Below are 57,308 nucleotides of genomic sequence, written 5' to 3' on the forward strand. Positions count from 1 at the left end.
GGAAACTATGCCTTCTATCGGGTCGATTTGCAAATTCAATCGAAAAAAATGTGACTTTTATGTGGCGAGGCTCTGGGGCGCCCTTCCCCAGCCATTTACCAGCCCAGCGTTTCCTTTAAAAACGGGATAGTCAGCTTGCGTTGCGCCTGCAGGGAAGCCTGGTCGAGACGCTCGAGCAGATCGAACAGCGCGCTCATGCTGCGGGTACCGCGGGTGAGGATGAAGTGCCCGACTTCGTCGGTGAGGTGCAGGCCGCGTCGCGAGGCGCGCAGTTGCAAGGCACGCAGCTTGTCTTCATCCGACAAGGCGCGCATCTGGAAAATCAGCGCCATGGTCAGGCGCGACTTGAGGTCAGCCAGCTTGATCGGCAGCTCCCGCGGCGAACTGGAGGCCGCCAGCAACAGGCGACGGCCACTGTCACGCAGGCGATTGAACAGGTGGAACATGGCCTCTTCCCACTCTGGCTTGCCGGCAATCACATGCAGGTCGTCCAGGCAGACCAGTTCGTACTGTTCGAGGTTATCCAGGAGTTCGACACCACGGTCGAGCAGTTGCGCCAGCGGCAGGTACACGGCGGGTTCGCCCAGTTGCTCGAAACGCAGGCAAGCCGCCTGCAGCAAGTGCGTACGTCCGACACCTTGCTTGCCCCAGAGGTAGATCAGGCTTTCGGTCCAGCCGGCGTCGGCTTCGCAGAGTCGCTCGACGTAGCCCAATGCGGCGGCGTTGGCACCCGGGTAGTAGTTGATGAAGGTGGCGTCATCTCGCAGACGCACACCTAGGGGCAACTGGATCGGTTTCATGCTGGCTGGGCAGTTCCGAAGAACCACAAGGGGCCTTTTGTGAAAAGTCTGCAAAGTTTATACCCGTGGCGCCAGTCGCACAATCAGCGCGGACCACAAGTAAAATCAAAGGCTTGCATCGACGACTGGCGAGCGATGCTAGCCCTTGGCTATCAACCTAGAGATCCGGGTCTATTTCACCGCCGTAAATATCCGACTCTTTATAGAGGTCGTGCATGTGTCGCAGCAGCACCATGATCACCGCGGCCACCGGCAACGCCAGCAGTACTCCGGTAAAACCGAACAACTCGCCACCGGCAAGAATGGCGAAAATCACTGCCACCGGGTGCAGACCGATTCGATCCCCTACCAGCAACGGCGTCAGCACCATGCCCTCCAGGGCCTGGCCAACCATGAACACAGCGGCGATCCCGAGCAATGGATAGGGATCACCACCGAACTGGAACAACCCGGCGATCATCGCCGCGCCAATGCCGACAATGAAGCCCATGTACGGCACGATGGCCGCGAGCCCCGCCAACACCCCGATCAACAGGCCCAGCTCGAGGCCCACCAGCATCAGGCCGGAAGCATAGATAACACCCAGCGCCACCATCACCAGTAACTGGCCACGAACAAACGCACCCAGCACTTCATGGCACTCACCCGCCAGCGCCACCGCCTGCGCTTCGCGCTGGCGCGGCAAGAGGCCGCGGATCTTGGCCATCATCAGGTCCCAGTCGCGCAATAGATAGAAGCTGACCACCGGAATCAGCACCAGGTTGGCCAACCAGGCCAGCAGCGCCAGCCCCGAGGCCGTGGCATGGGAGAGGATCATGCCGACGATGTCGGAGGTCTGCCCCATGTGTCCGCTGATGGCGGCCTTGATCTTGTCGAACTTCCAGAAGCCCTCGGACAACCCCAAACGGGCCTGTATAAAGGGCAAGGCTTCATGCTGCAGCCAATCGAGCATCTGCGGCGCCAGCTCGTAAAGGCGAACCAGTTGCTTGGCCAGCATCGGCACCAGCACCAACAGCAACAGCGTGAACAACAGGGTAAACAGCGCAAACACCACCACCACGCCCCAGGTACGGGACAGCCCTGCCCGCTCCAGGCGATCGACCAGCGGGTCCGCCAGGTAGGCCAGCAGAATGCCGACCAGGAACGGCGAAAGAATCGGGTGCAACCAGTACAACAGCGCAGCACACAGCAACGCCACGCCGAGCCACACCCAGCGACGCATATCAATCATTAAAGGCTCCAGCCCAGATCAGCAATTACCAACGAAAACGCAGCCCGTTGAATGGTTTTGGCGCCGCAGCCTGGGTCGCCCCAGAGTTGGCCGGATCAGCGGCAGGTGCCGCGACCGGTGCCTCGGCGGGCAGCTCCTGTAGTTTGGCCAGGCCCAGCTGAGCGCGCAATTGATCGCTGTTGCCGGTGACCTTGTAGGTCAGGGTGTCGCCCTCGACCAGCTTGATCCGCGCACCATAGGGTTCCAGCACCCGGCCCAGCTCGGCGTAGCGCTCAAGGTTCATGCCCTGGACCTGCACCTGCATATCGCTGCTGGCGCCGGGACGGGTGACAAAGCGTGGCGCCAGGCGGCTGCTCACCGCCAGCATGACCGCATCGGCGAGGCCCGCCTGGTCGGCGGCTTCGACGTTGCCTTGTTCATGCTGATCGCCCAGCCACAGGCGCCAGGTGCCCTGCCACTTGCCGTCGGCTTCACTGGCATGCACGGCCAGCAGCGCGTCGGCGCCATAACGTTCGGACGCCCCTATCAGCGGTGCCGGGTCGGTGCCTTCGAGGTTCTTGGCAGTCGCCACCAATTGTTCATTCAGATCAGCCAGTGGCAGGCGCAGCGGCAGGCCGCGGTGCTGGGCAGCACGACGCAAGGAGGCGGCACTGCCTTGGCCATCACCCACCAGGCTCGAGCCTTCGGTGCTGTCGTTCAACCACCAGGTCAGGATCGACGGCCGGTTGTTGCCCCACAGCGCCAGGCCCGCCTGGCGCAAGGTGCGTTCGGTACTGCCGGGGTCGAAGTCCACCAATACGGTTTCAGGCGGGCCGGCCTCGAAGCCGAACTGGCTGATGATCTGTTGCGGGTCCTTGCGCAGCCCTGCCAGGGCCGGGCTCTGCGCCGCCTTGGGGTCGCCGGTCAGGCGCAGCACGAGGGTTTCAAGGGCTTTTCCGGTCGCCTCGGTGCGGGCTTCGGCACCCTGGCCATTGACCGGTTCACGGACTTGATACAGGCCGGAGACAGATTCTGCCTGGGCCGACAATCCAAACAAGGCAAGACAGCCAACGGCCAGGTATTTACGCAAATGCATGGAGGATTCCTGTCCTGGTAATAAAGAAGCGCTGCGCATAGCCATGTGCGGGTATGACAGCAGCACCCTGCAAAACATTCGGCCAGGGCCATAATTTCGCCTCATCGCCTTTGCTATACCTTATACAGCCTATGCCCCGGCAACCAGTCGCGGGCTGTCAAAGCGTCTTTTTTAGCTGTTCTTGGCCCCTGCCGTCGGCCTGAGGATGGCCGCTACCGGGCAACCCTGATAAAATCGCGCGCCTTCGCAGACCGGCGACGGTCAGGCAGCCGGATTACCCTCCGCCTTGCCTGGCAGGTCACGGTCGATTCCCCCGAATCCCTCCCCCTAAAGGCCTGGATCATGAGCAAGCAACCCTCCCTGAGCTACAAGGACGCCGGTGTAGACATCGACGCCGGTGAAGCATTGGTCGAACGCATCAAAGGCGTTGCCAAGCGCACGGCGCGCCCGGAAGTCATGGGCGGCCTGGGCGGTTTTGGCGCCCTCTGCGAAATCCCGGCCGGCTACAAACAGCCGGTTCTGGTCTCCGGTACCGACGGCGTCGGCACCAAGCTGCGCCTGGCGCTGAACCTGAACAAGCACGACAGCATCGGCCAGGACCTGGTCGCCATGTGCGTGAACGACCTGGTGGTCTGCGGCGCCGAGCCGCTGTTCTTCCTCGACTACTACGCTACCGGCAAACTGAACGTTGACGTCGCCGCCACCGTGGTCACCGGCATCGGCGCTGGCTGCGAACTGGCAGGCTGCTCGCTGGTAGGCGGTGAAACCGCAGAAATGCCTGGCATGTATGAAGGCGAAGACTACGACCTGGCCGGCTTCTGCGTCGGCGTCGTGGAAAAGGCCGAAATCATCGACGGCTCCAAGGTTGCCACCGGTGACGCGCTGATCGCCCTGCCATCGTCCGGCCCGCACTCCAACGGCTACTCGCTGATCCGCAAGATCATCGAAGTATCCGGTGCCGACATCGAGAACATCGCGCTCGACGGCAAGCCGCTGACCGAACTGCTGATGGCCCCGACCCGCATCTACGTCAAGCCGCTGCTGCAGCTGATCAAGGAAACCGGCGCGGTCAAGGCCATGGCCCACATCACCGGTGGCGGCCTGCTCGACAACATCCCGCGCGTTCTGCCAAAAGGCGCCCAGGCTGTTGTTGACGTTGCCAGTTGGGAACGTCCGGTCGTATTCGACTGGCTGCAACAGCAAGGCAACGTCGACGAGCACGAAATGCACCGCGTGCTGAACTGCGGCGTCGGCATGGTCATCTGCGTAGCCCAGGACCAGGTCGAAAACGCCCTGAACGTTCTGCGCACCGCCGGCGAGCAGCCATGGGTCATCGGCCAGATCGGCGTTGCCGCCGAAGGCGCAGCCCAGGTCGAGCTGAAGAACGTCAAGGCGCACTGATGCCGAGCAAGCCTTGTGATGTCGTGGTGCTGCTGTCTGGCACCGGCAGTAACCTGCAAGCCTTGATCGACAGCGTCCGCACCGGCGAAAGCCCGGTGCGGATCCGCGCGGTCATCTCCAACCGTGCCGACGCCTACGGCCTGCAGCGTGCGCAGCAGGCCGGCATCGACACCGCCGTACTCGACCACAAGGCCTTCGAGGGCCGCGAGGCCTTCGACACGGCGCTGGTGGAACTGATCGACGGCTACCAGCCACAGCTGGTGGTGCTGGCCGGTTTCATGCGTATTCTCAGTGCCGGCTTCGTCCGTCACTACCAGGGTCGCCTGCTGAACATCCACCCGTCCCTGCTGCCCAAGTACAAGGGCCTGCACACCCATCAACGCGCCCTCGAGGCAGGTGACAAGGAGCACGGCTGCAGCGTGCACTTCGTGACCGAGGAACTCGACGGCGGGCCGCTGGTCGTACAGGCAGTAATACCGGTAGAGTTGGATGACACGCCAGAAACCCTGGCGCAAAGGGTTCACCGCCAGGAACATCAGATATACCCGCTGGCCGTGCACTGGTTCGCCGAAGGCCGTTTGCGCCTGGGTGAACACGGTGCTCTACTGGATGACCAGCCCCTGGCGGCTAGCGGCCACTTGATTCGACCCTAGGAGATAATATGCGTCGTGCCCTGCTCTTAGCTCTTGCCGTGCTCGCACTGCCGCTGCAGGCAGCTGATCTGAAGCCCTTCTCGGCCAGCTACACCGCCGACTGGAAACAGCTGCCCATGAGCGGCACCGCCGAGCGCAGCCTGGAAAAGAACGCCAACGGTACCTGGAGCCTCAACTTCAAGGCATCGATGATGATCGCCAGCCTGACCGAGCAAAGTACCCTGCGCCTGGACAAGGACACCTTGCTGCCACAGACCTACCACTTCGAGCGTGGTGGCCTGGGCAAAGCCAAGAAAGTCGACCTGGACTTTGACTGGACCAGCAAGAAGATCACCGGCTCCGACCGTGGTGACGCGATCAACCTGCCACTCAACCGTGGCGTGCTGGACAAGTCCACCTACCAACTGGCCCTGCAGCACGACGTTGCAGCCGGCAAGAAGAGCGTGAGCTACCAGGTGGTCGACGGCGACGAAATCGACACCTATGACTTCCGCGTCCTGGGTACCGAAAAAGTCACCACCAAGACCGGCCAGGTCGATGCCATCAAGGTCGAGCGCGTACGCGACCCGAGCCAGAGCAAGCGCATCACCGAGCTGTGGTTCGCCAAGGACTGGGACTACCTGCTGGTGCAACTGCGCCAGGTCGAAACCGACGGCAAGGAGTACGTGATCGTGCTGCAAGACGGTACGGTCGACGGCAAGTCGGTCAAGGGCAACTGAGTTACCCGCTGCATCCCGAACCCCGCCCCGTGCGGGGTTTTTTGTGCCTTCTACGTAGGAGCGGGCTTGCCCCGCGATAGCAATTCGACAGACACATCGGATCGCGGGGCAAGCCCGCTCCTACAGGTGCATGAAAGATGTTTCATGGGCCGAGCATTTACTTAGCCAGCTATCAAACCCTATAAAAGAGACCTGCGACACGGTGCCGCAGTTAACTGAAAGTGGAGTTTGCAGATGACTGTCAAAGTAACTGAGCGCGACGAAAGCAAAATGACTTACGAAAGCCTTGCAGCGGGCCTGCGCATCTGGGATGTGCACCAGCAAAACGAATGGGTCGGCATGTTCCACAATGAACATGAAGCCCACAATTACCGTATCGAACTGGAATTCCTCGAAGCCAGACAGCAACAGGAATAACCCCCTCCAGAAAACACAAACCCCGCCGAAGCGGGGTTTGTCGTTGTTACCACATCAGATCGTCAGGGATCACATAGGCGGCGTAAGGATCATCGGCATCCGGTGCTTCCACCTGGGTGTTGAGCAGGACGATGCGCTTGGGGTCGCGCTCCTGGATCTTCAGCGCTGCTTCGCGAGGAATCACTTCATAGCCCCCGCCGTGGGCAACGATGGCCAGCGAACCGCTGCTCAGCTTGCTGCGCATCAGGGCGTTGACCGACAGGCGCTTGACCTTCTTGTCGTCGACGAAGTTGTAGTAGTCCTCGGTGGTCAGCTTGGGCAGGCGCGCCACTTCGATCAATTGCTTGACCTGCGCGGCACGGGCTTTCTGCTCGGCCTTCTCCTGCTGCTGGCGGTTGAGCTCCTGGTCGCGCTTGGCCTTTTCAGCCATGGCTTCGCGGGCCAGACGCTGCTGGGTGTCGTCGACTTCGACCTGGCCTTTGTGCTCCAGGCGTTTTTGCTTCTTCTGCTCTTTACTGACCTGCTTGACCTGCTTCTGGTTGACCAGACCGGCTTTGAGCAATTGGTCGCGAAGGGAAAGGCTCATCGTTCACTCACTTATGTGCTTCAGCTCAGCCGCAGCTGGGCAGGTTCTTTTCTTGACGTTTGGCTTCGCCCCAGAGCGCATCCATGTCTTCGAGGGTGCAATCTTCAATCGGACGGCCCATGTCGCGCAATGCCTGTTCGATGAAACGAAAGCGTCGTTCAAATTTCTGGTTGGCCCCGCGCAGGGCATTTTCCGGATCGACCTTCAGGTGCCGGGCCAGGTTGACGGTGGCGAACAACAGGTCACCCAGCTCGTCGGCCAGCGCCACACTGTCGTTATCGGCCATGGCCTGGAGCACTTCATCGAGCTCCTCGCGTACCTTGTCGAGCACCGGCAACGCATCCGGCCAGTCGAAACCGACCTGGGCGGCGCGCTTTTGCAACTTGGCGGAGCGGGACAGCGCGGGCAAGGCCGCCGGCACGTCATCGAGCAGCGAAAGCTGTTCGGGTATGCCCTTCTCTGCCCGCTCCTGGGCCTTGATCTCTTCCCAGCGCTGCTTGACCTGGGCTTCGTCGAGCTTGGGTGTATCCAGCGGCGCATACAGTTCGCCGGTGGGGAACACATGCGGATGACGGCGGATCAGCTTGCGGGTGATGCTGTCGATCACGCCGGCGAACTCAAAGCGGCCTTCTTCCCGAGCCAATTGGCTGTAGTAGACCACTTGGAACAACAGGTCACCCAACTCACCCTGCAGGTGCTCGAAATCGCTGCGCTCGATGGCATCGGCCACCTCGTAGGCTTCTTCGAGGGTGTAGGGAATGATGGTCGCGTAGGTCTGCTTGAGGTCCCACGGGCAGCCGTACTGCGGGTCACGCAGGCGGGCCATGAGGTGGAGCAGGTCGTCTAGGGTGTACATCTTCGGTCTCTGCTGTGGTCGTAGCGCGGGGCAAGCCCGCTCCTACAACCACGGTAGGAGCGGGCTTGCCCCGCGATAACAACTTTAAGGCGTACGGTTACGCCGCGTCTCGATAATGTTCGGCAACTGCGAGATCCGCCCCAGCAAGCGCCCCAGCGCGTCCAGGCCCGGAATCTCGATGGTCAGCGACATCAGCGCGGTGTTGTCTTCCTTGTTCGAGCGGGTGTTGACCGCCAGTACGTTGATCCGCTCGTTGAGCAGGACCTGGGAGACGTCACGCAGCAAGCCCGGACGGTCGTAGGCGCGGATGATGATATCCACCGGATAGGTTTGCACCGGCACCGGGCCCCAGCTGACCTGGATGATCCGTTCCGGCTCGCGCCCCGCCAGCTGCAGCACCGAGGCGCAGTCCTGGCGGTGGATGGTCACGCCACGGCCGACCGTGATGTAGCCGACAATCGCATCGCCCGGCAACGGCTGGCAGCAGCCGGCCATTTGCGTGAGCAGGTTGCCGACACCCTGGATCTGGATATCGCCGCGCTTGCCCGGCTTGTAGCCGGTGGCCTTGCGCGGCACCAGCTCGACGTGGCCGCTGCGCTCAGGCTCGACCAATTGCTGGGCCGCATTGACCAGGTGCGCCAGGCGCAGGTCGCCCGCCCCGAGGGAGGCGAACATATCTTCGGCAGTGCGCAGGTTGGCCTTGTCGGCGAGCCGGTCGAAATCCACCTGCGGCAGGCCCAGGCGATTGAGTTCACGCTCGAGCAGGGTCTTGCCAGCGGCGACGTTCTGGTCGCGCGCCTGCAGCTTGAACCAGTGGACGATCTTGGCCCGCGCCCGCGACGTGGTGACATAGCCCAGGTTCGAGTTCAGCCAGTCACGGCTGGGATTGCCGTGCTTGCTGGTGATGATCTCGACCTGCTCACCGGTCTGCAGGCTGTAGTTGAGCGGCACGATGCGCCCGTTGATCTTGGCGCCCCGGCAGTTGTGACCGATTTCGGTGTGTACCCGGTAGGCGAAGTCCAGCGGCGTGGCGCCCTTGGGCAGGTCGATGGCATGACCGTCCGGGGTGAAGACATACACGCGGTCCGGCTCGATATCGACCCGCAGCTGTTCGGCAAGGCCACCGATGTCACCCAGCTCCTCGTGCCACTCCAGCACCTGACGCAGCCAGGAGATTTTCTCTTCATAGTGGTTGGAGCTCGGCTTGACGTCGGTGCCTTTGTAGCGCCAGTGCGCACAGACACCCAGCTCGGCCTCTTCATGCATGGCGTGGGTGCGGATCTGCACCTCGAGCACCTTGCCCTCTGGGCCGATCACCGCGGTGTGCAAGGAGCGGTAGCCGTTCTCCTTGGGGTTGGCGATGTAGTCGTCGAATTCCTTGGGGATATGCCGCCACAGGGTATGCACGATCCCGAGCGCGGTGTAGCAATCGCGCATTTCCGGCACCAGCACGCGCACCGCCCGCACGTCGTAGATCTGGCTGAACTCCAGGCCTTTGCGCTGCATTTTGCGCCAGATCGAATAGATGTGCTTGGCCCGGCCACTGATGTCGGCCTTGACCCCGGTGGCCAGCAGCTCGTTCTGCAGCTGATTCATCACGTCGCTGATAAAGCGCTCGCGGTCCAGCCGCCGCTCGTGCAACAGCTTGGCGATCTGCTTGTACTGGTCGGGCTCCAGGTAGCGGAAGGAAAGGTCTTCCAGCTCCCACTTGATATGACCGATACCCAGGCGGTGCGCCAGCGGCGCGTAGATGTCGAAGACCTCGCGGGCGACGCGATGACGCTTCTCATCGTCAGCGCCCTTGACCGCGCGAATGGCGCAGGTCCGCTCGGCCAGCTTGATCAGTGCCACACGGACATCATCGACCATCGCCACAAGCATCTTGCGCAGGTTCTCGACCTGCGCCTGGGAGCCGAGCACCAACGATTGACGCGGGCTGAGGCTGGCGCTGATCGCGGCCATACGCAGCACGCCGTCGATCAACTTGGACACCACCGGGCCAAAGCGCTGGCCCACTTCGGCCAGGGTCACCTTGCCTTCACGTACCGCGCGGTAGATCACCGCTGCGACCAACGAATCCTGGTCGAGCTTGAGGTCGGCAAGAATTTCGGCGATTTCCAGACCGGCCTGGAAGCTTGAGGTACCGTCGGCCCAGGAATGCTTGGCCGGGTTGCCTTTCTTCTCGACTTCCTGGGCGAACTCGCAAGCCTCCTTGAGGGCTTCACGGTCCAGCGCCAGGTCGACGCTCACCACATGATCCAGCCATGCTTCGAGATTGATACTGCCGTCGGTGTTGACCGGCTGGTGCACTCTCACCTGTACCATCTTTGTTTACCTTTCCCTACAGCGCATACGTGATGCGCTTGATCTCACTGGTGCTGCCCCTGCCGGACCCAAGGTGCAGCGCCGAACGCGCCAGTCTTGCTAGCCCGCCTCGAATAACGCCATGGCTTCGACATGCGCCGTCTGAGGAAACATGTCGAGAATCCCGGCACATTTTAACCGGTACCCCTGCCTGACCAGCTCAAGCGTGTCACGGGCCAGGGTCGCCGGGTTGCACGATACATACACCAGACGTTTCGCCCCAAGGTCTGCGATTTTTCTCACAACCTCGTAAGCACCGTCTCGGGGTGGGTCCAAGAGTACCGCAGAAAAGCCTCCAGCGGCCCAGCCAGAGGCAGACAAAGGCTGCGATAAATCGGCCTGAAAAAATCGGGCGTTATGCAAATTGTTGTTGCGGGCATTGGCCTCTGCCCGCTCCACCATCGCCTGCACACCTTCGACCGCGACCACTTCACGCGCCTGGCGGGCCAGCGGCAGGGCAAAGTTGCCCAGGCCACAGAACAGGTCCAGTACGCGCTCATCCGCTTGCGGTGCCAACCAGGCCAGGGCCTGCTCGATCATTGCCGTATTGACCTGGGCATTGACCTGAACAAAGTCGCCCGGCCGGTAAGCCAGTTCCAGGTCCCACGGTGCCAGGGCGAAACCCAGGGTCTGACTGGCATCGACCGGTGAAGGTTCACCTTCGCCTTGCAGCCAGAGCTGCACCTGGGCCTCGCTACAAAATGCCTGCAGACGGGCCAGGTCGCCCTCGCCCAACGGGCCGGTATGACGCAGCAACAAGGCCACGGCCGTGCCGCTGAACAACTCCACATGACCGACCACCTGCGGCTTGCTCAAGCTCTGCAAGAGCAAAGGCAGGTGACGCATGATCGACTGCAAGGGTTGTACCAGTACCGGGCAATCATCAATGGCGACGATGTCCTGGCTGGCTTCGGCACGAAAACCGACGTCGAGCTTCTTCGCCTTGGCATCCCAGCGCACAGCTACCCGGGCGCGACGCCGATAGCCAAACTCGGGACCGCTCAGCGGCGCCGCCCACTGCTCGGGCAACACCCCGGCAACCCGCTGCAACTGATCGGCGAGCAGGCGCTGCTTGAGGGCCAGTTGATCAGCGTGGGGCAGGTGCTGAAGATTGCAGCCGCCGCAACGGTCGAAGTGCTTGCAGGGTGCTTCGCGGCGATCCGGGCTGGCCGTGAAGACCCGCTCCAGGCGTGCTTCAACGACCTTGCCGTGGGCATTGAGCACCCGCGCCTCGACCTCTTCCTCGGCCAGCGCACCGCTGACGAACCAGGTACGCCCTTCGAGAAAGGCAATGCCACGGCCGTCACCGGACAGGCGCTCGATACGCAAGCGCTGCTTCTTGCCCGTGGGCACTTGGGGGGTGCGGCTGCCACCGGCCGGCTGAAAGCGCAGGCCGCTGTTACGTTTACTTTTGGACATCAGTTCGCCGCGTCAAAAATGCCAGTCGACAGGTAACGGTCGCCACGGTCGCAAATGATCGCCACGATGACGGCGTTTTCCAACTCGCGGGACAGGCGCAACATCGCCGCCACTGCACCACCGGAGGACACGCCGCAGAAAATGCCCTCTTCCCGTGCCAGGCGACGCGTGGTTTCTTCGGCTTCGCTCTGGGCCATGTCGACCACGCGATCAACGCGATCGGCCTGGTAGATCTTGGGCAGGTATTCCTCGGGCCAGCGACGGATACCCGGAATCGCCGAGCCTTCCATTGGCTGCAAGCCAACGATCTGCACGGCCGGATTCTGCTCCTTGAGGTAGCGCGAGCAGCCCATGATGGTGCCGGTGGTGCCCATGGAACTGACGAAATGGGTAATGGTGCCCTGGGTCTGACGCCAGATCTCCGGGCCGGTACTCACATAGTGGGCTTCAGGGTTGTCGCCATTGCCGAACTGGTCGAGTACCAGGCCCCGGCCTTCAGCCTGCAGCCGATCGGCCAGGTCGCGGGCGCCTTCCATGCCTTCTTCCTTGCTGACCAGGATCAGCTCGGCGCCGTAGGCGGTCATCGCGGCCTTGCGTTCGGCACTGGAGTTGTCGGGCATGATCAGGATCATCTTGTAACCCTTGATCGCCGCCGCCATGGCCAAGGCGATCCCGGTGTTGCCCGAGGTCGCTTCGATCAGGGTGTCGCCCGGTTTGATCTGCCCGCGCTCTTCGGCGTGGGTGATCATCGACAATGCCGGCCGGTCCTTGACCGAACCTGCCGGGTTATTGCCTTCAAGCTTGAGCAGGAGGGTATTGCTGGTCTGGCCGCCAATGCGCTGCAGGCGGACCAGAGGCGTGTTGCCGACGCAGTCGGCGATGGTTGGGTACTGCAAGGTCATGGCGTAGTTCGCAATCCAGACTGCGGGGGCGTCTATCATACCGGCAAACCGGTTTCGCCCATATCACGCAATGTGTTGGTGTTATAGCTCCCAGCTATAAGCTGTAGGAGCGGGCTTGCCCCGCGGGTGCATTGCCTGCAAGACGCTGATCGCGGGACAAGCCCGCCCCTACCGGTAAAAGAATGTTCAGCCGCAGGCCTTGCCCGGTGTTCTGTGCCCAGAGCCGTCCGCCCTGACGCACAATGGCGTTGCGCGCGATGCTCAGCCCCAGTCCGAAACCACCATCCCCCGGACGCGAGCCGTCCAGCCGGGTGAACGGTGCAAAGATCCGCTCCAGATCCGCCTCAGCGACTCCGCCGCCCTGATCTTCCAGCCACAGCAACCAATGGTCACCCTGACGATGCCCATCCAGGCGGATCACGCCGTTGGCCGGCGAATGTCGAATGGCATTGCGCAAAATGTTCTCGAAGGCCTGGGCCACGCTATTGAGGTTGCCTTTTACCCAGCAGGACGCATCCAGGGCGCAATGCAATTGACTGGAAGGCCAGGTACTTTCAAAACACGCATCTTCGGCCAGCATTTCCCACAGGGCCTGGACCTGGATCGGCTCCTTGCTCGGCGGCGCCCGCTCGGTATCGAGCCAGGCCAGTTGCAGGGCATCCTCGACCAGGCGCTGCATGCAGTCGACTTCACGGCTCAGGCGTTCACGCAATTGCTCGGCATCGCCTTCCCCCTCGCAGGCCACGCGCAGGCGGCTCAACGGTGTACGCAGTTCATGGGACAGGTCACGCAACAATTGTTGCTGAAGCGCCACGGTGCCTTGCAGGCGCTCGGCCATGTCGTCGAACGCCCGGCCCAATTCGCCCAGTTCGTCCTGGCGGCTGGTCGTGCTGCTGGCCACTCGTGCCGACAGCTGATCGGCGCGCCAGGCATTGGCCTGCTCGCGCAACTGGATCAGCGGCATGATCAACATGCGGTACAGGCCCACACAGAACAGCAGGGTGAAGAGCCCGGGAATGATGCCGTTGGTCATGATCTGCCAGAACAAGCGGTACTGCCCGGGGAGCAGCCGTTGCGGCAACTCGATGACCAGCAGCCCCTGCTCCGGGTGCTCCAGAAAAGGCAAGCGCATCCAGGGCAAGCCCGTCACCCGTCGACTCACTGGCCAGTCGATACCGCGCAGAAAGGTCATCTTGCGGCTTTGTTCAGGCGTCAACGACGTGCTGCCCAACGACTGCAGATCAGGGCCGACCACCGCCATCCAGGTCGATTCCTTCTCGGCCATGGCCGCCAGCCACTGATCCACCCCAGATTGACCACCCCGTTCCCAGGCCTGCTCGGCTTCGGCGGCGTAGGCGGTGAGGGTCGCCCTGGCCTCTTCGGATAGATAGGCGTTCTGGGTCTCCATGTGCCGGCCCCAGGTCCAGCTCAGGCCGATCATCAGCAGGCAGAAGCCGACCAGCAGAATCGCCAGTTTCCAGAACAATGAATGACGATTGGGCACCTTAGCTGACCTCGCTGGCGCTGAGCACATAGCCTTTGCCCCAGACGGTACGCACCTCTCGCTCCTGGTAACCGATGGCCTTGAGTTTGCGGCGGATCTGGCTGACATGCATGTCCAGGCTGCGGTCATGACGGGCATAACCGCGCTGCAGGACCTGCTGATAAAGGAAGGGTTTGCTCAGTACTTCTTCATGGCTACGGTGCAGGATGTCGAGCAGCCGGTATTCGCTCAAGGTCAGCCCGGCCCACTGCCCGGCGCAACACACGTCACTGGCTTGCTCATCGAACTGCAGCTCGCCGCTACCTGAGCTGACAGGCTGTTGATGCCGACGCTCCAGCGCCACCCGCCGCAAGATCGCTTCGATACGCACCTTGAGTTCCGCCATGCTGAAGGGCTTGGGCAGATAGTCGTCGGCGCCGCGCTGGAACCCGGTGATGCGGTCTGCCTCAGCCCCCAGGGCAGACATCAGGATCACGGGTATCGAGGTGCTTTCCCGCAGTTTTGCCAGCACATCCAGGCCGTTCAGGCCGGGCAGCAGGATGTCCATCAACACCACGTCAAACCGCGACTCGCGCGCAACATCGAGCCCTTCGCGACCGTTCTTGCACCAGGTGACCGAGAAGCCGCCACGCTGCAGCTCTTCGTGCAAATAGGCGCCCAGGACCGGGTCGTCCTCGATGGCAAGAATGTTAGAAGCATTAATGGCTACGGGATTCATTGGCGGGTGCTAGCGATTCTCAATAACGCGATTATTGGGGAATTGCTTCCTCCAGGCAACCTGTAACTGTTCATGAACACGGCCCCCGTGCATCCAGCTACGCCAAAAGTAGATACAAATGAGTGCATTGCACTGAAAGGCGCGGTACTTTTCCGACTTGGCCTGTCAGCTACGCCTGACCGTGGCTTACAGCAACTGCCGGGCACAGGAGAGTCGCGTGCTGAATCATTTGGGAATCCGAAGCCGCGTGCTGCTGCTTGCCCTGTTACCCGCCAGTCTGATGGCGTTGGTACTGGGCAGCTATTTCACCTGGCTGCAGCAAAGTGAGCTGCAAACCCAATTGCTGCAACGCGGCAAGATGATTGCCGAACACCTGGCGCCGCTGGTAGCCCCGGCACTGGCTCGCCATGCCCCTGTGCAACTGGAACACATTGCCGCCCAGGCTCTGGAGCAGACCGACGTACGCGCCGTAGCCTTTCTTGGCCCGGACCGCAACACCCTCGCCCATGCCGGCCCCACCATGCTCAACCAGGCACCCGCCGGAGGCGGCACACAACTGCTGCAGCGCACGGGCAATGACGCGACCCGCTACCTGTTACCGGTGTTCGGCTACCACCGCGACCTTGCTGGCGAGCATGTTCCAAACGAAGCCGACAAGTTACTGGGCTGGGTGGAAATCGAACTGTCCCACGATGGCACGCTGTTGCGCGGCTACCGCAGCCTGTTCACCACCCTGCTGCTGATTTTCTTCGGGCTGGTCGCCACCACACTGCTGGCCATGCGCATGTGCCGCACGATCAACGACCCGATCAGCCAGATCAAGCATGCCGTGACCCAACTCAAGGATGGCAACCTGGAGGAGCGCTTGCCGCCCATGGGCAGCTACGAGCTCGATGAGCTGGCTGCGGGCATCAACCGCATGGCCGAAACCCTGCACAACGCCCATGAAGAGTTGCAACACAGCATCGACCAGGCCACCGAAGACGTGCGCCAGAACCTGGAAACCATCGAGATCCAGAACATCGAGCTGGACATGGCCCGCAAGGAGGCCCTTGAGGCCAGCCGGATCAAGTCCGAATTCCTCGCCAACATGAGCCATGAGATCCGTACGCCGCTCAATGGCATCCTCGGCTTTACCCACCTGCTGCAAAAAAGCGACCTGACCCCGCGCCAGCTCGACTACCTGGGCACCATCGAAAAATCCGCCGGCAGCCTGCTGGGGATCATCAACGAGATCCTCGACTTCTCCAAGATCGAGGCCGGCAAGCTGGTGCTCGACAGCATTCCGTTCAACCTGCGCGACCTGATCCAGGACACCTTGACCATCCTCGCGCCAGCCGCCCATGCCAAGCAGCTGGAGCTGGTCAGCCTGGTCTACCGCGATACGCCGCTGTCGCTGGTCGGCGACCCGCTGCGCTTGAAGCAGATCCTGACCAACCTGATCAGCAACGCCATCAAGTTCACCCGCGAAGGCACCATCGTTGCCCGGGCCATGCTTGAAGAAGAACATGACGACAGCGTGCAGTTGCGCATCAGCGTCCAGGACACCGGCATCGGCCTGTCCAGCCAGGATGTGCGGGCGCTGTTCCAGGCCTTCAGCCAGGCAGACAACTCCTTGTCGCGCCAGCCAGGCGGCACGGGCCTGGGGCTGGTGATTTCCAAGCGCCTGATCGAGCAGATGGGCGGGGAAATCGGGGTCGACAGCACGCCCGGGGAAGGTTCGCAGTTCTGGATCAGCCTGCGCCTGCCCAAGGCCCGCGACGATGCCGAGGACATGCCGCTGCAACCGCTGCTCGAACGCCGGGTGGCGATTGTCGATGCCCACGAGCTGGCCCGCCAGGCGCTGGTGCATCAGCTGGAAGATTGCGGCCTGAACGTCAGCACCTTTATCTCCATCGACCCGCTGCTGCACGCCGTGGCCAACGCCCGCATGGCCGGACAACCCTTCACCCTGGCCGTACTGGGGGTGAACCTGGACAGCGTGTCGCCAGAGCGACTCGGCCAGTACATCGCCCAACTGGAGCGCCTGGACTGCCAGGCACTGGTGCTCTGCCCGACCACCGAACAGGCGCTCTACCACCCCTACCTGCCCAACGCCCACAGTCAGTTGCAAGCCAAGCCGGCCTGCACGCGCAAGGTGCGCCGGGCCCTGGTGGAGCTGGTCCAGCCGCGGCGCAGCCACGAGATCAAAGTCAGCACCAATCAACCCCTGCCCAAAGTGCTGTGCGTGGACGACAACCCGGCCAACTTGCTGCTGGTGCAAACGCTGCTCGAAGACCTCGGTGCCGAGGTGCTGGCGGTCGACAGCGGCTACGCCGCAGTACAAGCGGTGCAAGACGAACGCTTCGACCTGGTGCTCATGGATGTGCAGATGCCGGGCATGGACGGTCGTGAATGCACCGAACAGATCCGCCAGTGGGAAACCAGCCAGAGCGGGCCACCCTTGCCCATCGTCGCCCTCACCGCCCACGCCATGGCCAATGAAAAGCGAGCGCTGCTGCACAGCGGCATGGACGACTACCTGACCAAGCCGATCAGTGAGCGCCAACTGGCCCAGGTGGTGCTCAAGTGGACGGGGCAGACCCTGGGGGCGACTCACCATGAGCGCCTGCAGGAGCGCATCCCCGACAGCAGCGAACTGAAGGTCCTGGACCCGGAGGAAGGCCTGCGCCTGGCCGCTGGCAAGCCGGACCTGGCCGCCGACATGCTGGCCATGTTGCTGGCTTCGCTGGAGGCCGACCGCGAAGCGATCCGCGCAGCGCGTGACGCGGCAGACCGTAACGGCATGATCGAGCGGGTTCACCGGCTCAACGGCGCCTCGCGTTACTGCGGGGTACCGCAACTGCGAGCGGCCTGCCAGCGCAGCGAAACCTTGCTCAAGCAGGATGACCCCGAAGCGCTGCGCGCCCTGGACGAACTGGACCGGGCCATTACCCGCCTCACCGCCCAGGCACGCCTGAGCGCTTGACCCCTGGCTGACCTGAGGCAAGGCGATGACCTTGCCCGGCGGTTAGACTCTCCGCCAACCGATTCAGGAAGATCCCATGCGCGTATTGTTTTTCAGCAGCCAGTCCTACGACCAGGACAGCTTCACCCAAGCCCCGGCAGCGGATGGGCTTGAACTGCACTTTCAACCGACACGCCTGACCGAAGACACCGCGGCCTTGGCCAACGGCCACGAAGTGGTCTGCGCCTTCATCAATGACGATCTCAGCGCCCCGGTGCTGGAGCGCCTGGCCGCCGGCGGCAGCCGTCTGATCGCCCTGCGCTCGGCCGGTTTCAACCATGTCGACCTGACTGCGGCCAAGCGCCTGGGCCTTGCCGTGGTACGGGTGCCGGCCTACTCCCCGCATGCGGTCGCCGAGCACGCGGTGGCGCTGATCCTGGCCCTCAATCGACGCCTGCACCGCGCCTACAACCGCACCCGCGAAGGTAACTTCGCCCTGCACGGGCTGACCGGCTTCGACTTGCACGGCAAAACCGTCGGCGTGGTCGGCACCGGTCAGATCGGTGCGGCCTTCGCCCGCATCATGGCCGGATTCGGTTGCCAACTGCTGGCCTACGACCCTTACCCCAACCCCGAGTTGCTGGCCCTGGGGGCGCGCTACCTGGAATTGCCGGACCTGCTGCGCCAGGCACAGATCATCAGCCTGCACTGCCCGCTGACCGAACAGACCCGCCACCTGATCAACCCGCAAAGCCTGGCCGACCTGCAACCGGGCGCCATGCTGATCAACACCGGCCGCGGCGCGCTGATCGACACCCCGGCGTTGATCGAGGCCTTGAAGGACGGTCAATTGGGCTACCTGGGCCTGGATGTCTATGAAGAAGAAGCCCAGCTGTTTTTCGAGGACCGCTCCGACCAGCCGCTGCAAGACGACGTGCTCGCGCGCCTGTTGACCTTCCCCAACGTCATCGTCACCGCCCACCAGGCGTTTCTGACCCGCGAGGCGCTGGCCGCGATCGCCGCGACGACGCTGGAGAACATTACCCGCTGGGCGGCAGGCAATGCGCAAAACTTGGTCGAGGGTTGATGCTAGGATACGCGGCAGATTTGGAGGACCCATGGTCGAACACGATTTCCGCTACACCCTGTTTAACCCGCAACACACCCTGATCGAATGCCGCGCCCTGGTGCCGGGTCGCTATCAAGTGACCGGCAACGGCGGCTCGATCAAGAAGAACGACGTCCTGCTGGTGACCCTCAAGGGCAGCAAGGATTTGTCCATGCGCCTGACCGTCGAAACCGTCCGCCACCTGATCAACCCGACCGGTCAATGGGTCGCGGTGGCCAGCGGGCCGGTGTTCGGCGAACTGGCGATCCATCAGTGGCAGGTCAACTGCGACAGCTGCCAGGCCAGCCTGGACTTCGAGTTCGCCGTGGACGCCAAGCTCGGCAAGAAAGCCCAGCAACCGGCCGCCAGCGCGCGCATCGCCGAGCTGGGCTGGACCAGCCGTGGCGACAAGCACCTGTGCCCCGCATGCAAGGAGTCAGCCCAGTGAAAACGCTGTTGCTCTCAGCCCTGATCGGCACGGCCCTGCTGGGCTGCGCCGCTGAGCCGATGAAGCTGGAACAGGAACGCAGCTACTTGCTGGAGTGGATTGGCGAACGTCCGCTGATGGATTACAGCCACCTGACCCTGACGCTTGCCGCGGATGGTCGTGCCTATGGCAATGGCGGCTGCAACCACTGGTTCGCGCCTTACCAGCTTGACGGTGACAAGCTCACCTTCGGCAAGGTCGGCAGCACCCGCAAACTCTGCGCACCGGCACTGATGGAGCAGGAAAAACGCTTCCTGCAGGCGCTGGAGACCGTGCAGCGCTGGGACGTCTCGCCGATCGAGCAGGTGCGCTTCTGGCCTGCCGAGGGCAAGCCGCTGCGGTTCTGGCCTGAAGAAGGCTGAAGCCATCGCGGGGCAAGCCCGCTCCCACAGTGGGAGCGGGCTTGCCCCGCGATAAAAGCCATCAAGCCCCTTTGAGGGCCTTGATCTTCTCGTTCAGGCCTTCAAGGGTCTGTTCGCCCATCAATTGCTCACGCACCTTGCCCTTGTCGTCGATGATGTAGGTCACCGGCAATGCCTCGCTGCGTGGCAACTCGTAACGCTCGGCCGGGTCCTCGGCCAGTACGGTGAAGCTGATGCCCAGGGCCTCAGTGGCCTTTTTCAGCTCCTCCCCCTGCAAGCCATCGAAGTTCACCCCGAGCACTTTCACGCCCTGGGCCTGCCACTGCTTGGCAGCGGCGTTGAGTTCCGGGATTTCGGTACGGCACGGACCACACCATTCAGCCCAGTAGTTGAGCACCAGCCAGTGCCCGTCGATCTGCTCGGCTTTTACAGTCTGTCCGTTCTGGTCCAGGCCATAGTCTGCACCGCAACCACCGAGCAACAGGCTCGCGGTGATGGCCAGTGCTGCTGCCAAACGCCTTGTCATGGGTCAATCCTTCTCGAAGATTCAAGCAAAATGCGAAGTCGCTGCGGTTAGAATAGCCGCCACACCCTGCTGGATGCGACCCGAACATGACCGACCTGACCCTCTATCACAATCCGCGCTGCTCCAAATCCCGTGGCGCACTGGAATTGCTTGAAGCCCGCGGCCTGGCCCCGACCGTGGTCCGCTACCTGGAAACGCCGCCGAGTGCCGCCGATCTCCAGGCCCTGCTCGGCAAGCTGGGCATCAGTGCGCGCCAGCTGCTGCGCAGCGGTGAAGATGAGTACAAGGACCTGAACCTGGCCGATGCCAGCCTGAGCGAAGCGCAGTTGATCGACGCCATGGTCAAGCACCCGAAACTGATCGAGCGCCCGATCCTGATCGCCGGCGACAAAGCCGTGATCGGCCGGCCACCAGAGAAGGTGCTGGAGATCCTGCCGTGAGTGCGCCCTATATTCTGATCCTGTTCTACAGCCGCCACGGCTCTACCAGCGAAATGGCCCGGCAGATTGCCCGTGGCGTCGAGATGGCCGGCCTGGAAGCACGGATCCGCACGGTTCCGGCGATCTCCACCGAGTGTGAAGCGGTGGCCCCGGACATCCCCGACACCGGCGCGCTCTACGCCTCCCTGGATGACCTGCGCCACTGCTCGGGCCTGGCCCTGGGCAGCCCGACGCGGTTTGGCAACATGGCAGCGCCGCTCAAGTACTTCATCGACGGTACCAGCAGCCTGTGGCTCAGTGGCGGCCTGGTCGGCAAGCCGGCGGCCGCGTTCACCTCCACCGCCAGCCTGCACGGCGGCCAGGAATCGACCCTGCTGTCGATGCTGCTGCCGCTGATGCACCACGGCATGCTGATCATGGGCCTGCCCTACAGCGAGTCGGCGCTGCTCGAAACCCGCGGCGGCGGTACCCCGTATGGCGCCAGCCACCACGCCGGGGCCGATGGCAAACGTGACCTGGACGCCGATGAAATCTCCCTGTGCCGCGCCCTGGGCCAACGCCTGGCCAGCACCGCCAAACTGCTGGAGAACGGTCGTGGCTAAAAAGCCCAAGGTTCTGCCCTCGATCGAGTGGCTGGCACCGCGCCTGCGCCTGAGTCGGGCGCTGAGCCTGGCCAGCTTTTTCGGCCTGATCGCCCTGCTGACCCTCAACAACCTGCTGTTTGCCGACCTGCACGGTGCACGCACCGGCGTGATCCTTGCGGTCGAGCTGGTGCCCTTGGCGCTGCTGCTGCCGGGGATCTTGCTGGGCAACGCGCGCGCGCACGCCTGGACCTGCTTCGTGGTCAACCTGTACTTCATCAAAGGGGTACTGGCCGCGTTCGACCCGGCACGGGCGGTATTCGGCTGGCTGGAAGTGGCGATCAGCCTGGCGCTGTTTATCAGTGCCCTGCTGTACGTGCGCTGGCGGTTTCAGTATGACCGGCGGTTGGCGGGGGAAGGCTGAACTGAATGCATCGCGGGGCCCCACAGGCCCCGCGATGCACCTTCAATGATTGACGGTATGCGCCAGCATCACCGACAACTGGCACAGCGGCCGCCCACTTTCGGCATGCCACTGGTTGAATGCCGCCTGCACCTGAGCCAGGTCACGCTGACTGGTCGGCGGTTTGTCGATGATGTCCTGGGCAATCAGCGCCGCAGCCATGTCGTTGGTGGGGATGAAGGTATCCTTGCCAACCATGCGCAGGAAGCGCGGCGCTGACAGCCCACCCATCTGATTGCCATGCTTGGCCAGGTACTTCCACAGCCCAACGACATCGGTCACCGGCCAGTCGGCGATGAACGCGCCAAAGCTGCCGTGCACCTTCTCGACGTCCAGGATCATCTGCGCATTGCGCGGCACGCTCTTGAGCTTGCCCAGGTGGCGGATGATCCGCGTGTCCTGCATCAGCCGCTCCAGGTGCTCAGCCCCCATCAGCACCACTTTGTGCGGATCGAAGCCGAAGAACACCTGCTCGAAGGCCGGCCACTTGGCATCCACCAGGCTGTGCTTGAGCCCGGCGCGAAACACCCGCAGGGCCAGGGTAGAGAGGTAGCGGTCGGCACTGATGGCGCGCAACTGCTCCGGCGTTTTCACCTGGGGCAGGTGCGCTTCAAGCGCGGCAGCCGAACCGAAGCGGTTCAGGCAGTACTCGTGCAGCCATTGGTAATCACGCATGCCGGTCAGATGTTCAGCACGTCGAGAAAACGTGCAGGCGCCGTCTCGTCGATCTTCAGGTTGACGAAGTCGAACAGGTTGCGGTCAGCCAGCTGCGACGGGACGACGTTCTGCAGGCCACGGAAGATGCTCTCGGTACGGCCCGGGGTCTTGCGCTCCCACTCCACCAGCATGTCCTTGACCACCTGGCGCTGCAGGTTTTCCTGGGAGCCGCAGAGGTTGCACGGAATGATCGGGAATTCCCGCATGTCCGAGTAGGCCTGGATGTCTTTCTCGCTGCAGTAGGCCAGCGGGCGGATCACCACGTTGCGGCCGTCATCGGCGCGCAGCTTGGGCGGCATGGCCTTGAGGGTGCCGTTGAAGAACATGTTGAGGAAGAAAGTCTCGACGATGTCGTCGCGGTGGTGCCCCAGGGCCATCTTGGTCGCGCCGATCTCGTCGGCGAAGGTGTACAGGGTGCCACGGCGCAGGCGCGAGCACAGCGAGCACGTGGTCTTGCCTTCCGGGATCAGTTCCTTGACCACCGAGTAGGTGTCTTTCTCGACGATGTGGTACTGCACGCCCAGCGACTCCAGGTACGCCGGCAACACGTGCTCGGGGAAGCCTGGCTGCTTCTGGTCCATGTTCACCGCGACGATCTCGAATTTGATCGGCGCCACTTTCTGCAGGTGCAGCAGAACATCGAGCATGGTGTAGCTGTCTTTGCCGCCGGACAGGCAGACCATGACCTTGTCACCGTCTTCGATCATGTTGAAGTCGGTGATGGCTTCGCCGGCGAGACGACGCAGGCGTTTTTGCAGTTTGTTCTGGTTGACCGAAAGGGTGCCCATAGCGCTTGAAATCCGCGAGGTGTGACAAAAGCGGCATATTTTACGCACAAACCGTCGGCAGGCGTAGGGCAATCCGATAAAGACTGCAAGGTGATTAGCCGAGCGCCTGACAGCGCGATTTGCTCTAAAAAGCCGGCTTTAAGCGGCGAACTCCTTCCTATACTGCGACATAAGGCCACACCAAAGGTGACCTCGATCCTCTGGCCCCCAACCCTTGGGGTCGCAAGCGCTCCTCTGGGGGGCGATGGCAACAACGAAAGGAGTGACTGGCATGATCCATCACGTTGTTGGTCTATTTACCCATCCTGATCAGGAATGGAAGGAGATTCGTGGCGAGGAAGAAAGCATCAGCCACATGTACCTGACCCACACCCTGATACTGGCGGCGATCCCGGCGGTATCGGCGTTCATCGGTACAACCCAGGTCGGCTGGGTCATCGGCGAGCGCGCTCCGGTCATGTTGACCCAGGACAGCGCGCTATGGATGACCATCATGTCGTACCTGGCCATGCTCGGTGGCGTCGCGGTCATGGGCGCGTTCATTCACTGGATGGCACGGACCTACGATGCCAATCCGAGCCTCGCCCGCTGCATCGCATTTGCCACCTATACCGCAACGCCGCTGTTCATCGGCGGCCTGGCGGCACTGTACCCACACCTGTGGCTGGGGATGGTCGTCGGCACGGCAGCCGTGTGCTACACGGTCTACCTGCTCTATGTCGGACTGCCGACCTTCATGAACATCCCTTCGGACGAAGGGTTCCTGTTCTCAAGCTCGGTACTGGCGGTCGGCCTGGTGGTGTTGGTCGCCATCATGGCCTTCACTGTGATCATCTGGGGACTGGGCGTGGGGCCCGTCTATACCAACTAAAACCAATTACTAGAAAAGCAGCAACATAGGCGCAGTAACCTTCAGGCCGCCGCAAGGCGGCCTGATGCTGTGCGCTGACAGGTGGCTCGGCAGCGCTGCATGGGTTGCGGCATAATTGCCGGCCAGGAGTGTTCCCCGATATGCCCGAACTGCTCAAATCCCGCGTCGAAACCTGTTACCAGCAAGCCGAAACCTTTTTCAAACGCCCCTTCGCACGCCCCGAAGTCAGCTTCAAGCTGCGTGGCCAGAAGGCCGGCGTCGCCCACCTGCATGAGAACCTGCTGCGCTTCAACCTGCAGCTGTACCGCGAGAACAGCGAAGACTTTCTCAAGCAGACCGTGGCCCACGAAGTGGCCCACCTGGTCGCCCACCAACTGTTTGGCGACCGCATCCAGCCCCATGGCGAGGAATGGCAACTGATCATGCGCGGGGTCTATGAACTGCCGCCCAATCGCTGCCACAACTATGCAGTGAAGCGCCGCACGGTAACCCGTTACATCTATCGCTGCCCGTGCCCCGAAAGTGATTTCCCCTTCTCGGCCCAGCGCCATAGCCTGGTGCGCCAGGGGCGCCGGTACCTGTGCCGGCGGTGTCGGCAGACCTTGGTGTACAGCGGCGAAATGCGTCTGGAATGACGGATGTATCACGGGGCCAGCCGGCGCCCCTATAGCGCTCACAAAAAAGCCCATCCGAAGATGGGCTTTTTCATTTCCTCACTCGCCGGTTAGCGGGTGGACACTTCAGCGACACCCAGGTCATCGACCGGGCCGACCTCGACCAGCGGCGAACCACCGGAAGCCAGTTCGGACTGCAGCTTGTCTTCGTCCAGCTCGTTGACCCACTTGGCCACGACGACGGTGGCAACTGCGTTGCCGATCAGGTTGGTCAGGGCACGGGCTTCAGACATGAAGCGGTCGATACCAAGGATCAGCGCAAGGCCGGCAACCGGCAGGTGACCTACCGCCGACAACGTCGCGGCGAGCACGATGAAACCGCTGCCAGTCACACCAGCTGCACCCTTGGAGGCCACCAGCAGCACCAGCAGCAGGGTAATCTGGTGAGTGATGTCCATGGTGGTGTCGGTTGCCTGGGCGATGAACACCGCGGCCATGGTCAGGTAGATCGAGGTGCCGTCGAGGTTGAACGAATAACCGGTAGGGATCACCAGGCCAACCACGGATTTCTTCGCACCCAGGCGCTCCATCTTGGTCAGCATGCGCGGCAGGGCCGACTCGGACGACGAAGTACCCAGCACGATCATCAGTTCTTCACGGATGTAGCGGATCAGTTTGAGAACGCTGAAGCCGTGGGCGCGGGCGATCCCCCCCAGAACCACGAGGATGAACAGCACGCAGGTAACGTAGAAGCAGGCCATCAGGTAGCCCAGCTGTACCAGCGAGCCAACGCCGTACTGGCCGATGGTGAAGGCCATGGCGCCGAAAGCACCGACCGGCGCCAGCTTCATGATCATGTTGATGATGTTGAACATGACATGGGCGAAGCGGTCGATCAGGTCCAGCAGCGGCTTGCCGTAGGCACCCAGGCGATGCAGGGCGAAACCGAAGATCACCGAGAACATCAGCACTTGCAGGATGTCGCCGTTGGCGAACGCACCAACCACGGTGTTGGGAATGATGTTGAGCAGGAAGCCGACCGTGGTCTGCTGTGCGCCGGCGGCGGCATAGGCGGCCACGCTGCTGGCGTTCAGGGTGCTGACGTCGATGTGCATGCCAGCGCCAGGCTTGACCACGTTGACCACGACCAGGCCGATGATCAGGGCGATGGTCGAGACAATTTCAAAGTAGAGCAGCGCGTAGCCACCGGTCTTGCCGACCGATTTCATGCTCTGCATGCCGGCGATGCCGCTGACAACGGTGCAGAAGATGATGGGGGCGATGACCATCTTGATCAGTTTGACGAACCCGTCACCCAGTGGTTTGAGGGCAACGCCGGTTTCGGGGTAGTAGTGGCCCAGCAGGATACCGATGGTGATCGCTACTAACACCTGGATATACAGCGATTTGTACAGTGGCTGACGCGTCGTCATGGCTAATTCCTCAAGTGTACCGAACGATCCTTCCCAGGACCTGGGCAGTACCTAAAGCGCGAACCCTCCTGCACTGGAGGGATTTGTTGTGTCGAGCTGCCTGGCAGAACTCTGCTAGGGCAATAGCAAGCCCGATGCCAAAATGCGCTTTATCGGTGCAAGCCCCGTATTTGCTGGGGCCGGATGCACAAGGAGGTTGCAAGGATGCCGGGCAACTTGGCGGTTTTCCGCCCGACACCTTTTGCAAAAGAATGATGTTGGCGGTAATCCGCCCAGGGTGATGGCGACTCAGTCCAGGGGAAAGCGAATGCGAAATGCAGCCCCGCCCAGCGGCGAGTCTTCGAGGTTAAGGCTGGCGTCGTAGCTTTCGATGATGTCCTTGACCACTGCCAGGCCGATGCCCTGCCCCGGGTTCTGCCGATCCAGACGCTCACCGCGCTGGAGGATGCGCTCGCGCTGATCGGCAGGTACGCCCGGCCCGTCATCCTCGACGCACAGTTCGACATACGACGGTCCGCTGTGCAGGCTGATCCGCACCCCGCCCAGGCAAAGGCGGTAGGCGTTCTCCAGCAGGTTACCGAGCAGTTCGAGCAAGGCCCCCTGCTCCATGGGCACCTGGGCCTGGTCAGGAACATCCAGGCTGATACTCACCTGCTTGTCGCGGTAGACCTTGGCCAGCGTGCTGCACAGGCTTTCGAGCAATGGCCGCAGCGCCACCTGGTGACGTACCAGGCCACTTTTGCGCAAGCTGGCACGCTGCAGCTGATAGTCGATCTGCTGGCTCATGCGCTCGATCTGACTTTGCAGTATCCGCGCCTGCTCGCGGTCTTCGCGGCGCTCCCCCATGCTTTCGCTCACCCCCTGCAGCACGGTCAGGGGCGTTTTCAGGCTGTGCGCCAGATCACCCAGGGAGTCGCGGTAGCGACGACGCTGATCGCGCTCACTGTGCAGCAAGCGGTTCAATGAACCCGTCAGGCGCAGCAGCTCACGCGGGTGCTCGGCGCTGAGTTCATCACGGTTGCCCGCTTCGACCTCATCCAGTTCGCGGCTCAACTGGCGCAGCGAGCGCAGCCCCCAGGTCAGCCCGGCCCACAGCAGCACCAGCAAGGCCAACAACGCCGCCCCGAAGCCCAGGTACAGGCGCTCGCGCAGACCATTGAGGGTTTGCTGGTATTCGCGCACCGGTTGCAACGCAACAATGCTGAAGGCCGCCGACTTGCCGCCCAGCAGCTTGACCTCCACGTCATAGACGAAGAACTCCTCGCCATCGGCCTGGCGAATCCGCGCGAATTCGTTGCCACGCCCGTCATAGCGCGGGATGTAGTTGATGTTCTCGTTGGCGGTGGCGCGCGAACGCCAGACCAGCCTGCCCTCGCGGTCATAGATGTAACCGAGCAGACGGCTATCGGGCAGGTTGAATTTCTCGTCGGGCAGCAGCTCGGGCATCTGCAACTGATGATTCTCGATGCGCGCCGCCGAAATCAGGGTGGTCACATCGGACGCCAGGCGCTTCTCGATGGACTCCTGCAAGGCCAGGCTGAAAGCCTTTTGCAAGGCAGGCAGCAGGCCGAGCATGAACAACACCGCCAGTAGCGCAGCGGCTACCATCAGCCGCAGCCGTAGCGAGCGAATCACCGGCAACGCTCGGTGAACAGGTAGCCCAGGCCCCGGACGGTATCAATGGGCTTGAAGCCGGTGGTGCCCTCAAGTTTGCGACGCAAACGACCGACCAGCACCTCGATCACATTCGGATCGCGCTCATCGTCATCCGGATAAAGCTGCTCCATCAGGCGCTCCTTGGCGACCACCTGCTGGTGATGGCGCATCAGGTACTCAAGGATGCGGTACTCGTAGGCGGTCAACGCCAAGGGTTGCTCGTCGAGTGTCGCCTGCTTGCGATTCAGATCCAGCAGCAAGGGCCCGGCGGCGATGGTCGACTGGATAAAGCCGCTGGAGCGGCGCAGCAAGGCATTGAGGCGGGCTTCCAGCTCCTCGAACTGGAACGGCTTGACCACATAGTCGTCGGCACCGGCAGCCAGTCCCTCGACCTTGTCCTGCCAGTTACCCCGGGCAGTCAGGATGAGAATCGGAAAACTCTTGTCCATCGAGCGCAGCTGACGGATCAGGTCCAAGCCACTCATGCCAGGCAGGCCCAGGTCGATCACCGCCAGGTCATGGTTGAACTGCTCGACGTGGTAGAGCGCCTCCTCGGCGTTGGCAACCGCCTCGACCACATGCCCGCTTTCCGTCAAGCGGCTGTACAAGTGATGACGCAAGAGTGCCTCATCCTCGACCACCAGCAGTTTCATACGCTCCTCCCTATACGACCCGGCACACTCGCTCAAGAATAACAGCGAACCGGCCATGCACCTGCAGGCCGGTTCGGACATCGCCAGACAAAATCAGAACGCGTAGTTGGCCGAGAGGTAGGTCTGCGCGCTGCTGTCCAGGCGCAGGGTGCCGACTTTCGGGCCACCGTGCTCGGCCAGTTCGGTGCTGGCGTTGCTGCGCAGGTAACGGTATCCCAGCTCGACCGAGGCGTTGTCGCTGACTTGTTGCAGCAGGCCGGCTTGCAGGCCGATGGCATAGCCGGTGTCGGTATCGCGGCTATAGCCGGACGACTCCTGGCTGAGCTTGGTCAGGCCGGCGCTGGCACCGCCGAAGAGCTTGGTGCTGGTGCCCAGCGGGTAGAACACGTCGTAGCTGCCCAACAGATTTTCCTGGCGCAGCTTCAGGCCGCTGTGGTCGTTGGAGACGTTGTCGTAGGTGAGGTAGTAGCGGCGCTGGTCGTTCATCTGGCCGAGGCGTACTCCCCAGGTGCCATCCTTGTCGATGATGCCGTTGCTGTTCAGGTGGTCGGTGTTGCTGCTGAGCAAACCGGATTTCTTGATCTTGTCGCTGGTCTGGCCGTAGGTGACGCCAGCGAAGGTAGAGTCACTAGCCTGGGCAGTTGCGGCAGCACCAAGGAACGCGACAGCGAGGAACAGCGAGTTGAGTGTTTTCATCGTGTTTACTCCAGTTGAGGCCCGGTGTGGGTGTGGGCGCTAGAGTAAGCAGAGGGTCCTGAACGGCCGCTGAACCCTGCCTGAACCTCGGCTGAACAACTCGGCTGGAAAGCTGGTGATGGCCGCGGCACAATGCTGAACATGAACCGACTCCCCGCCTGCTGTACCCCCCTGCAGAATCACTGGCCCCTGCCCCGCCCCGTCCCTGGTGCGGTACTGGTCAGTTGCGCGTTCGACCCCACCCAGCTCGGCCACGACGATTTCGCCCGCGCCAGCATCGAGCAAACGGCCAGCCTGCAGCGCTCGGTGGCCAAGCGCCAGGCCGAGTACCTGGCCGGCAGGGTCTGCGCCCGGGCGGCGTTGCAACAGCTGGATGGTCGCGTGTATGTGCCCGGCACCCACGAGGACCGCTCCCCCATCTGGCCGGCCGGCATCAGCGGCTCGATCACCCACGGTAAAGGCTGGGCCGCTGCCGTGGTGGCGCGCCAAGAGGACTGCCGGGGTCTAGGCCTGGATCAGGAGAGCCTGCTCAGTGACGAGCGCGCCACACGCCTGGCCGGCGAGATCCTCACCGAGGCCGAGCTGCAGCGCATGGACCCGCAGCAAACAGGCCTTGTGGTCACGCTGACCTTTTCACTGAAGGAAAGCCTGTTCAAGGCGCTGTACCCGATCGTGCTGCAGCGCTTTTACTTCGAGCATGCGGAAGTGCTGGAATGGTCCGCTGACGGCTACGCCCGCCTGCGCTTGCTGACAGACCTGTCGCCGCAATGGCATCACGGCCGGGAGCTGGAAGCGCAGTTCTGTCTCCAGGGCGAACAACTGCTCAGCCTCGTCGCGGTCTGATCCTCAACCCGGCAGCGGGCAATGCTCACAGTGCCCAACCCAGTCCACCTTGTAGCTCAGGCAGCAGGTCCGCCGACGCCGCTTGCCTGAGGCGTCCAGGCCGACCGCGGCAAACAGCGGGCTGCCCGGCGTGGTAAGCAAGCGCCCGAGGCCTGTGTCGCACCCGGCCAGGGGCAGCAGTTGATCCAGGCAGTCGCCGGCATTTCCCCACAGGACCGCCGACTGCAGCGCACCAAGCACCCCCAGACGCTGCACCAAGGGCTCCAGGTGCTGGCTGCCAACCTCGTCCAGCCCTTGGCAGTACCGCCCTTGCCCATTGAGCGCTGTCGGCAACCCACGGGCATCCAGCGCGACAACAGTTTCGGCAAACACGGGCAGCCTTGCATCGCCAAGCAGCGTCTGCCAGACCGTCGCGAAGTAGTACTTCGACCACTGCGACACCAGCACCGGGCGCTGGGCGGGCATCAATTGCGGGCCATACAGATCGAGCAGCAGTTGATCGAAGCGCAGCGGTTCCAGTACCTGATCCAGGCGCACCGGCTCACTCATGCCGGGTCCTGCTTGCGCGGCCAGCTCAGGCTGAAACGCGCACCGCCCAGCAACTCGCTGCGCCCCACCGATGCCCGTCCCTTATGCCAGTAGATGATCCGGCGCACGATCGACAAGCCCAGGCCGTGCCCGCCCGAGGCGCGGGTGCGGCTGTCATCCAGGCGGGTAAAAGGCGTGAAGATACGATCCCAGACACTTTCCGGAATACCCGGGCCATCGTCTTCGACGTCAATGCGACAACGCTGCGCCCCCAACTGATAACTGAGGCTGACCTGGGACTCGGCATGGCGCATGGCATTGCTGACCAGATTCTGCAGCGCACGATGCAAGTAGCGGGGTTCGGCCTCGACCCAGGCACCTTGCCCGTCCGACGCCTGCTCCCCCACGTGGCAAGGCCCGCGCACCACCCTGACGTCGCTGCGCAGGGGGGACAGCTCATCGATGACCTGGTCGAGCAGGGCATCGAGATCGACCCGCTGGAAATTCAGGGCAGGCGCCCCTTGTTCGAGGCGCGCGTAGGTGAGCATCTCGTCAACCAGCTTGTCCAGCTCCTGAATATCGCCATCCATGCCGCTCAAGTACTTTTCCCGCGCCTGGTCATCGCGCGCGGTGGCGATCATTTCAAGACCGAAGCGCAGCCGCGCCACCGGCGTGCGCAACTCGTGAGAGACGGCGCGCACCAACTCACGCTGGATGCTCAGCGAACGCTGCAGATGCGCCGCCATACCGTTGAACGCCGCGGCCAGGCGCCCTACCGAGTCGGCATCATCATTCGCCACACGGGTTTCCAGGCTGCCCTGGGCGATGCGGGTGGCGGCAGTTTCGAGGTCGGACAGACGCCGTTCGAGCTGGCGTACCAGCAAATAGACAATCAGCCCGATCAGGCACAAACCAAGCACGGCGATCAGCGCCAGCAACTGCGGCGGGTACGGGTTCATCTGGTACAGCGGGCCCAGCTCCAGCACCCAGGGCGTGCCAACCATACCGGCGAACACCCGGATAGAGTCGCCATCCTTGCCCAGGGCCATCACCGTGTCGCCTTCATCGACACGCCGACGCTGATCCTCATCCATATCGGTCTGTTCGAGCCGGCGCAGGCCCAGCTCAAAGCCGAAACCCTTGTTCTGCTTGAGCTCGGCCAGGCGCTGGCGCTGCTCGCCGACCGGAAAGCGCACCAGCTCATCGGCCAGCAGGTAAATAGTGGCTCGCGCCAGTTGCTCGCTGATCTGCTGCACTTCGCCGATCAGCAGCAGCTCCTGGGTACCCACCTGGCGCATGACCTTGGCTGCATGCGGCCCGATCTTCTCCACCAACACCTGCCCACGCTGCAACTGACTGCGTTGCCCGCCTTCCAGGCCCGCCGCGCTGAAGGTCTGCAGCTCCAGCGGAATCCCCAACAGGCGCTCCCAGATCAGCAGGGCGCGCTTGCGCTCGACTTCGCCAAGGGGCGCCAGGTTATCGGCCATCAGGGTGAAGGTACCGTGGGCCAGGCGCTCACGGTATTGAGCGGCGCGCACCTCGTTGAGCAGATGCACGCTGAGCACGCCGAGCACCGCCACCAGCACCAGCGCGGCGAGCATCCCGCCATAGATGCGCAGGAAGATCGAATTCATCGCACCTGGCCCATAGCCTCGGCCGCCTCGCGCACGAACAGGTAACCCTTGCTGCGAATGGTCTTGATCATCCGGGGGTGCTCCGGGTCATCGCCTATTTTCGGGCGAATCCTGGAAATACGCACATCGATGGAGCGGTCCTGGCCGTCATAGCCCACGCCACGCAGGGAAGTGAAAATTTCTTCCCGGGACAAGGTGCGCCCGGCATTGCTGACCAGCAGCCAGAGCAGGTCGAATTCCGCGCTGGTCAGCTCGATCCCGTCATCCTGCAACCAGGCCTCGCGCAGGATGTTGTCCACCCGCAGCGGTCCGAACTGCAGCACCTGCGGTGGCTCGCTGTCGGCCGGCACCTCACTGCGCCGCAGCAAGGCAGTGATCCGCGCCAGCAACAGGCGCGGGCGCACCGGCTTGCACACGTAGTCATCGGCTCCCAGGTCCAGGCCCTGGACCTGGTCCAGGTCATCGCTGCGCGCCGTGAGCATAAGGATGGGCCCGGGGTAATGCTGACGGACCTTGCGGCAGATGCTCAGGCCGTCCTCGCCCGGCAGCATCAGGTCGAGGATCACCAGGTCCGGCTGGCTGGCGATGATCCGCGCGGCCGCCTTCGCCCCGTCACCTTCGACATCGACGTCGAAACCGTTGGCCTGCAGGTACTCACGGGTCAGATCGGCCAAACGCTGGTCATCCTCGACGATCAATACCCGACTGCGCTGCTGCTCCACGGCTCACCTCAACGGCTTGTTGTTATTTAGAACGTACCCCTGGGTGCAACTTCACCAAAAGGCAACATCGGCTCCGGATACTACGTCGGGCACCGACGCCTGCCAACCATCGTCACGAGCGGCATATGACCACGGTCGCGATCGCTCGGAAGGTCATCAGATTTGTGGTAGGGTGCGCGCCCGAAAATTCCGAGCCGAGTCACCGTGCAGGTAAAAAAAGGGTGACGGACGGTCACTTGGCGCTAAGACGCGGCCTACAAGGCGTTTGCCAAAATCACACACAAAATACGCACAAGTTATCCACAGCGCCCGACCTTGCAATACCCCCCGGACCGCATTATCTTGTATCGCTATCGCAAACAAACACTACATCTTGGGGTTTGACGAAAATTCCAAGCACAAGTAGAGCAAAGAACTCAAGCCCTCCAGCAGTGCTTTTTTTGCTTGAACTTTAGAAGAAATCTGCAGCCAAACCGCTCCTGCGGAGGCGACCGTTGCAAGCCCTTTGGAGGGCGTTGTTTCGGGTATGGGTGTTGCAAGTCTTTGCTCACCCGACAGCAACAGTTTTGAGTCATGCATTCAAAACCTTTGACTTCGGCCAGGGAGCGGCACTCAGTTGCCCTTTAATTCCTGATCTGTCCCGAAGTGAGTATGCCCGACCTGTCCGGCATGCCGGAGCATCGTGTTCCCGCGTGTCGCCAGGGTCGGTTGTTGGGCTTTCGGACGGAACGGCGGGCGCCTACAAGGCGCCTAAATAAACATAGAGAACGTGGAGACACCCATGCAAACCGACACAACTCGCGAGAACCCGCAGGCCAAGGCGCCGCAGGCCGCCGATTCGAATCTGGATCTGGCTGCCACCGCCCCAGGCCAACTGCGCGTGATCAAGCGTAATGGCACTGTCGTCGCCTACACCGACGACAAGATCACCGTGGCTATCACCAAGGCGTTCCTTGCAGTTGAAGGCGGCACCGCTGCCGCTTCGTCGCGTATCCACGACACCGTTGCCCGCCTGACCGAACAGGTCACCGCTACCTTCAAGCGTCGCATGCCATCGGGCGGCACCATCCACATCGAAGAAATCCAGGACCAGGTCGAACTGGCCCTGATGCGTGCCGGCGAGCAAAAAGTTGCCCGCGACTACGTCATCTACCGTGACCAGCGCGCCAAGGAGCGTGCCACCCGCGGCAGCGCCGACAACGCCGCCGTGCAGCCGCACCCGAGCATTCGCATCACCCTGGCCGACGGCAGCCTCGCTCCACTAGACATGAACCGCCTGAACACCATCATCTCCGAGGCCTGCGAAGGCCTGGCAGAAGTCGATGGCGACCTGATCCAGCGCGAAACCCTGAAGAACCTGTACGACGGCGTGGCCATCAAGGACGTCAACACCGCCCTGGTGATGACCGCCCGTACCCTGGTCGAGCGTGAGCCGAACTACTCCTTCGTGACCGCCCGCCTGCTGATGGACACCCTGCGTGCCGAAGGCCTGGGCTTCCTGGACGTGGCCGAAAGCGCCACCCACCACGAAATGGCCGACCTGTACGCCAAGGCCCTGCCGGCCTACATCGCCAAGGGCGTCGAATTCGAGCTGCTCAACCCTGCCCTGGCCGACTTCGACCTGGACAAGCTGGGCAAGGCGATCAACCACGAGCGCGACCAGCAGTTCACCTACCTGGGCCTGCAGACCCTGTACGACCGCTACTTCATCCACAAGGATGGCGTGCGCTTCGAGCTGCCTCAGGTGTTCTTCATGCGTGTGGCCATGGGCCTGGCGCTGGAAGAGAAAGACAAGGAAGCCCGTGCGATCGAGTTCTATAACCTGTTGTCGTCCTTCGACTACATGGCCTCGACCCCGACCCTGTTCAACGCCGGTACCCTGCGTCCACAGCTGTCGAGCTGCTACCTGACCACCGTGCCGGACGACCTGTCGGGCATCTACCACGCGATCCACGACAACGCCATGCTGTCGAAATTCGCCGGTGGCCTGGGCAACGACTGGACCCCTGTGCGTGCACTGGGCTCCTACATCAAGGGCACCAACGGTAAATCCCAGGGCGTCGTACCCTTCCTGAAAGTGGTCAACGACACCGCCGTCGCCGTCAACCAGGGTGGCAAGCGCAAGGGCGCTGTCTGTGCCTACCTGGAAACCTGGCACCTGGACATCGAAGAATTCATCGAGCTGCGCAAGAACACCGGTGATGACCGTCGTCGTACCCACGACATGAACACCGCCAACTGGATCCCTGACCTGTTCATGAAGCGCGTCTTCGATGACGGCAAGTGGACCCTGTTCTCGCCTTCGGAAGTGCCAGACCTGCACGACCTGACCGGCAAGGCCTTCGAAGAGCGCTACGAGTATTACGAAGCCCTGACCGAGTACAACAAGATCAAGGTATTCAAGACCGTCCAGGCCAAAGACCTGTGGCGCAAGATGCTGTCGATGCTGTTCGAGACCGGCCACCCATGGTTGACCTTCAAGGACCCGTGCAACCTGCGCAGCCCGCAGCAGCACGTGGGCGTGGTCCACAGCTCGAACCTGTGCACCGAGATCACCCTGAACACCAACAAGGACGAGATCGCGGTCTGCAACCTGGGCTCGATCAACCTGCCGAACCACATCGTCGATGGCAAGCTGGACACCGCCAAGCTGCAACGCACCGTGAACACCGCCGTGCGCATGCTCGACAACGTGATCGACATCAACTACTACTCGGTGCCGCAAGCGCGCAACTCGAACCTCAAGCACCGTCCGGTCGGCCTGGGCATCATGGGCTTCCAGGATGCGCTGTACCTGCAGCACATTGCTTACGGTTCCGACGCTGCCGTCGAGTTCGCCGACAAGTCGATGGAAGCGGTCAGCTACTTCGCCATCCAGGCATCCTGTGACCTGGCCGACGAGCGCGGCGCCTACGAGACCTTCCAGGGCTCGCTGTGGTCCAAAGGCATCCTGCCGCTGGATTCGCAACAGATCCTGATCGAGGCCCGTGGCCAGAAGTACATCGACGTCGACCTGAACGAGTCGCTGGACTGGGCGCCGGTCCGTGCCCGCGTACAAAAAGGTATTCGTAACTCGAACATCATGGCCATCGCGCCAACCGCGACCATCGCCAACATCACTGGCGTATCGCAGTCCATCGAGCCGACCTACCAGAACCTGTACGTGAAATCGAACCTGTCGGGCGAATTCACCGTGATCAACCCGTACCTGGTTCGCGACCTCAAGGCCCGTGGCCTGTGGGACCCGGTCATGATCAACGACCTGAAGTACTACGACGGTTCGGTACAGCAGATCGAGCGCATCCCGCAGGAGCTCAAGGAGCTCTACGCCACTGCCTTTGAAGTGGAAACCAAGTGGATCGTCGACGCCGCCAGCCGCCGTCAGAAGTGGATCGACCAGGCCCAGTCGCTGAACCTGTACATCGCCGGCGCTTCGGGCAAGAAGCTGGACGTCACCTACCGCATGGCCTGGTACCGTGGTCTGAAAACCACCTACTACCTCCGTGCCCTGGCTGCGACCAGCACCGAGAAGTCGACCATCAACACCGGCAAGCTCAACGCCGTATCCAGCGGTGGCGACAGCGCCCCGGTCCAGGCAGCAGGCCCAGCGCCAGTGCCAAAGGCCTGCGCGATCGACGAGCCGGACTGCGAAGCCTGCCAGTAACGATTGCACGGAAGGAGCGGGGTTGCCCCGCAATAAGGCAACCCCGCTACCTTACCGACCAAGCCCAATAAAAAAGGCCGGAGCTATCCGGCCTTCTCCGAGGAGCCCCGCTCCCGGAAGCATTCCAAGTTTTGCGTGCACTGCTGTACCCAATGCAAGCAACGCAACCAAGATCCACCGGCCATACTGAACATGGCCCTCAAGCAGGAGCACACCATGCTGAGCTGGGACGAATTCGACAAAGACGAAGGCGAAGAAGCCGCCAAAGGCACCAACGCCACTCAAGCCGCTGCCGCTGGCATCGACAAGCTCGACAGCGCAGGCGGTGTCGCCGCACTGGAAGCCCGTGCCGTGACCGCTGCCGACTCGGACGCAGTAAAGCGCGCCAAGGCCGCCCTGGACGACCTCGACATCGCCGAAGGCCTGGCTGAGCTGGAAGGTTCTGCCGCCCGCGTCGCCGTCGACGAAAAGCGCATGATCAACTGCCGTGCCGACCTCAACCAACTGGTGCCCTTCAAGTACGACTGGGCCTGGCAGAAGTACCTGGACGGTTGCGCCAACCACTGGATGCCGCAAGAGGTCAACATGACCGCGGACATCGCCCTGTGGAAGAACCCTGAAGGCCTGACCGACGACGAGCGTCGCATCGTCATGCGTAACCTGGGCTTCTTCTCCACGGCCGACTCCCTGGTTGCCAACAACCTGGCCCTGGCCGTGTACCGCCTGATCACCAACCCCGAGTGCCGCCAGTACATCCTGCGCCAGGCCTTCGAGGAGGCGATTCACACCCACGCCTACCAGTACTGCATCGAGTCGCTGGGCATGGATGAAGGCGAGATCTTCAACATGTACCACGAGATCCCGTCGGTCGCGAAGAAAGCCGCCTGGGGCCTGAGCTACACCCGCGCGATCTCCGACCCGGAATTCAACACCGGCACCGTCGAGACCGACAAAGAACTGCTGCGCAACCTGATCGCCTACTACTGCGTTCTGGAAGGTATCTTCTTCTACTGCGGCTTCACCCAGATCCTGTCCATGGGCCGCCGCAACAAGATGACCGGCGTTGCCGAGCAGTTCCAGTACATCCTGCGTGACGAGTCCATGCACCTGAACTTCGGTATCGACGTGATCAACCAGATCAAGATCGAAAACCCGCATCTGTGGGATGCCGAAATGAAGGAAGAAGCCTCGCAGATGATCCTGCAGGGCACCCAGCTGGAAATCGAATACGCCCGCGACACCATGCCACGCGGCGTGCTGGGCATGAACGCCGCGATGATGGAGGACTACCTCAAGTTCATCGCCAACCGTCGCCTGTCGCAGATCGGTTTGAAGGAAGAGTACCCAGGTACCACCAACCCGTTCCCATGGATGAGCGAAATCATGGACTTGAAGAAAGAGAAGAACTTCTTCGAGACGCGGGTTATCGAGTATCAGACTGGCGGGGCGCTGAGCTGGGATTGATTTCTCGCTCCGTAGGTTTTCATGATCGGCTGAAATTTTTTCAAGATCGGCTGAAACCATAGCCTAAAACGCAGAGCCACCTCAGCCGCAAGCTGAGGTGGCTTTTTTCTGCATCGACAAAAGCTCGAGCAAGGTGAACAGGAGGAAACGCCATAAACTGAGAGTGCTCGAAAGATACTGTCAGTGATAAAGCCCGTACTCGATACACTGCAGAAACACAGCGTTCGCTAGACCGTGTCTGAGTCAAAGAGCCCAAGCCCTTCGCTAAACTTTAGTGAAGGGCGATGTGACGGTAACTATTATTCTGCAGGGCTAGAATGTACAACGCTCCTATTGTCCTGCCAAAAAGCATTGCGATCTAAATAGTTTTGCAAAAACTGCTTCAGTCGCGGATTTTCAGGACCATGGAAAATTTTCTGCGGAGAACCACAGACGGCGATCTTGCCTTGATCGAGAAACGCCACGCGGTCTGCGACCTGAGCTGCAAAACCCATCTCGTGGGTGACGACGACCATCGTCATACCGTCAGCAGCGAGGGACTTCATGACTTGCAGTACCTCTCCGACCAGCTCCGGGTCGAGAGCAGATGTAGGCTCGTCGAACAACATGATATGAGGCTCCATGGCAAGCGCACGAGCAATGGCAACGCGCTGTTGTTGACCACCGGAAAGCTGCGCTGGAAAGGCTTCGGCCTTGTGTGCTAGCCCCACTTTATCGAGCATGCTCAAACCCTTTTCCCGCGCTCGAACCATAGAAAGTTTGCGAACCCTCAACAACGCCTCAATGACATTGCCCAGCACATTCATATGGGGCCACAAATTAAATTGCTGAAAAACCATACCGACGTTGCGCCGTACATGGTTCAGTCGACTTCGACTGCAGAGTTTACGTTGTGAGCCAGCCAGCAAACCTAGCAACTGCCCCTCAATGTGGATCTCACCTTCGTCGTATTGCTCGAGGAACGCCATACAGCGAAGCAACGTACTTTTTCCCGATCCGGAGGGGCCGATCAGGCACACCACTTCGCTATGGTGGATGTCCAGGTCGACACCCTTAATGACTTGCAAATTGCCAAACTGTTTACCAACCCCGCGCAGCTTTAGAATCGGTTCGCCGTTCACAGGAAAAGTGTTCATGCTCTTACCTCATTGGATATGACGGGTGGCTGATCACCACTCTCATGGCATCTTTCGCCGCTATTTCATTCAGCGGCGCATCGGTCACAACACTTCGCGAATCATGAAGCGCCCCACTCGTTTCTCCAGCCACATCCCAGCTCGCGAACACAGCTCGATCAGGATTAGGTAACTGACGCCCAGCACGAACAGGGTCTCCACGAAGGCAAATGTGGAAGAACCAATCCCAGTCATGATCATCGTCAGCTCAGGAATTGTGATGATCGACAGCACAGCGGTTTCCTTGCACAGGATGGTGATTAGGTTGACCAGTGCGGGCAGGATAATCACCAGCATCTGCGGCATCTCGATGCGAACCATACAGGTCCAGCGACTGATGCCCTGACAGTCAGCGGCCTCCAGGTGACTCTTGGGAATCGACAGGAAACCGCTACGAAAAATCTCAGCGAAGTACACGCTGCCATAGATGCCCAGGCCAATCACACCGGCTGTCACAGGCTGCAGTTCTACGCCCAGACTGGGTCCGCCGTAATACAGAAGGAACAACTGAACCAGAAACGGCGTGCTGCGGATCAACTCTACGTAGATTCGCAATACCCCGCGTAGCAGTGCACCACCGAATATTTGAAGCATGGCTACTAACAGACCCAGCATCAGCGCAAGCACTACGCCACTGGCCCATGCTACGAGTGTGATGCTGAAGCCGCTGGCGATATCGGGCAGGTGATCGGTAATAATCGAAAGATCGAAACTCATGCTGTCTTACCTCCCATGCGCCGTTCCAGCCAGCCCCCGCAACAGGCCAAAGGCAAGTTGATCAGGCAATAAAAAGCAGCCAGCAACAAGTAATTCTGGAGAAACAGATAATCGCTGGCGGCCAGGTTTTGGGCTGTACGAGTCAGGTCGGCAATACCCACCACCGAAATAAGCGAGGAAGCCTTGACCAGCAGGATCATTTCGTTGACCAGTGCAGGTAACGTGAGGCGCACGGCCTGCGGCAGCTTGATCCTAAGCAACATTTGTAGCGGACTAAGCCCCAGCATCCCGGCAGCTTCCAGCTGACCTCGCGAAATAGCGAGAATGCCGCCGCGCAGAATTTCCGCGATGTAAGCTCCGGCAGCCAGCGACAAACCAATGATCGCTGCGGTCATAGGCGAAATGTTCGGCAGGCCGATACGTGGCAAAAAGTAGTAAATGAACAGCAACTGGACCAGCAGCGGAATACCGCGAAAAACGAAGATATAGCTACCGCCCAGGCGACTGAACAGCCGCCGGCGCGACAACCGCAGGCTACAAACACCGACACCAATCACGAAGCCAAAACCCAGCCCCGCCAAAGCAGCTTGCAGCGTGACGATCAGGCTCGCCGCCAGTAACGGAACATTCTGGATCAATGTATGCCAATCGAAAATCATGGCGATCACTCCACACGAACAAAATCAAACCAACAGGCGCTCTGGCGTCCCCTTCACCCGACAAAGGAGTGCGGAGGAATCGACGAACGTCGCGACAGGCAAAGTAGTTACCAACTCGGATGGACCTCTGTCGTCGGCACCGGCATCTCGGCCCCCAACCATTGCTTTTGCAATGCGGCCAATCGACCGTCGTCATGAAGCTTTAGCAGTGCTTGATTGATTTCGGCGATCAGGCTATTGGAGTCTTCCCCCTTGCGGCCGACGTAAGCAAAGTACGAAGGCTTACCAAACGGCGGCTGCACCACTTTGAATACTTGCGAACGCTGAGAGGCAATGAAAGAAATGTTGGGCAGTGAATTGGCCACTGCGGCGATGCGACCGGCGCTCAGGTCAGCGTAAGCCTGATTGTTGTCGACATACTCTCGGATGGTCACCGGTTCCGGCAGCGTGGCAGCGAATGACTTGAGATCTTCCAGCATGGCCGAGCCCTTGCCGGCACCAACGACTTTGCCGGCAATGTCGGCAGGTTTTTTGATGCTGCCATCGTTGGCCCTGACCATCAGTGCCACCGTGGCTTCAGCCACTGGCAAGGTGTAGCTGTAGCGTTCCTTGCGCGCCTGGGTGATGATGAGCGGACCGCCAACCAGGTCAAACTTGCTCGCTTCTAGCCCAGGCAATACCCCCGCCCAAGGTAGGTCCAGGAAACGCACCTTGACCCCCAATTTCTCACCGATTAGCTTGAACAGTGCCGGATTGAAGCCTTGTTGTTGCCCTTTTTCCAGATAGTCGAAAGGGGCGAATTGCATTTCCGTACCGATAACCAGCTCGCCGGCCTTTTTCACTTCGGCCCACTGGTCAGCCTGGGCAACGAGAGGTGCCAGGTTCATGAGTACAACGGCAAAGAAGCCGGACAGGGATTTGTAATGATTGCTATAGCGTTGCATCGAGTAGCTCCTCAGAAGTTTGTGGCGCTTTATTAATTGTTGTTATTGCTTCGATGAATTAGCAGCAAGGTAGTGGCGACCTCAACAGGTCGTAGTACGGAGTCAAGGCTTTCGGCGAAGCGTGGAAGTTCAGGTCGGCTTAAAGCAGTAAGCCGCCAGCTTGTTGCCCTCGAGGTCACGTGCGTAGGCGGCATAGGCATTCGGTGCCCAGCTCCTCGGCCCTGGTGCACCTTCGTCAGTGCCACCGGCAGCCAGGGCATCAGCGTGGAACGCATCGATGGTGGCGCGGTTTAGTGCCTCAAAGCTGACCGTCACACCATTGCCGACAGTGGCCAGGGCGCCGTTTGCCGGCTTGAGGACGAAAAACGAGGGTGACTCCTCGCCCCAGATCGAGCCGTTGTCCACCAGACCGGCGATGCGTTTATGGCCCACTTTGCCCAGTACGCTGTCGTAGAAAGCACGGGCTTTATTCAAGTCATTGGTGCCAACGGTTACGTGAGTAGAAACGCTCATTTAGTGTTTCTCCTGTATGACTGTTAATTGCCGTTGTGTCTGGCAGGTGGGTAAATCTGCGCAGGGGACGTTATGTCACATTCGCCAAATCGTCCAGGTGCGAGACACGCGTGATCGCTATGCAATCTCCACCGTCACTGCCGACACTGGCCGACTGCAACAGAGGAGAATGTCGCCGTTTTCAGGCACCTCCAGTGGCAACTCGAAATACTCGATCGAACCACTGTGCAGCCTTACTCGACAGGCATTACAAAGTCCGGCCCGGCAGTTGAACGACGGGGTCAAACCGGCCTGTTCAGCGAGGTCAAGCAACGAGTGGCAGTCAGGACTCCAGGCAATGCGGGTGCCGGACGGTAAGAACTGCACGGTCAAAGCCTCGTCTGCCAGAACTTCCGTGGCAGGCAACACCTCTGTCGCCGGGGCTGCGATCGAAGGGCGGACTTCATCCTCTTCAAGAACGGTAGCGGGGCCGAAAAACTCGTAATGGATACGGGCCTTGTCGACACCCAGGCCACGCAGAAGACGCCAGTTCGCTTGCATGAATTGACGGGGACCGCACAGATAAAAGTCATAGTCATCAAGGGGCAGAAGAAACTGCAGGGTTTCTCGACTGACCAAGCCCTGGCTATGGAAGGCATTTCTGTCGATATCGTCGGTACTTGGTTGTCGATAACAAAAGTGCGCTTCTATCCCTGGACGACTCATTGTCAGCGCCAATACTTCATCACGAAAAGCATGCATGGCGCCGTTTTCGCAGGCGTGGATAAAATACACCTGGCGTTTCGAGTCAGTGCTCAAGCTATGTAGCATGCTGACCATCGGCGTTATGCCCACCCCCCCACTGAACAGCACCACAGGCCGCTGGCTTTGCTCATCAAGCACGAAGTCCCCTGTCGGTCCCGCGATATCAAGCAGGTCGCCTACTTGCACCTGCCCATGCAAATAGCCTGACCCCTGGCCCGGTGGTAGATCGGGGCGATCGAAGGGGGCGGGTTCGCGTTTCACTGAGATTCGCAGGCGAGAATCGCAGGCTTTGCCCGATAGGCTGTAGTTGCGAAGCAGTGTGCCCCCGCCCTCCCCTGGCAGGCGAACGACAATGAACTGACCCGGACGAAACTGCTTATTCGGGACCGGATCGTTGGAGACAAGCAGGAATGATGTGACGACCTCACTTTCCTGACGTTTCTCAACAACCCGGTAGGATGCAAAGCTCTTTTGAGATAGCGGCAATTTCATACTGGCGCTCATCTCAAGCCTCCAGCTCAACCGACCTGGTGTCGAGTTGCGTCAGCGGAACCAACGGGCTCGCGTTCTCTAGCGCTATCATCTTGTCGAGCGCTCTTCGAAACCGTAGCGGTCCTGAGTCGGTGACCAGGTCGATGTTAGGCGTGTGTTTCTTCTCCATACCTCGTTGTACAGAGGTCAAGACAACCCGATCCTCGCTGAAAGCGAAACGCACGTCTTCATCAAACTGACGTGATACCTCTGCGTTGTCTTGATCGAAGTTGCGCATCTGAAACCAAAAGTACCGGGTGTTTGTCTCGTCGATCGGCGTCATGAAGTTGTAGGAACTCATCAGGAACACCTGATCATGCAGTGGCCCCTCATCGGAGCCCGTTCCCGCCGGCGTGAACAGCGACTTGATAATGGCGCAAGAAGGAAAGTGGACCTCGTAGTGCTGTTTGCGATCGCAACGACCGCTGAACTTCACGAACTTGGCATAAAAAGGCGCCACTTCGACATCGCGCATCCAGCGAGAAACCGTTACACCTACATCTGTGACAGAGGTATTCAGCGGCTCCTCCTCACAGGCAGAATTGCCAAACGAGGTCTGATGTACCCAAGCCACATGCGCGGGATCAAGTAGGTTGTCAGTCATATACAGGTAATTGCATTCGACGGTCATGTTGCCACCGCGATTGATGCCCCAGCCCGGATCACCCCACTCCTGCACCTGAAAGATCTTCCCCGGGTCGGCCAGCTCAGCATCCCCCATCCAGATCCAGATCAGCCCATAGCGCTCGGCGAGTGGATAACTACGTACTTTGGCACCTTGTGGAATACGGTTGCTGCCTGGAGCACGGACACAGCTGCCAGAGCAATCGAAGGTAAGACCGTGATAACCGCATTCGATCTGGTCGCCTATTTTGCGTCCCATCGACAACGGCAATTTGCGGTGCGGGCAAGCATCCTCAAGTGCGACGGGAGTGCCATCAAGCTTGCGATAGAGCACGATCTGCTCACCGAGGATTGTGATCGGGTAAAGGCTCATCGCCAGCTCAGTTTCTTCGACAACCACGTACCAGGCATTGCGCAAAAACATTGTGGGATCCTCTTATTGTTGTTCGCCGCTCTTGCAAAAAAGCGCTTCTGACACGTCCAGAATACGAGGATATTTTTATTTGAAAAGATGAGGAAAAACGTTATTTCATTTAGTTATTCTAAATGATCTTAGAATCAAAACAGATCGGAGAAAGCGTGATGAACCATTTGCCCTCTCTGCGCGCATTGGAAATTTTTGAAGCGGTTGGCCGTTATGGCGGCATCACAGAGGCAGCCAGACGCCTGGGCATCACGCCGGGTGCTGTCAGCCAACAGATGAAGTTGCTCGAAGAGAGCCTGGGTCTGAGCTTGACCCTCAAGGTTGGCAAGCAAATCCACCTGACTGCCGCCGGGCAGCGATATCACAAAAGCTGCACGACGGCCTTTGAAAGCTTGCGGATTGCACACACTGAGGTCGAGCGCTCTAAAAATCCTACGAATATTCGGATCAGCGCCATGCCCTCACTGCTGTCTCAATGGCTGGCGCCACTAGTTTTCACTTGGCAAGACAGGCACCCAGAGCTCGATGTGTTCCTCGAAGGCACGCATGAAGAGCCTTCACCCGAGGGTTACGAATTTGACTTCCGCTTTACCTACAGCGACCGGGAGTACGTGGGGAATGCTGTCGAATTGTTTCATGATCACGTAGTACCGGTCTGCAGCCCTTCATTGCTGCGCGCCAACACGCCGCTGCGGTCGCCCGCCGACCTGCTGGCCTATCCTTTGCTGTCCATCGACTGGCTTCCGAAATTTGTTTCACCACCGTCCTGGCGAGACTGGTTTGCCGCGCAACAAGTGGAGTGCCCCCACTTACGCCAGAGTTATCGGGTTTTTTCGCTGTCGTACATGGCCCTTCAGGCAGCTGTGCGGGGCCAGGGAATTGCTTTGGGGCAATGCTCGATGATCGCCGATGAGCTGGCCTCGGGCCGCCTGATAATGCCATTTCCCAAGGCACTGCCAATGCCGACATCGTACTTTCTAGTGAGCTCGAAAAGCGCCTATGAAAAAGCTCACTGCCGTGACTTTCAGCGCTGGTTAATAGCCCGTGGGCGTGAGCAGATGTCCATCAATGCCCGCCTCTTGGGGCTGTCGGGGTGATGCCGCACAATATCCTTGGTTCCTTATCTGCGCATAGGCGTATCTCTCGCAGCTCGGTAAACTATCCAGCGAGCTTGTCGGGGTGATTTTTCAATTCAGGAATAAACGTGACCAAATCTATTGAGGATAATGCATCTCTCGAGTCATTTTCTCTCGAGAGCCCCTCCCCTCTGTATGCGCGAGTCAAGCAAATCATCATGCAGAAGATTCGTTCCGGTGCCTGGCTGCCCAATTCCAAGGTACCGTCTGAAAGCGAATTGCTGAACTTGCTGGGGGTGAGTCGCATGACCATCAACCGGGCCCTACGTGAGCTGGCCATTGAAGGCGCGCTGGTGCGGATGCAAGGGGTTGGCACCTTCGTGGCGGAACCCAAAGGGCATGCCGCGCTTTTCGAGATTCACAACATCGCGGAAGAAATCGAAGCCCGGGGTCACGAGCATCGCTGCGAAGTGATTGTGCTCGAGGAAATGCCTGAACGAGCCCGTGCTTCAATGCCCTTTCCTCTGGAGGGGGTCAAGCATCTATTCCATTCGGTTGTAGTGCATCACGAGAATGGTGTGCCGGTGCAGATCGAAGAGCGCTTCGTCAATGCCGAGGTAGCCCCCGCTTATTTGCAACAGGACTTTACCAAGGTCACGCCTTATGCCTACCTGATCCAGCTGGCCCCGCTGACCGAAGGCGAACATGTGGTCGAGTCGATCCATGCCAAATCTGCGGAGTGCAAGCTGTTGCAAATCAAACGGTATGAGCCGTGCCTGTTAATTCGCCGCCGTACCTGGGCAGCCAAAGGCCAGGTCGGTTGTGCGCGACTGGTCTATCCTGGTTCGCGTTATCGGCTGGAAGGAAAATTCGGCAATTGATTCACGGGTCGAGCGGCCCCTGCTTGCCGCTCGATAAGCCCATTGTTGCAAGCCTTCAGCTGATGCTGTTACCGCCGTTGCTAGAAGTGGCAAAAAGGTGACACCCCATCACTGCCCCACACAGATATGTTACGAATCGCTCACTCCAACACCAACACAATCAAAAATTGCAACAGAATTCCCTTCCTCCCTAGCATCCATCCATTTCCCCGTTAATTTCTAAGGTGTTGAAATAAAACACTTTATTTAAATTTTCAGTTTTTTTTCGGATAAAAAATTGGAATTTGGCCCTTCACTTGCACCTACTTGTACATACAGGTTGATATAAGCATACATATACACCTTTGTTTGCTGATGCCACCCCACTGGCCGCTGAATGAGGAGATGACCATGAACACCAAAACCACCCGCCTGCGTGACGTCGAAATCCGCGCAGCCCGCGGCAACAAGCTCACCGCCAAGAGCTGGCTGACTGAAGCGCCGCTGCGCATGTTGATGAACAACCTCGACCCGGAAGTCGCAGAAAACCCGAAAGAACTGGTGGTTTACGGCGGTATCGGCCGTGCCGCACGTAACTGGGAGTGCTACGACAAGATCGTCGAGAGCCTGACCAACCTCAACGAAGACGAAACCCTGCTGGTGCAGTCGGGCAAGCCGGTCGGCGTGTTCAAGACCCACAGCAACGCTCCGCGCGTACTGATCGCCAACTCCAACCTGGTGCCACACTGGGCCAACTGGGAACACTTCAACGAACTGGATGCCAAGGGCCTGGCCATGTACGGCCAGATGACCGCCGGCAGCTGGATCTACATCGGCAGCCAGGGCATCGTCCAGGGCACCTACGAAACCTTCGTCGAAGCCGGTCGCCAGCACTACAACGGCAGCCTCAAGGGCAAGTGGGTGCTGACCGCCGGCCTCGGGGGCATGGGCGGCGCCCAGCCACTGGCCGCGACCCTGGCCGGTGCCTGCTCGCTGAACATCGAATGCCAGCAGAGCCGCATCGACTTCCGCCTGAGCAGCCGTTATGTCGACGAGCAAGCCAAGGATCTGGATGACGCCCTGGCCCGTATCGCCAAGTACACCGCCGAAGGCAAAGCCATCTCCATCGCCCTGCTGGGCAACGCCGCCGAAATCCTGCCAGAGCTGATCAAGCGTGGCGTGCGCCCTGACATGGTCACCGACCAGACCAGCGCCCACGACCCGCTCAACGGTTACCTGCCAGCCGGCTGGACCTGGGAGCAGTACCGCGATCGCGCGCAGACCGAACCTGCTGCCGTGGTCAAAGCCGCCAAGCAATCCATGGCCGTGCACGTTCAAGCCATGCTCGAGTTCCAGAAGCAAGGCGTGCCGACCTTCGACTATGGCAACAACATCCGTCAGATGGCCAAGGAAGAGGGTGTGAGCAATGCCTTCGACTTCCCAGGCTTCGTCCCGGCGTACATCCGTCCGCTGTTCTGCCGCGGTATCGGCCCGTTCCGCTGGGCGGCGCTGTCGGGTAATGCCGAAGACATCTACAAGACCGACGCCAAGGTCAAGGAACTGATCCCTGACGACGCACACCTGCACAACTGGCTGGACATGGCGCGCGAGCGCATCAGCTTCCAGGGCTTGCCAGCGCGTATCTGCTGGGTAGGTCTGGGCCTGCGTGCCAAGCTCGGCCTAGCATTCAACGAAATGGTACGCAGCGGCGAGCTGTCGGCACCGATCGTGATTGGCCGCGACCACCTCGACTCCGGCTCGGTATCGAGCCCTAACCGTGAAACCGAATCCATGCGTGATGGCTCCGACGCCGTCTCCGACTGGCCGCTGCTCAACGCCTTGCTCAACACCGCCAGCGGCGCCACCTGGGTCTCGCTGCACCACGGTGGTGGCGTGGGCATGGGCTTCTCCCAGCACTCGGGCATGGTCATCGTCTGCGACGGTACCGACGAAGCGGCTGAACGTATCGCTCGCGTCCTGACCAACGACCCGGCCACCGGTGTCATGCGTCACGCCGATGCCGGTTACCAGATCGCCATCGACTGCGCCAAGGAGCAAGGGCTGAACCTGCCAATGATTACCGGCTAATAACGCAAAACCCTGTAGAGCAAAGCTTGCTCGCGATGAACGATAACGCAGTGTGCCAGATACACCGCCATCGCGAGCATGCTCGGCTCCTACAGAAACAACAGCCCTTTCCCGAGGAGACTTCCATGAATAGCAGCCCATTTACCCAACAACTACAGGGCGTTCGCGTGCTGGACCTGAGCCGTGTATTGGCTGGTCCCCACTGCACCGCAATGCTGGCTGACCTCGGTGCTGATGTCATCAAATTCGAAGTGCCAGGCCACGGTGATGACAGCCGTCACCTGGGTCCATTCAAAAACGGCGAAAGCGTTTATTTCGGTTTGATCAATCGCGGAAAGCGCAGTGTCGAGATGGACTTCAAGTCCGCCGAAGACCTGGCCCGTTTATATGAGTTGGTCCGTGACGCCGACGTTGTCGTGGAGAACTTCCGCCCAGGCGTGACCCGTCGCCTAGGCATCGACTTCGACACCCTCAAGCAATATAACCCCAAACTGATCTATGCGAGCATCTCCGGTTTTGGCCAGCACGGTCCGCTCTCGGGCAATCCGGCCTATGACATCGTCGCCCAGGCAATGTCCGGCCTCATGAGCGTCACCGGTTTTGCCGAGACAGGACCGACGCGCAGCGGCGAAGCAATTGGCGATCTATGTGCCGGCGTTTATGCCGCCTGGGCCATCAGCTCCGCGCTGTTTGCTCGCGAGCGGCACGCACCCGGCGCGCAATACATCGACGTCGCCATGTTCGATGTGTTGTTCAGCATGCAGATGACCGGCCTGTCCAATCTCTTTGCCAACGGCGTTGCACCCGGCCTGGTCGGTAACCGCCATCCCGTGTCGACCCCCTTCGATACCTACCGTGCGGCCGATGGTCAAGTGGTCATCGCAGTAGCAAGCAACAAGCTGTTCCAGCGCTTGTGTGAATGCATCGACAAGCCTGAGCTGGCGAGAGATCCACGCTTCGCCGATGACCCGCAACGTACGTTGAACGAGCCCGCCATGCGCGCGGAAATCGAAAACTGGACGCGTCAGCTGAGTGTTGACCAGGCCTGCGACATCCTCCTCGATGCCGGCGTACCGTCTTCTCCGGTATGGAATCTCGCCCAGGCCGCAGCGAGTGAACAGGCGCATGTCCGCCAGTTGTTGGTTCGCCCCGAAGGCGCTCCTTTGCCACTGGTGCCGCAGCCGGTTTTTTTCAATGGACACAAACCCCATGCCGTCACCTTCGCCCCCCGCCTGGGTGCCGACAACACAGCATTCGGACTGAACAAACAGGAGCTTTCCCATGAACTTTGAACTCGATCAGGTTGAACTGGCCGTCGTCGAGAGCGCTGAAAAACTGGCGCGCGAGGTCATCCAGCCACGCGCTCAGCACTACGACGAAACTGAAACCTTCTGTGCCGAGAGCCTGCAGGCGTTGGCAGAACTGGGCGGCATGGGTATCAACTTGCCCGAAGAATATGGCGGACTGGGCATCGGCAGCTTGGCCATGAGCCGCGTGGTTGAGGCCGTAGCAGGCGCTTGCGCCTCTACCGCATCGGCTTTGACCGCGCATTTCCTGGCGACCGACTCAATTCTGATTGGCGGAACCGAAGCGCAAAAGCTGGAATGGCTGCCCCGTGCAGCCAGTGGAGAATTGCTAGGTGCATTTGCCCTGACCGAACCGGCCGCAGGTTCCAATCCAGCCGACATGCGCTGCCGGGCACAGCCTGAAGATGGCGGCTGGAGAATACGCGGCAGCAAACACTATATTACCAATGCCCGCGAAGCAGGTTTCATTGTGCTCTATGCCAAGACCGATGCAGAAGCCGGGCACAAGGGAATCAGCGCTTTCATGATTCCTCAGGGTACTGCAGGAATCAGCTTTTCCAGCCCGGAAAAAACCATGGGGCTGCGCGGCAGTACGATCTATGAATTGGCTCTGGATTGCTGGTTGCCGGAGTCGGCGTTACTGGGCAGCGAAGGCGCTGGCTTCAACACGGCCATGGCCGTGCTCGATCGCGGCCGTGTCGAAGTGGCGGCCATGTCATTGGGCATTGCCAATGCCGCATTGCAGGCAAGCCTTGGCTGGGTTGGCGGACGACAGATCGGGCCCAAGCCTCTGGCTGCCTATCAGGGAACGCAATGGCGCCTTGCCGACATGTACTCGCAACTGGAAGCTGCCCGCATGCTTACCTGGAAAGCCGCAGCCCGTCGTGACAGCGGTGAGCGCTTCAGCCTTGAGTCGGCCACCGCTAAGCTGTTCGCCGCCGAATGCGCCGGTTTCGTTACTGATGCCGCACTACAACTGCATGGTGGCTACGGCTACATTCGCGACTTACCGCTGGAGCGCTATGTGCGCGATGCACGAATCCTGCGGATTTTCGAAGGAACTTCGGAAGTACAGAAAATCATCATTTCGCGAAGCATTCTCGAAACTCAGCGCTAAACGGATGAAAAACAGGGCCTGATCAAGGGCCTCCCCATTAGTGTCTCAACCCGAGATGGGTGTCGCACCCAACGACACCCGAGAGGAACCGCCATGTCCGCCTCCAAAGAAAGTGCGCAGCGCAAGACGTATATAGAACGGCGATCCATCGACTACATCCCCCAATCGGAGCGCCATGGCAGACTGCGCAGCCAGTTCACATTGTGGTTTGGTGCCAACCTGCAAGTGACCGCGATCGTCACCGGGGCCCTGGCCGTGGTGCTGGGCGGAGACGTGTTCTGGTCGTTGATCGGCCTGCTGATCGGACAACTGTTGGGCGGTGCAATCATGGCCTTGCATGCAGCCCAGGGCCCACAGTTGGGCCTGCCACAAATGATCTCCAGCCGCGTGCAGTTCGGCGTCTATGGCGCCGTCATCCCAATCGTTCTGGCTTGCTTGATGTATATAGGGTTCTCGGCCAGCGGATCGGTCCTTGCAGGCCAAGCTATCAGCCAACTGGTGCATGTCAGTGATAGCACCGGCATACTCATTTTCGCAGCGATGATCGTCGTGCTAACCGTACTGGGCTACCGTACGATTCATTTGATCGGGCGGCTGTCGAGTATCATTGGAGTGGTGTCATTTTTCTACCTGTTCTATCGTTTGCTTTCTGACCACGACATCAGCGAACTGCTTGCCAATCGACATTTTTCACTAAACAGCTTTCTGCTGGCCATCTCGCTCTCGGCGTCCTGGCAAATCGCATTCGGCCCCTATGTGGCTGACTATTCGCGCTACCTGCCGAGAACCACATCAGGCTTGAAAACCTTTCTAGCCGTTGGACTGGGATCCGTCATCGGCACACAAATATCGATGGTCTTTGGTGTGTTCGTCGCGGCGCTGGCGGGCGATCAGTTTGCTGGCCACGAGGTTTCCTACATCGTTGGCCTTGGCGCGAGTGGCTTTGTGGCTTCGCTGCTGTTTTTCAGCATTGCGTTTGGCAAGGTCACCATCACGACACTCAATGCTTACGGCAGCTTCATGTCATTGGCCACGATTGTCAGCGGCTTTTGCGGTAATCAGGAAATCTCCAAAACTTCGCGCACGATCTACATTCTGGTCATGGTCGGACTGGCGACGGCACTGGCGCTGATGGGCAGGCACTCGTTTCTGCACGACTTCTCTGCCTTCATCCTGTTTCTGCTTGCCTTTTTCACCCCCTGGAGTGCTATCAATCTGGTGGACTTCTATCTGGTAACCAAAGAGCGCTACGACATACCCGCCCTGTCCGATCCAGATGGCCGTTATGGTCGCTGGAACCTACCAGGTATTGCGGTCTACACCCTCGGTGTGTTGATTCAGATGCCATTCATTGCCACCAGTTTCTACACTGGCCCTCTGGTTGAGACATTAGGCGGGACAGATGTTTCCTGGTTAATCGGCCTAACAGTACCCGCCTTTATTTATTACTGGGTGGCACGTGAGTCGCGACAAAAAGTTCCTTCGCAACTGATTCTCCCGCAAGAGACCACCCCGGTCTGACCTCCCCGCAACAGGGCGGCATGCCCGTGCCGCCATTGTTCAAAAAACTGATCGAGCCGGATGATCGTTTTTTCCTTAACGGAGTCGCCATGCTTGCCGTCGGCACATCAGTCATTTCGCAAACCAGCGCTCGTGACCGGCTTATTTGCGCCGCGATCGAGCTCTTCGCTACACACGGTTTCCAGTCCATCGGCTTGCGTGATCTGGCGGGCTACATAGGGCTGCAAGCCGGGTCGCTGTACCATCACATCGAAAACAAACAGGGTTTGTTGTTTGAACTTATTGAATCTGCATTGACAGACCTGTTGGTCATGACCAAGCGCCGCATGAAAGGCGCCAGAACCCCTTCTGAACGTGTGCACCGCTTTGTTCAGGCCTTCGTCACCTTTTCCATGAAGGAAAAAAACCGGTTGGTATTGGTGACCCGTGAGTTCGTTAACCTCAACGAGGAACACAAACACCAAGCCGACAAATTGAAGCATGCACACAGCGTGCTATTAGGCGAGATTATCGCCGATGAATACGGCGTGAAGGGCAAACCAGATGCCGAAACCTGCTTGATCACCCATGCAGTGATTGGAATGCTCTATGGCCAGTTACATTGGAACGAAGTGAAGATAACTGAACAGCGTCTGACGGAATTGCTCACGGGTTGTATCATGCATATTATCGCAAGCAAGAAAAATGCTTAATAAGAATGGTTTTAGTCGGTCACGATTTGACTCAACCGGCCGAATGCTGGTTTCGTTGCGGAACCGCTGCCTTCTGGGGCCTTTCGCCATGTTGTTCGACCGGTATACCGATGCACGCATGATCATGCTCGGGGAAGCCTGCCACAGCATCAACTACTTCTATTGACCCCGGGCTGCTATTACCCAATGGTTGATCGTGCAACACGGCTTCAACATTGTGGCCATCGAAGCAGACTGGCCCAATGCCGAAAGTGCCGGCCGCTATGTGAGGAGGTTGCACCCTCCGCTTGGAAACGTCATATCTTCAACAGGTTCCCAACATGGATGTGGAACAACGCAGAGGTGAAGTACTTCGCGCTATGGTTATCGCAGCGATCAATACAATGATGCCCGTGGTGCTACGCTTACGCGGACAAAGCGTCATGAAGTTTGATAAAACTCCATGATCAAGGCATGGGAGGGAAGGATAATCTGGGCAAAAAGGAATGGCTTACATCGGTACCATGACACTGCGAAGGAAGCGGCACCCGATGGGTGCCACTTGAGGTGGCTTACTCGGCCTTGAAGCAGTACACGGCGAGCTTGTTGCCATCGAGGTCACGGGCATATGCAGCATAGGCATTCGGCGCCCAGTCACGAGTACCTGCATCGCCTTCGCCTTTGCCACCGGCACCGAGTGCTGCTTCGTGGAAGGCATTGATTTGCGCGCGATTCTGGGCTTCAAAGCTTACGGTCACGCCATTACCTACACTGGCCGGCTGGCCATTGGCTGGCTTGAGTACAAAGAAAGCAGGCTTATCTACGCCCCAGATCGAGCCGTTGTCACCCAGATCAGCCAGGCGCTTGAAACCCAGCTTGCCTAGTACTTCGTCGTAGAACTTACGAGCATTAGCCAGATCATTGGTACCAACAGTTACATGAGTGAAAATCGACATAAACGTCTCCATTGCAGGTGGGGTGTTGAGGGAAGAAACCGGTAGCTCATAGGAGCTACCGGGAAATCATTCAAAAGTGGACGACTGAGCGAATGCTCTTGCCTTCGTGCATCAGCTCAAAGGCTTCGTTGATCTGTTCTAGTCCCATGGTGTGAGTGATGAACTTGTCGAGCGGGATCTCGCCCTTCTCGGCCTGCGCAACATAGCTCGGCAGCTCGGTACGGCCTTTAACGCCCCCAAAGGCGCTACCGCGCCACACACGACCGGTGACCAGCTGGAAAGGACGGGTGCTGATCTCGGCACCCGCCGGGGCCACGCCGATAATGGTCGATTCTCCCCACCCCTTGTGGCAGCTCTCGAGTGCTGCACGCATGAGCTGGACATTGCCGATGCATTCAAAGGAATAATCGACACCACCATCGGTCAACTCGACGATGACCTCCTGGATTGGCCGATCATGTTCCTTCGGGTTGATGTAGTCAGTGGCGCCCAGTTCCTCAGCGATAGCGAACTTGGCTGGATTGATGTCTACGGCAATAATGCGCGTAGCCTTTGCCATCTTGGCGCCGATGATCGCCGCCAGGCCGATACCACCCAGGCCAAAAACAGCCACCGTGGCGCCCTCGTGCACCTTGGCGGTGTTGAGTACAGCGCCGATGCCGGTGGTCACACCGCAGCCCAGCAGGCAAACCTTTTCCAGTGGCGCTTCCTTTGGAATCTTCGCAAGAGAAATTTCGGGCAGCACGGTGTATTCGGAGAAGGTCGAGCAGCCCATGTAGTGGTAAACAGGCTTGCCGTTGTAAGAGAAACGGGTGGTGCCATCAGGCATCAGGCCTTTACCTTGAGTAGCTCGTACGGCCTGACAGAGATTGGTCTTGCCGGATTTGCAGAACTTGCACTCTCGGCATTCAGCCGTGTAGAGCGGGATCACGTGATCGCCGACCTGTAGGGAGGTCACACCCTCGCCCACAGCTTCGACGATGCCGCCGCCCTCATGGCCGAGGATGCAAGGGAAAACGCCTTCTGAATCCTGCCCGGACAAGGTATAGGCATCAGTGTGGCAAACGCCAGTCGCAACGATCCTAACCAGAACCTCACCTGCTTTGGGAGGCTGAACATCAACTTCAACGATTTTAAGCGGTTCATTAGGTCCGAAAGCGACAGCTGCGCGCGACTTGATCATGGTAACGGGTACCTACCGTGTGTTATTCAGGTGCCCCTACAATAGAAAAATCCGAATCGTTACGCTGATGAGAATGCCGTTTAATTCGGCCAAGCTGGCATGAAATCGGGCCAAGCACCAAATAAGAGATGCAATGATGCTCAGTTCTGACGCTGCAAAACTCCAAATTGTCGATATCGTGATTTATCCAGAGTTCAAGTCATTTGAGGCCATCGGCCCCATGACAGTCTTCACATATGCGAATAAGCACTTGGAAGCGCAAGGAAAGACGCCTGGGTACGAGGTTAGAATTGTTTCAACACAATTAGGCCCCGTTCCTTCAGACACGCTCATGTCCTTGAATGCAACGCATACTCTGGACGAAGAATCGCTTCCCCACTCGATATTGGTTGTCGGTGCGCACGACATTGAACGAATTATCGAAGAACAGTCGGAAATTGTGGCGTGGACCAAGCGTGTCGCACTGAAAGTTGAGCGCTTTGCCGCCCTCTGCTCAGGAGCGTTCTTCCTTGCAGAAGCCGGCCTGCTTGATGGCAAGCGAGCGACTACTCATTGGAGAATGGCTGAGGTCATGCAACAGAATTACCCCGGCATCCAAGTCGACATTGACTCCATATTCATTCACCAAGGAAACCTCTGGACATCAGCAGGTGTGAGCGCTTCGGTGGATTTGGCGCTAGCGTTTGTCGAGGCGGATTTCGGCCATGATCTTGCTCTGCAAGTGGCCCAGGACCTGGTGATTTTCCTGAAACGTCCCGGCGGTCAGTCACAGTTCAGTGCTAACCTGACAAGCCAGATGACTCAGGCCTCGGGAATGCGCACAGTTCAGGAATGGGTATTGAACAATATTGATCAAAAGATCAGCGTATCGCTTATGGCTAATCAGGCCTCGATGAGCCTAAGAAACTTTACGAGGACCTTCCATAAAGAGGTAGGCATTTGTCCCTCTGAGTTCCTGGAGAAAGCCCGAATTGATAAAGCACGGCGCTTATTAAGTGAGAGCTGCCTGCCGATGAAAAGTGTGGCATTCAAGTGCGGCTTTTCAACCACTGACCAATTACGTAGCGTATTTAAAAAGTACCTATCGGTAACCCCTAAGCAATATCAAGAGCGTTTCCTTGGCACCTGATCACTATTCGTACAATCAACTACCTTAGTTTCTTTTAACACATTTACTCAGGTATATGGCCCATGCGCAACAGTCGCCCATCGGGACGATGTATTGCGCATGGGCTCTAACGTCAGCCCTTGCCAGTGATCATTGGCAGGTTCAGCCCTTGTTCTTTGGCGCAGTCGATGGCGATCTGGTAACCGGCATCGGCGTGACGCATGACACCGGTGGCCGGGTCGTTGTGCAGGACGCGGGCGATACGCTCGGCAGCCTCGTCGGTACCGTCGCAGACGATGACCATGCCCGAGTGCTGGGAGAAGCCCATGCCCACGCCACCACCGTGGTGCAGCGATACCCAGGTCGCGCCGCTGGCGGTGTTGAGCAGGGCGTTGAGCAACGGCCAGTCGGAGACGGCGTCGGAGCCATCACGCATGGATTCGGTTTCACGGTTAGGGCTCGATACCGAACCCGAATCGAGGTGGTCGCGGCCGATGACGATCGGTGCCGACAGCTCGCCGCTGCGCACCATTTCGTTGAACGCCAGGCCGAGCTTGGCGCGCAGGCCCAGGCCTACCCAGCAGATACGAGCCGGCAGCCCCTGGAAGCTGATGCGCTCACGGGCCATGTCCAGCCAGTTGTGCAGATGCGCGTCGTCCGGGATCAGTTCCTTGACCTTGGCGTCGGTCTTGTAGATGTCTTCGGCATTACCCGACAGCGCCGCCCAGCGAAACGGACCGATACCGCGGCAGAACAGCGGACGGATGTACGCCGGTACGAAGCCCGGGAAATCGAACGCATTGCTGACGCCTTCTTCCTTGGCCATCTGACGGATGTTGTTGCCGTAGTCGAAGGTCGGGATGCCCTGCTTCTGGAACTCGAGCATGGCTTTGACGTGTACGGCCATCGATTGCTTGGCGGCTTTGACCACTGCAGCCGGCTCGGTCTGCGCGCGATCGCGGTACTGCTCCCAGGTCCAGCCGGCTGGCAGGTAACCGTTGAGCGGGTCGTGGGCGCTGGTCTGGTCGGTGACCATGTCAGGGCGCACGCCACGCTTGATCAGCTCTGGCAGGATTTCGGCGGCGTTGCCCAGCAGGGCGATGGAGATGGCTTTGCCTTCGGCGGTGTACTTGGCGATACGGGCCAGGGCGTCATCCAGATCCTTGGCTTGCTCGTCGACATAACGGCTGCTCAGGCGGAAGTCGATGCGGCTCTGCTGGCATTCGATGTTCAGCGAGCAGGCACCGG

54 protein-coding genes and 1 pseudogene (1 of these 55 cut by a window edge) are annotated in these 57,308 nt (G+C 60.1%); 25 read left to right on the forward strand and 30 right to left on the reverse strand.

Going from position 1 to position 57,308, the window contains the following annotated elements; all coding sequences use genetic code 11:
- Positions 1-95: 95 nt before the first annotated feature.
- From hda to U9R80_RS20845, 3 genes are all read right to left on the reverse strand, one after another.
- Positions 96-800: a DnaA regulatory inactivator Hda gene (gene hda / locus U9R80_RS20835; RefSeq protein ID WP_028943584.1), complete on the reverse strand. Its 705-nt coding sequence runs from the start codon at positions 798-800 to the stop codon at positions 96-98.
- 157 nt (positions 801-957) lie between these two features.
- Positions 958-2,031 (reverse strand): AI-2E family transporter, encoded by a 1,074-nt coding sequence (locus tag U9R80_RS20840; RefSeq protein ID WP_301839275.1) that lies wholly within the window; start codon positions 2,029-2,031, stop codon positions 958-960.
- Positions 2,032-2,056: 25 nt separating this feature from the next.
- Entirely contained in the window at positions 2,057-3,106 is a 1,050-nt protein-coding gene (locus U9R80_RS20845) for a DUF2066 domain-containing protein (protein WP_301839274.1), read from the reverse strand.
- Between the two features lie 342 nt (positions 3,107-3,448).
- On the opposite strand from U9R80_RS20845, the gene purM reads away from it, so the two are divergent.
- The 4 genes from purM (at position 3,449) to U9R80_RS20865 (ending at position 6,296) form a co-directional block, all read left to right on the forward strand.
- The gene (gene purM / locus U9R80_RS20850) at positions 3,449-4,507 is read left to right on the forward strand and encodes a phosphoribosylformylglycinamidine cyclo-ligase (RefSeq protein WP_301839272.1); all 1,059 of its coding nucleotides are present in this window, start codon (positions 3,449-3,451) and stop codon (positions 4,505-4,507) included.
- Positions 4,507-5,160, forward strand: coding sequence for a phosphoribosylglycinamide formyltransferase (gene purN, locus U9R80_RS20855; protein WP_301839270.1), 654 nt, complete (start codon positions 4,507-4,509; stop codon positions 5,158-5,160). The genes purM and purN overlap by 1 nt, the downstream gene beginning before the upstream one ends.
- 8 nt (positions 5,161-5,168) lie before the next feature.
- Positions 5,169-5,879 (forward strand): DUF3108 domain-containing protein, encoded by a 711-nt coding sequence (locus tag U9R80_RS20860; protein WP_301839268.1) that lies wholly within the window; start codon positions 5,169-5,171, stop codon positions 5,877-5,879.
- A 234-nt stretch (positions 5,880-6,113) separates the two neighbouring features.
- The gene (locus U9R80_RS20865) at positions 6,114-6,296 is read left to right on the forward strand and encodes a hypothetical protein (protein WP_301839266.1); all 183 of its coding nucleotides are present in this window, start codon (positions 6,114-6,116) and stop codon (positions 6,294-6,296) included.
- Between the two features lie 46 nt (positions 6,297-6,342).
- On the opposite strand, the gene U9R80_RS20870 is transcribed toward U9R80_RS20865, so the two are convergent.
- The 7 genes from U9R80_RS20870 to U9R80_RS20900 all read right to left on the reverse strand — a co-directional run bounded on the left by U9R80_RS20870 (position 6,343) and on the right by U9R80_RS20900 (position 14,645).
- On the reverse strand, positions 6,343-6,882 hold the full coding sequence (locus U9R80_RS20870; RefSeq protein WP_301839263.1) for a DUF2058 domain-containing protein: 540 nt from the start codon (positions 6,880-6,882) through the stop codon (positions 6,343-6,345).
- Positions 6,883-6,907: 25 nt separating this feature from the next.
- Positions 6,908-7,738, reverse strand: a complete 831-nt coding sequence (mazG, locus tag U9R80_RS20875; protein WP_274115319.1) for a nucleoside triphosphate pyrophosphohydrolase — start codon at positions 7,736-7,738, stop codon at positions 6,908-6,910.
- An 84-nt stretch (positions 7,739-7,822) separates the two neighbouring features.
- Positions 7,823-10,063 carry a GTP diphosphokinase gene (gene relA / locus U9R80_RS20880; protein ID WP_301839259.1) on the reverse strand — a complete coding sequence of 747 codons (2,241 nt, stop codon included), beginning with the start codon at positions 10,061-10,063 and terminating at the stop codon, positions 7,823-7,825.
- A 99-nt stretch (positions 10,064-10,162) separates the two neighbouring features.
- The gene (gene rlmD, locus U9R80_RS20885) at positions 10,163-11,521 is read right to left on the reverse strand and encodes a 23S rRNA (uracil(1939)-C(5))-methyltransferase RlmD (RefSeq protein WP_301839258.1); all 1,359 of its coding nucleotides are present in this window, start codon (positions 11,519-11,521) and stop codon (positions 10,163-10,165) included.
- Positions 11,521-12,423, reverse strand: coding sequence for a cysteine synthase CysM (gene cysM, locus U9R80_RS20890; protein WP_301839547.1), 903 nt, complete (start codon positions 12,421-12,423; stop codon positions 11,521-11,523). The genes rlmD and cysM overlap by 1 nt, the downstream gene beginning before the upstream one ends.
- A gap of 94 nt (positions 12,424-12,517) precedes the next feature.
- Positions 12,518-13,957: a sensor histidine kinase gene (locus U9R80_RS20895; RefSeq protein WP_301839257.1), complete on the reverse strand. Its 1,440-nt coding sequence runs from the start codon at positions 13,955-13,957 to the stop codon at positions 12,518-12,520.
- Positions 13,929-14,645: a response regulator transcription factor gene (locus U9R80_RS20900; RefSeq protein WP_301839255.1), complete on the reverse strand. Its 717-nt coding sequence runs from the start codon at positions 14,643-14,645 to the stop codon at positions 13,929-13,931. The genes U9R80_RS20895 and U9R80_RS20900 overlap by 29 nt, the downstream gene beginning before the upstream one ends.
- Before the next feature lie 217 nt (positions 14,646-14,862).
- Between U9R80_RS20900 and U9R80_RS20905 the strand changes: the two genes are divergently transcribed.
- The 4 genes from U9R80_RS20905 to U9R80_RS20920 all read left to right on the forward strand — a co-directional run bounded on the left by U9R80_RS20905 (position 14,863) and on the right by U9R80_RS20920 (position 19,549).
- Positions 14,863-17,613, forward strand: coding sequence for a response regulator (locus tag U9R80_RS20905; protein WP_301839254.1), 2,751 nt, complete (start codon positions 14,863-14,865; stop codon positions 17,611-17,613).
- 76 nt (positions 17,614-17,689) lie between these two features.
- The gene (locus U9R80_RS20910; protein ID WP_301839252.1) at positions 17,690-18,679 is read left to right on the forward strand and encodes a 2-hydroxyacid dehydrogenase; all 990 of its coding nucleotides are present in this window, start codon (positions 17,690-17,692) and stop codon (positions 18,677-18,679) included.
- Positions 18,680-18,710: 31 nt separating this feature from the next.
- Positions 18,711-19,148 (forward strand): hypothetical protein, encoded by a 438-nt coding sequence (locus tag U9R80_RS20915; RefSeq protein WP_301839251.1) that lies wholly within the window; start codon positions 18,711-18,713, stop codon positions 19,146-19,148.
- Entirely contained in the window at positions 19,145-19,549 is a 405-nt protein-coding gene (locus U9R80_RS20920) for an META domain-containing protein (protein WP_128324198.1), read from the forward strand. The genes U9R80_RS20915 and U9R80_RS20920 overlap by 4 nt, the downstream gene beginning before the upstream one ends.
- A 61-nt stretch (positions 19,550-19,610) precedes the next feature.
- On the opposite strand, the gene U9R80_RS20925 is transcribed toward U9R80_RS20920, so the two are convergent.
- Positions 19,611-20,075: a TlpA disulfide reductase family protein gene (locus U9R80_RS20925; protein ID WP_301839250.1), complete on the reverse strand. Its 465-nt coding sequence runs from the start codon at positions 20,073-20,075 to the stop codon at positions 19,611-19,613.
- An 86-nt stretch (positions 20,076-20,161) separates the two neighbouring features.
- On the opposite strand from U9R80_RS20925, the gene arsC reads away from it, so the two are divergent.
- From arsC to U9R80_RS20940, 3 genes are read left to right on the forward strand one after another with little or no spacing between them, the layout of a single operon-like run.
- Positions 20,162-20,515 (forward strand): arsenate reductase (glutaredoxin), encoded by a 354-nt coding sequence (gene arsC, locus U9R80_RS20930; RefSeq protein WP_301839249.1) that lies wholly within the window; start codon positions 20,162-20,164, stop codon positions 20,513-20,515.
- A complete protein-coding gene (gene wrbA / locus U9R80_RS20935; protein ID WP_301839248.1) occupies positions 20,512-21,117 on the forward strand; it encodes an NAD(P)H:quinone oxidoreductase in 606 nt (201 codons plus the stop codon). The genes arsC and wrbA overlap by 4 nt, the downstream gene beginning before the upstream one ends.
- Positions 21,110-21,520 (forward strand): DUF2069 domain-containing protein, encoded by a 411-nt coding sequence (locus tag U9R80_RS20940; RefSeq protein WP_301839247.1) that lies wholly within the window; start codon positions 21,110-21,112, stop codon positions 21,518-21,520. The genes wrbA and U9R80_RS20940 overlap by 8 nt, the downstream gene beginning before the upstream one ends.
- 42 nt (positions 21,521-21,562) lie before the next feature.
- Here the strand turns inward: U9R80_RS20940 and U9R80_RS20945 are convergent, their stop codons facing one another.
- Both U9R80_RS20945 and ttcA read right to left on the reverse strand, forming a co-directional pair.
- Positions 21,563-22,234: a DNA-3-methyladenine glycosylase I gene (locus tag U9R80_RS20945; RefSeq protein ID WP_301839246.1), complete on the reverse strand. Its 672-nt coding sequence runs from the start codon at positions 22,232-22,234 to the stop codon at positions 21,563-21,565.
- Between the two features lie 5 nt (positions 22,235-22,239).
- Entirely contained in the window at positions 22,240-23,064 is an 825-nt protein-coding gene (gene ttcA, locus U9R80_RS20950; protein WP_301839245.1) for a tRNA 2-thiocytidine(32) synthetase TtcA, read from the reverse strand.
- Between the two features lie 271 nt (positions 23,065-23,335).
- Here ttcA and U9R80_RS20955 point away from each other — a divergent pair, with 271 nt between their 5' ends.
- On the forward strand, positions 23,336-23,935 hold the full coding sequence (locus tag U9R80_RS20955) for a Yip1 family protein (protein WP_301839242.1): 600 nt from the start codon (positions 23,336-23,338) through the stop codon (positions 23,933-23,935).
- A gap of 140 nt (positions 23,936-24,075) precedes the next feature.
- Positions 24,076-24,570 carry a SprT family zinc-dependent metalloprotease gene (locus tag U9R80_RS20960; RefSeq protein WP_301839240.1) on the forward strand — a complete coding sequence of 165 codons (495 nt, stop codon included), beginning with the start codon at positions 24,076-24,078 and terminating at the stop codon, positions 24,568-24,570.
- Between the two features lie 89 nt (positions 24,571-24,659).
- Here U9R80_RS20960 and U9R80_RS20965 read toward each other — a convergent pair whose 3' ends face one another.
- From U9R80_RS20965 to U9R80_RS20980, 4 genes are all read right to left on the reverse strand, one after another.
- A complete protein-coding gene (locus U9R80_RS20965; protein WP_301839238.1) occupies positions 24,660-25,982 on the reverse strand; it encodes a dicarboxylate/amino acid:cation symporter in 1,323 nt (440 codons plus the stop codon).
- Positions 25,983-26,270: 288 nt separating this feature from the next.
- On the reverse strand, positions 26,271-27,617 hold the full coding sequence (locus U9R80_RS20970; RefSeq protein ID WP_301839236.1) for an ATP-binding protein: 1,347 nt from the start codon (positions 27,615-27,617) through the stop codon (positions 26,271-26,273).
- Entirely contained in the window at positions 27,614-28,291 is a 678-nt protein-coding gene (locus U9R80_RS20975; protein ID WP_301839234.1) for a response regulator, read from the reverse strand. The genes U9R80_RS20970 and U9R80_RS20975 overlap by 4 nt, the downstream gene beginning before the upstream one ends.
- Before the next feature lie 93 nt (positions 28,292-28,384).
- On the reverse strand, positions 28,385-28,987 hold the full coding sequence (locus U9R80_RS20980; RefSeq protein ID WP_301839232.1) for a hypothetical protein: 603 nt from the start codon (positions 28,985-28,987) through the stop codon (positions 28,385-28,387).
- A 141-nt stretch (positions 28,988-29,128) separates the two neighbouring features.
- Between U9R80_RS20980 and U9R80_RS20985 the strand changes: the two genes are divergently transcribed.
- Complete coding sequence (locus U9R80_RS20985) at positions 29,129-29,830, forward strand: 4'-phosphopantetheinyl transferase family protein (protein WP_301839230.1); 702 nt, start codon at positions 29,129-29,131, stop codon at positions 29,828-29,830.
- Positions 29,831-29,833: 3 nt separating this feature from the next.
- Here the strand turns inward: U9R80_RS20985 and U9R80_RS20990 are convergent, their stop codons facing one another.
- Genes U9R80_RS20990 through U9R80_RS21000 form a run of 3 tightly spaced genes read right to left on the reverse strand, consistent with a single transcriptional unit; the run spans position 29,834 to position 32,714 of the window.
- Positions 29,834-30,379, reverse strand: coding sequence for a (2Fe-2S)-binding protein (locus U9R80_RS20990; RefSeq protein ID WP_301839228.1), 546 nt, complete (start codon positions 30,377-30,379; stop codon positions 29,834-29,836).
- Positions 30,376-31,992: an ATP-binding protein gene (locus U9R80_RS20995; RefSeq protein WP_301839225.1), complete on the reverse strand. Its 1,617-nt coding sequence runs from the start codon at positions 31,990-31,992 to the stop codon at positions 30,376-30,378. The genes U9R80_RS20990 and U9R80_RS20995 overlap by 4 nt, the downstream gene beginning before the upstream one ends.
- Complete coding sequence (locus U9R80_RS21000) at positions 31,989-32,714, reverse strand: response regulator transcription factor (RefSeq protein ID WP_301839224.1); 726 nt, start codon at positions 32,712-32,714, stop codon at positions 31,989-31,991. The genes U9R80_RS20995 and U9R80_RS21000 overlap by 4 nt, the downstream gene beginning before the upstream one ends.
- 781 nt (positions 32,715-33,495) lie before the next feature.
- Here U9R80_RS21000 and U9R80_RS21005 point away from each other — a divergent pair.
- Positions 33,496-36,378 (forward strand): ribonucleoside-diphosphate reductase subunit alpha, encoded by a 2,883-nt coding sequence (locus U9R80_RS21005; protein ID WP_301839222.1) that lies wholly within the window; start codon positions 33,496-33,498, stop codon positions 36,376-36,378.
- Positions 36,379-36,594: 216 nt separating this feature from the next.
- Positions 36,595-37,842, forward strand: a complete 1,248-nt coding sequence (locus U9R80_RS21010; RefSeq protein WP_301839218.1) for a ribonucleotide-diphosphate reductase subunit beta — start codon at positions 36,595-36,597, stop codon at positions 37,840-37,842.
- A gap of 299 nt (positions 37,843-38,141) precedes the next feature.
- Here the strand turns inward: U9R80_RS21010 and U9R80_RS21015 are convergent, their stop codons facing one another.
- From U9R80_RS21015 to U9R80_RS21045, 7 genes are all read right to left on the reverse strand, one after another.
- Positions 38,142-38,978, reverse strand: coding sequence for an amino acid ABC transporter ATP-binding protein (locus U9R80_RS21015; protein ID WP_301839216.1), 837 nt, complete (start codon positions 38,976-38,978; stop codon positions 38,142-38,144).
- Between the two features lie 84 nt (positions 38,979-39,062).
- Positions 39,063-39,734 carry an amino acid ABC transporter permease gene (locus U9R80_RS21020; protein ID WP_301839214.1) on the reverse strand — a complete coding sequence of 224 codons (672 nt, stop codon included), beginning with the start codon at positions 39,732-39,734 and terminating at the stop codon, positions 39,063-39,065.
- Positions 39,731-40,393 (reverse strand): amino acid ABC transporter permease, encoded by a 663-nt coding sequence (locus U9R80_RS21025; protein ID WP_301839212.1) that lies wholly within the window; start codon positions 40,391-40,393, stop codon positions 39,731-39,733. Before U9R80_RS21025 ends, U9R80_RS21020 begins: the two co-directional genes overlap by 4 nt.
- 107 nt (positions 40,394-40,500) lie before the next feature.
- Complete coding sequence (locus tag U9R80_RS21030) at positions 40,501-41,337, reverse strand: transporter substrate-binding domain-containing protein (RefSeq protein ID WP_301839210.1); 837 nt, start codon at positions 41,335-41,337, stop codon at positions 40,501-40,503.
- A 129-nt stretch (positions 41,338-41,466) separates the two neighbouring features.
- On the reverse strand, positions 41,467-41,850 hold the full coding sequence (locus U9R80_RS21035; protein ID WP_301839206.1) for a VOC family protein: 384 nt from the start codon (positions 41,848-41,850) through the stop codon (positions 41,467-41,469).
- Between the two features lie 117 nt (positions 41,851-41,967).
- Positions 41,968-43,098, reverse strand: coding sequence for an FAD-binding oxidoreductase (locus tag U9R80_RS21040; protein ID WP_301839204.1), 1,131 nt, complete (start codon positions 43,096-43,098; stop codon positions 41,968-41,970).
- A gap of 1 nt (position 43,099) precedes the next feature.
- On the reverse strand, positions 43,100-44,173 hold the full coding sequence (locus tag U9R80_RS21045) for an aromatic ring-hydroxylating dioxygenase subunit alpha (protein ID WP_301839201.1): 1,074 nt from the start codon (positions 44,171-44,173) through the stop codon (positions 43,100-43,102).
- A 122-nt stretch (positions 44,174-44,295) separates the two neighbouring features.
- Here U9R80_RS21045 and U9R80_RS21050 point away from each other — a divergent pair, with 122 nt between their 5' ends.
- The 8 genes and pseudogenes from U9R80_RS21050 to U9R80_RS21085 all read left to right on the forward strand — a co-directional run.
- Entirely contained in the window at positions 44,296-45,270 is a 975-nt protein-coding gene (locus tag U9R80_RS21050) for a LysR substrate-binding domain-containing protein (protein ID WP_324803838.1), read from the forward strand.
- A 107-nt stretch (positions 45,271-45,377) separates the two neighbouring features.
- Complete coding sequence (hutC, locus tag U9R80_RS21055; protein ID WP_301839198.1) at positions 45,378-46,130, forward strand: histidine utilization repressor; 753 nt, start codon at positions 45,378-45,380, stop codon at positions 46,128-46,130.
- Between the two features lie 384 nt (positions 46,131-46,514).
- A complete protein-coding gene (gene hutU / locus U9R80_RS21060) occupies positions 46,515-48,197 on the forward strand; it encodes a urocanate hydratase (protein ID WP_324803842.1) in 1,683 nt (560 codons plus the stop codon).
- Between the two features lie 125 nt (positions 48,198-48,322).
- Complete coding sequence (locus U9R80_RS21065; RefSeq protein ID WP_301843414.1) at positions 48,323-49,489, forward strand: CaiB/BaiF CoA transferase family protein; 1,167 nt, start codon at positions 48,323-48,325, stop codon at positions 49,487-49,489.
- A complete protein-coding gene (locus tag U9R80_RS21070; protein ID WP_301843415.1) occupies positions 49,479-50,621 on the forward strand; it encodes an acyl-CoA dehydrogenase family protein in 1,143 nt (380 codons plus the stop codon). Before U9R80_RS21065 ends, U9R80_RS21070 begins: the two co-directional genes overlap by 11 nt.
- Positions 50,622-50,714: 93 nt before the next feature.
- Positions 50,715-52,142, forward strand: coding sequence for a purine-cytosine permease family protein (locus tag U9R80_RS21075; RefSeq protein ID WP_301843416.1), 1,428 nt, complete (start codon positions 50,715-50,717; stop codon positions 52,140-52,142).
- A 26-nt stretch (positions 52,143-52,168) separates the two neighbouring features.
- Positions 52,169-52,834 carry a TetR/AcrR family transcriptional regulator gene (locus U9R80_RS21080; RefSeq protein WP_301843417.1) on the forward strand — a complete coding sequence of 222 codons (666 nt, stop codon included), beginning with the start codon at positions 52,169-52,171 and terminating at the stop codon, positions 52,832-52,834.
- Positions 52,835-52,916: 82 nt separating this feature from the next.
- Positions 52,917-53,200 (forward strand): annotated as a pseudogene (locus U9R80_RS21085) (erythromycin esterase family protein); the annotation flags it as partial.
- Between the two features lie 185 nt (positions 53,201-53,385).
- On the opposite strand, the gene U9R80_RS21090 reads toward U9R80_RS21085, so the two are convergent.
- Positions 53,386-53,769, reverse strand: a complete 384-nt coding sequence (locus U9R80_RS21090; RefSeq protein WP_301843418.1) for a VOC family protein — start codon at positions 53,767-53,769, stop codon at positions 53,386-53,388.
- 70 nt (positions 53,770-53,839) lie between these two features.
- Positions 53,840-54,952, reverse strand: a complete 1,113-nt coding sequence (locus tag U9R80_RS21095; RefSeq protein WP_301843419.1) for an S-(hydroxymethyl)glutathione dehydrogenase/class III alcohol dehydrogenase — start codon at positions 54,950-54,952, stop codon at positions 53,840-53,842.
- 133 nt (positions 54,953-55,085) lie between these two features.
- On the opposite strand from U9R80_RS21095, the gene U9R80_RS21100 reads away from it, so the two are divergent.
- Positions 55,086-56,081, forward strand: coding sequence for a GlxA family transcriptional regulator (locus U9R80_RS21100; RefSeq protein ID WP_301843420.1), 996 nt, complete (start codon positions 55,086-55,088; stop codon positions 56,079-56,081).
- Positions 56,082-56,193: 112 nt separating this feature from the next.
- Here the strand turns inward: U9R80_RS21100 and hutU (U9R80_RS21105) are convergent, their stop codons facing one another.
- Positions 56,194-57,308, reverse strand: partial view of a urocanate hydratase gene (gene hutU, locus U9R80_RS21105; protein ID WP_324803847.1) — the 3' portion only. The gene runs 556 nt beyond the window's last position; the window shows 1,115 of its 1,671 coding nt (coding positions 557-1,671); its start codon lies beyond the right edge, outside the window; its stop codon occupies positions 56,194-56,196.

The organism is Pseudomonas sp. JQ170C, assembly GCF_035581345.1.
Lineage (GTDB): Bacteria > Pseudomonadota > Gammaproteobacteria > Pseudomonadales > Pseudomonadaceae > Aquipseudomonas.

Coding starts and splice junctions, on each gene's coding strand:
- hda (WP_028943584.1), bottom strand. CDS start 800: ATGAAACCGATCCAGTTGCCCCTAGGTGTGCGTCTGCGAGATGACGCC.
- U9R80_RS20840 (WP_301839275.1), bottom strand. CDS start 2,031: ATGATTGATATGCGTCGCTGGGTGTGGCTCGGCGTGGCGTTGCTGTGT.
- U9R80_RS20845 (WP_301839274.1), bottom strand. CDS start 3,106: ATGCATTTGCGTAAATACCTGGCCGTTGGCTGTCTTGCCTTGTTTGGA.
- purM (WP_301839272.1), top strand. CDS start 3,449: ATGAGCAAGCAACCCTCCCTGAGCTACAAGGACGCCGGTGTAGACATC.
- purN (WP_301839270.1), top strand. CDS start 4,507: ATGCCGAGCAAGCCTTGTGATGTCGTGGTGCTGCTGTCTGGCACCGGC.
- U9R80_RS20860 (WP_301839268.1), top strand. CDS start 5,169: ATGCGTCGTGCCCTGCTCTTAGCTCTTGCCGTGCTCGCACTGCCGCTG.
- U9R80_RS20865 (WP_301839266.1), top strand. CDS start 6,114: ATGACTGTCAAAGTAACTGAGCGCGACGAAAGCAAAATGACTTACGAA.
- U9R80_RS20870 (WP_301839263.1), bottom strand. CDS start 6,882: ATGAGCCTTTCCCTTCGCGACCAATTGCTCAAAGCCGGTCTGGTCAAC.
- mazG (WP_274115319.1), bottom strand. CDS start 7,738: ATGTACACCCTAGACGACCTGCTCCACCTCATGGCCCGCCTGCGTGAC.
- relA (WP_301839259.1), bottom strand. CDS start 10,063: ATGGTACAGGTGAGAGTGCACCAGCCGGTCAACACCGACGGCAGTATC.
- rlmD (WP_301839258.1), bottom strand. CDS start 11,521: ATGTCCAAAAGTAAACGTAACAGCGGCCTGCGCTTTCAGCCGGCCGGT.
- cysM (WP_301839547.1), bottom strand. CDS start 12,423: ATGACCTTGCAGTACCCAACCATCGCCGACTGCGTCGGCAACACGCCT.
- U9R80_RS20895 (WP_301839257.1), bottom strand. CDS start 13,957: ATGTGCTCAGCGCCAGCGAGGTCAGCTAAGGTGCCCAATCGTCATTCA.
- U9R80_RS20900 (WP_301839255.1), bottom strand. CDS start 14,645: ATGAATCCCGTAGCCATTAATGCTTCTAACATTCTTGCCATCGAGGAC.
- U9R80_RS20910 (WP_301839252.1), top strand. CDS start 17,690: ATGCGCGTATTGTTTTTCAGCAGCCAGTCCTACGACCAGGACAGCTTC.
- U9R80_RS20915 (WP_301839251.1), top strand. CDS start 18,711: ATGGTCGAACACGATTTCCGCTACACCCTGTTTAACCCGCAACACACC.
- U9R80_RS20925 (WP_301839250.1), bottom strand. CDS start 20,075: ATGACAAGGCGTTTGGCAGCAGCACTGGCCATCACCGCGAGCCTGTTG.
- arsC (WP_301839249.1), top strand. CDS start 20,162: ATGACCGACCTGACCCTCTATCACAATCCGCGCTGCTCCAAATCCCGT.
- U9R80_RS20945 (WP_301839246.1), bottom strand. CDS start 22,234: ATGCGTGATTACCAATGGCTGCACGAGTACTGCCTGAACCGCTTCGGT.
- ttcA (WP_301839245.1), bottom strand. CDS start 23,064: ATGGGCACCCTTTCGGTCAACCAGAACAAACTGCAAAAACGCCTGCGT.
- U9R80_RS20955 (WP_301839242.1), top strand. CDS start 23,336: ATGATCCATCACGTTGTTGGTCTATTTACCCATCCTGATCAGGAATGG.
- U9R80_RS20960 (WP_301839240.1), top strand. CDS start 24,076: ATGCCCGAACTGCTCAAATCCCGCGTCGAAACCTGTTACCAGCAAGCC.
- U9R80_RS20965 (WP_301839238.1), bottom strand. CDS start 25,982: ATGACGACGCGTCAGCCACTGTACAAATCGCTGTATATCCAGGTGTTA.
- U9R80_RS20975 (WP_301839234.1), bottom strand. CDS start 28,291: ATGAAACTGCTGGTGGTCGAGGATGAGGCACTCTTGCGTCATCACTTG.
- U9R80_RS20980 (WP_301839232.1), bottom strand. CDS start 28,987: ATGAAAACACTCAACTCGCTGTTCCTCGCTGTCGCGTTCCTTGGTGCT.
- U9R80_RS20985 (WP_301839230.1), top strand. CDS start 29,129: ATGAACCGACTCCCCGCCTGCTGTACCCCCCTGCAGAATCACTGGCCC.
- U9R80_RS20990 (WP_301839228.1), bottom strand. CDS start 30,379: ATGAGTGAGCCGGTGCGCCTGGATCAGGTACTGGAACCGCTGCGCTTC.
- U9R80_RS20995 (WP_301839225.1), bottom strand. CDS start 31,992: ATGAATTCGATCTTCCTGCGCATCTATGGCGGGATGCTCGCCGCGCTG.
- U9R80_RS21005 (WP_301839222.1), top strand. CDS start 33,496: ATGCAAACCGACACAACTCGCGAGAACCCGCAGGCCAAGGCGCCGCAG.
- U9R80_RS21010 (WP_301839218.1), top strand. CDS start 36,595: ATGCTGAGCTGGGACGAATTCGACAAAGACGAAGGCGAAGAAGCCGCC.
- U9R80_RS21015 (WP_301839216.1), bottom strand. CDS start 38,978: ATGAACACTTTTCCTGTGAACGGCGAACCGATTCTAAAGCTGCGCGGG.
- U9R80_RS21020 (WP_301839214.1), bottom strand. CDS start 39,734: ATGAGTTTCGATCTTTCGATTATTACCGATCACCTGCCCGATATCGCC.
- U9R80_RS21025 (WP_301839212.1), bottom strand. CDS start 40,393: ATGATTTTCGATTGGCATACATTGATCCAGAATGTTCCGTTACTGGCG.
- U9R80_RS21030 (WP_301839210.1), bottom strand. CDS start 41,337: ATGCAACGCTATAGCAATCATTACAAATCCCTGTCCGGCTTCTTTGCC.
- U9R80_RS21035 (WP_301839206.1), bottom strand. CDS start 41,850: ATGAGCGTTTCTACTCACGTAACCGTTGGCACCAATGACTTGAATAAA.
- U9R80_RS21040 (WP_301839204.1), bottom strand. CDS start 43,098: ATGAGCGCCAGTATGAAATTGCCGCTATCTCAAAAGAGCTTTGCATCC.
- U9R80_RS21045 (WP_301839201.1), bottom strand. CDS start 44,173: ATGTTTTTGCGCAATGCCTGGTACGTGGTTGTCGAAGAAACTGAGCTG.
- U9R80_RS21050 (WP_324803838.1), top strand. CDS start 44,296: ATGATCTTAGAATCAAAACAGATCGGAGAAAGCGTGATGAACCATTTG.
- hutU (WP_324803842.1), top strand. CDS start 46,515: ATGACCATGAACACCAAAACCACCCGCCTGCGTGACGTCGAAATCCGC.
- U9R80_RS21065 (WP_301843414.1), top strand. CDS start 48,323: ATGAATAGCAGCCCATTTACCCAACAACTACAGGGCGTTCGCGTGCTG.
- U9R80_RS21070 (WP_301843415.1), top strand. CDS start 49,479: ATGAACTTTGAACTCGATCAGGTTGAACTGGCCGTCGTCGAGAGCGCT.
- U9R80_RS21075 (WP_301843416.1), top strand. CDS start 50,715: ATGTCCGCCTCCAAAGAAAGTGCGCAGCGCAAGACGTATATAGAACGG.
- U9R80_RS21090 (WP_301843418.1), bottom strand. CDS start 53,769: ATGTCGATTTTCACTCATGTAACTGTTGGTACCAATGATCTGGCTAAT.
- U9R80_RS21095 (WP_301843419.1), bottom strand. CDS start 54,952: ATGATCAAGTCGCGCGCAGCTGTCGCTTTCGGACCTAATGAACCGCTT.
- U9R80_RS21100 (WP_301843420.1), top strand. CDS start 55,086: ATGATGCTCAGTTCTGACGCTGCAAAACTCCAAATTGTCGATATCGTG.